This window comes from Variovorax sp. PAMC26660, from assembly GCF_014302995.1.
GTDB lineage: Bacteria > Pseudomonadota > Gammaproteobacteria > Burkholderiales > Burkholderiaceae_C > Variovorax.
In genome coordinates this window covers 1404998-1458892 of sequence record NZ_CP060295.1, presented here as the reverse complement: position 1 = coordinate 1458892, position 53895 = coordinate 1404998, and the positions used below count along the sequence as shown (strand labels likewise).

Annotated in this window: 59 protein-coding genes and 1 riboswitch (2 of these 60 only partly in view); of the genes, 37 read left to right on the top strand and 22 right to left on the bottom strand. The window is 65.9% G+C overall.

Annotation, left to right across the window (positions count from 1 at the left end):
• The 6 genes from H7F35_RS07030 to H7F35_RS07005 form a co-directional block, all read right to left on the bottom strand.
• Positions 1-813, bottom strand: the 5' portion of a protein-coding gene (locus H7F35_RS07030; RefSeq protein WP_261803668.1) for a type II and III secretion system protein family protein. The gene continues 468 nt to the left of window position 1, outside the view; the window shows 813 of its 1281 coding nt (coding positions 1-813); the start codon lies at positions 811-813; its stop codon lies off the left edge, out of view.
• Between the two features lie 156 nt (positions 814-969).
• Positions 970-1977, bottom strand: coding sequence for a Flp pilus assembly protein CpaB (gene cpaB / locus H7F35_RS07025; RefSeq protein WP_187112211.1), 1008 nt, complete (start codon positions 1975-1977; stop codon positions 970-972).
• 74 nt (positions 1978-2051) lie between these two features.
• Positions 2052-2549 (bottom strand): prepilin peptidase, encoded by a 498-nt coding sequence (locus H7F35_RS07020; protein WP_187112210.1) that lies wholly within the window; start codon positions 2547-2549, stop codon positions 2052-2054.
• A 12-nt stretch (positions 2550-2561) separates the two neighbouring features.
• Entirely contained in the window at positions 2562-2753 is a 192-nt protein-coding gene (locus H7F35_RS07015; protein ID WP_187112209.1) for a Flp family type IVb pilin, read from the bottom strand.
• A 413-nt stretch (positions 2754-3166) separates the two neighbouring features.
• Positions 3167-4705 (bottom strand): murein L,D-transpeptidase family protein, encoded by a 1539-nt coding sequence (locus tag H7F35_RS07010; RefSeq protein ID WP_187112208.1) that lies wholly within the window; start codon positions 4703-4705, stop codon positions 3167-3169.
• Positions 4672-5769, bottom strand: coding sequence for a nuclear transport factor 2 family protein (locus tag H7F35_RS07005; protein ID WP_187112207.1), 1098 nt, complete (start codon positions 5767-5769; stop codon positions 4672-4674). The genes H7F35_RS07010 and H7F35_RS07005 overlap by 34 nt, the downstream gene beginning before the upstream one ends.
• A gap of 190 nt (positions 5770-5959) precedes the next feature.
• Between H7F35_RS07005 and H7F35_RS07000 the strand changes: the two genes are divergently transcribed.
• From H7F35_RS07000 to H7F35_RS06960, 9 genes are all read left to right on the top strand, one after another.
• Complete coding sequence (locus H7F35_RS07000; RefSeq protein WP_187112206.1) at positions 5960-6922, top strand: LysR family transcriptional regulator; 963 nt, start codon at positions 5960-5962, stop codon at positions 6920-6922.
• 125 nt (positions 6923-7047) lie between these two features.
• On the top strand, positions 7048-7569 hold the full coding sequence (locus H7F35_RS06995; RefSeq protein ID WP_187112205.1) for a hydroxyquinol 1,2-dioxygenase: 522 nt from the start codon (positions 7048-7050) through the stop codon (positions 7567-7569).
• Positions 7570-7594: 25 nt separating this feature from the next.
• A complete protein-coding gene (locus tag H7F35_RS06990; protein ID WP_187112204.1) occupies positions 7595-8602 on the top strand; it encodes a hydroxyquinol 1,2-dioxygenase in 1008 nt (335 codons plus the stop codon).
• Between the two features lie 132 nt (positions 8603-8734).
• On the top strand, positions 8735-10198 hold the full coding sequence (locus H7F35_RS06985) for an aldehyde dehydrogenase family protein (RefSeq protein ID WP_187114178.1): 1464 nt from the start codon (positions 8735-8737) through the stop codon (positions 10196-10198).
• Between the two features lie 47 nt (positions 10199-10245).
• Entirely contained in the window at positions 10246-11499 is a 1254-nt protein-coding gene (locus H7F35_RS06980) for an ABC transporter substrate-binding protein (protein ID WP_187112203.1), read from the top strand.
• Position 11500: 1 nt separating this feature from the next.
• Positions 11501-12220 carry an ABC transporter ATP-binding protein gene (locus H7F35_RS06975; RefSeq protein ID WP_187112202.1) on the top strand — a complete coding sequence of 240 codons (720 nt, stop codon included), beginning with the start codon at positions 11501-11503 and terminating at the stop codon, positions 12218-12220.
• 145 nt (positions 12221-12365) lie between these two features.
• The gene (locus H7F35_RS06970) at positions 12366-13082 is read left to right on the top strand and encodes an ABC transporter ATP-binding protein (RefSeq protein ID WP_187112201.1); all 717 of its coding nucleotides are present in this window, start codon (positions 12366-12368) and stop codon (positions 13080-13082) included.
• The gene (locus H7F35_RS06965; RefSeq protein ID WP_187112200.1) at positions 13075-13950 is read left to right on the top strand and encodes a branched-chain amino acid ABC transporter permease; all 876 of its coding nucleotides are present in this window, start codon (positions 13075-13077) and stop codon (positions 13948-13950) included. The genes H7F35_RS06970 and H7F35_RS06965 overlap by 8 nt, the downstream gene beginning before the upstream one ends.
• Before the next feature lie 8 nt (positions 13951-13958).
• Positions 13959-14987 carry a branched-chain amino acid ABC transporter permease gene (locus tag H7F35_RS06960; RefSeq protein WP_187112199.1) on the top strand — a complete coding sequence of 343 codons (1029 nt, stop codon included), beginning with the start codon at positions 13959-13961 and terminating at the stop codon, positions 14985-14987.
• Here H7F35_RS06960 and H7F35_RS06955 read toward each other — a convergent pair.
• A complete protein-coding gene (locus H7F35_RS06955; protein ID WP_187112198.1) occupies positions 14965-15468 on the bottom strand; it encodes a hypothetical protein in 504 nt (167 codons plus the stop codon). The genes H7F35_RS06960 and H7F35_RS06955 overlap by 23 nt on opposite strands.
• 175 nt (positions 15469-15643) lie before the next feature.
• Between H7F35_RS06955 and H7F35_RS06950 the strand changes: the two genes are divergently transcribed.
• A complete protein-coding gene (locus H7F35_RS06950) occupies positions 15644-16645 on the top strand; it encodes a Bug family tripartite tricarboxylate transporter substrate binding protein (RefSeq protein WP_187112197.1) in 1002 nt (333 codons plus the stop codon).
• A 52-nt stretch (positions 16646-16697) separates the two neighbouring features.
• On the opposite strand, the gene H7F35_RS06945 is transcribed toward H7F35_RS06950, so the two are convergent.
• Positions 16698-17483, bottom strand: a complete 786-nt coding sequence (locus H7F35_RS06945; RefSeq protein WP_187112196.1) for an IclR family transcriptional regulator C-terminal domain-containing protein — start codon at positions 17481-17483, stop codon at positions 16698-16700.
• 100 nt (positions 17484-17583) lie between these two features.
• Here H7F35_RS06945 and H7F35_RS06940 point away from each other — a divergent pair, with 100 nt between their 5' ends.
• The 4 genes from H7F35_RS06940 to H7F35_RS06925 all read left to right on the top strand — a co-directional run bounded on the left by H7F35_RS06940 (position 17584) and on the right by H7F35_RS06925 (position 21280).
• Entirely contained in the window at positions 17584-18285 is a 702-nt protein-coding gene (locus H7F35_RS06940) for a 3-oxoacid CoA-transferase subunit A (protein WP_099792811.1), read from the top strand.
• Positions 18282-18929 carry a 3-oxoacid CoA-transferase subunit B gene (locus H7F35_RS06935; RefSeq protein ID WP_315970473.1) on the top strand — a complete coding sequence of 216 codons (648 nt, stop codon included), beginning with the start codon at positions 18282-18284 and terminating at the stop codon, positions 18927-18929. Before H7F35_RS06940 ends, H7F35_RS06935 begins: the two co-directional genes overlap by 4 nt.
• A gap of 26 nt (positions 18930-18955) precedes the next feature.
• Positions 18956-20161 carry a 3-oxoadipyl-CoA thiolase gene (gene pcaF, locus H7F35_RS06930; protein ID WP_187112194.1) on the top strand — a complete coding sequence of 402 codons (1206 nt, stop codon included), beginning with the start codon at positions 18956-18958 and terminating at the stop codon, positions 20159-20161.
• 120 nt (positions 20162-20281) lie between these two features.
• A complete protein-coding gene (locus H7F35_RS06925) occupies positions 20282-21280 on the top strand; it encodes a Bug family tripartite tricarboxylate transporter substrate binding protein (RefSeq protein ID WP_187112193.1) in 999 nt (332 codons plus the stop codon).
• A 48-nt stretch (positions 21281-21328) separates the two neighbouring features.
• On the opposite strand, the gene H7F35_RS06920 is transcribed toward H7F35_RS06925, so the two are convergent.
• Positions 21329-21751, bottom strand: a complete 423-nt coding sequence (locus tag H7F35_RS06920) for a ribbon-helix-helix domain-containing protein (protein ID WP_187112192.1) — start codon at positions 21749-21751, stop codon at positions 21329-21331.
• 88 nt (positions 21752-21839) lie between these two features.
• Positions 21840-22418, bottom strand: a complete 579-nt coding sequence (locus H7F35_RS06915; protein ID WP_187112191.1) for a DJ-1/PfpI family protein — start codon at positions 22416-22418, stop codon at positions 21840-21842.
• Positions 22419-22575: 157 nt separating this feature from the next.
• Here H7F35_RS06915 and H7F35_RS06910 point away from each other — a divergent pair, with 157 nt between their 5' ends.
• The 4 genes from H7F35_RS06910 (at position 22576) to H7F35_RS06895 (ending at position 25177) form a co-directional block, all read left to right on the top strand.
• The gene (locus H7F35_RS06910; RefSeq protein WP_187112190.1) at positions 22576-23217 is read left to right on the top strand and encodes a hypothetical protein; all 642 of its coding nucleotides are present in this window, start codon (positions 22576-22578) and stop codon (positions 23215-23217) included.
• A gap of 13 nt (positions 23218-23230) precedes the next feature.
• On the top strand, positions 23231-23686 hold the full coding sequence (locus H7F35_RS06905) for a GNAT family N-acetyltransferase (protein ID WP_187112189.1): 456 nt from the start codon (positions 23231-23233) through the stop codon (positions 23684-23686).
• A gap of 217 nt (positions 23687-23903) precedes the next feature.
• On the top strand, positions 23904-24329 hold the full coding sequence (locus tag H7F35_RS06900; RefSeq protein WP_187112188.1) for a hypothetical protein: 426 nt from the start codon (positions 23904-23906) through the stop codon (positions 24327-24329).
• Positions 24330-24448: 119 nt separating this feature from the next.
• Positions 24449-25177 (top strand): class I SAM-dependent methyltransferase, encoded by a 729-nt coding sequence (locus H7F35_RS06895; protein WP_187112187.1) that lies wholly within the window; start codon positions 24449-24451, stop codon positions 25175-25177.
• 41 nt (positions 25178-25218) lie between these two features.
• On the opposite strand, the gene H7F35_RS06890 is transcribed toward H7F35_RS06895, so the two are convergent.
• The 7 genes from H7F35_RS06890 to rtcR all read right to left on the bottom strand — a co-directional run bounded on the left by H7F35_RS06890 (position 25219) and on the right by rtcR (position 30641).
• The gene (locus H7F35_RS06890; RefSeq protein WP_187112186.1) at positions 25219-25491 is read right to left on the bottom strand and encodes a hypothetical protein; all 273 of its coding nucleotides are present in this window, start codon (positions 25489-25491) and stop codon (positions 25219-25221) included.
• 270 nt (positions 25492-25761) lie between these two features.
• Positions 25762-26715 carry an ornithine cyclodeaminase family protein gene (locus H7F35_RS06885; RefSeq protein ID WP_187112185.1) on the bottom strand — a complete coding sequence of 318 codons (954 nt, stop codon included), beginning with the start codon at positions 26713-26715 and terminating at the stop codon, positions 25762-25764.
• A 5-nt stretch (positions 26716-26720) separates the two neighbouring features.
• On the bottom strand, positions 26721-27584 hold the full coding sequence (locus H7F35_RS06880; protein ID WP_187112184.1) for an alpha/beta hydrolase: 864 nt from the start codon (positions 27582-27584) through the stop codon (positions 26721-26723).
• Positions 27581-28150: an exonuclease gene (locus tag H7F35_RS06875; protein WP_187112183.1), complete on the bottom strand. Its 570-nt coding sequence runs from the start codon at positions 28148-28150 to the stop codon at positions 27581-27583. The genes H7F35_RS06880 and H7F35_RS06875 overlap by 4 nt, the downstream gene beginning before the upstream one ends.
• A gap of 6 nt (positions 28151-28156) precedes the next feature.
• A complete protein-coding gene (locus tag H7F35_RS06870) occupies positions 28157-28486 on the bottom strand; it encodes a low molecular weight protein tyrosine phosphatase family protein (protein ID WP_187112182.1) in 330 nt (109 codons plus the stop codon).
• A gap of 3 nt (positions 28487-28489) precedes the next feature.
• Positions 28490-29017 (bottom strand): 2'-5' RNA ligase family protein, encoded by a 528-nt coding sequence (locus H7F35_RS06865; protein ID WP_187112181.1) that lies wholly within the window; start codon positions 29015-29017, stop codon positions 28490-28492.
• 16 nt (positions 29018-29033) lie between these two features.
• Positions 29034-30641, bottom strand: a complete 1608-nt coding sequence (gene rtcR / locus H7F35_RS06860; RefSeq protein WP_187112180.1) for an RNA repair transcriptional activator RtcR — start codon at positions 30639-30641, stop codon at positions 29034-29036.
• Positions 30642-31341: 700 nt separating this feature from the next.
• On the opposite strand from rtcR, the gene H7F35_RS06855 reads away from it, so the two are divergent.
• From H7F35_RS06855 to rtcA, 7 genes are all read left to right on the top strand, one after another.
• Positions 31342-32493 (top strand): slipin family protein, encoded by a 1152-nt coding sequence (locus H7F35_RS06855; protein ID WP_187114177.1) that lies wholly within the window; start codon positions 31342-31344, stop codon positions 32491-32493.
• A gap of 67 nt (positions 32494-32560) precedes the next feature.
• Positions 32561-33061, top strand: coding sequence for a hypothetical protein (locus tag H7F35_RS06850; protein ID WP_187112179.1), 501 nt, complete (start codon positions 32561-32563; stop codon positions 33059-33061).
• 35 nt (positions 33062-33096) lie between these two features.
• Complete coding sequence (locus tag H7F35_RS06845; protein ID WP_187112178.1) at positions 33097-34317, top strand: RtcB family protein; 1221 nt, start codon at positions 33097-33099, stop codon at positions 34315-34317.
• 100 nt (positions 34318-34417) lie between these two features.
• Positions 34418-35056: a zinc-ribbon domain containing protein gene (locus tag H7F35_RS06840; RefSeq protein WP_187112177.1), complete on the top strand. Its 639-nt coding sequence runs from the start codon at positions 34418-34420 to the stop codon at positions 35054-35056.
• Positions 35057-35067: 11 nt separating this feature from the next.
• Complete coding sequence (locus H7F35_RS06835; RefSeq protein WP_261803548.1) at positions 35068-36021, top strand: ribonuclease Z; 954 nt, start codon at positions 35068-35070, stop codon at positions 36019-36021.
• 23 nt (positions 36022-36044) lie between these two features.
• Complete coding sequence (locus tag H7F35_RS06830) at positions 36045-36899, top strand: DNA polymerase beta superfamily protein (RefSeq protein ID WP_187112175.1); 855 nt, start codon at positions 36045-36047, stop codon at positions 36897-36899.
• Positions 36896-37933 carry an RNA 3'-terminal phosphate cyclase gene (gene rtcA / locus H7F35_RS06825; protein WP_187112174.1) on the top strand — a complete coding sequence of 346 codons (1038 nt, stop codon included), beginning with the start codon at positions 36896-36898 and terminating at the stop codon, positions 37931-37933. The genes H7F35_RS06830 and rtcA overlap by 4 nt, the downstream gene beginning before the upstream one ends.
• A gap of 24 nt (positions 37934-37957) precedes the next feature.
• Here the strand turns inward: rtcA and H7F35_RS06820 are convergent, their stop codons facing one another.
• Positions 37958-38407: a MarR family winged helix-turn-helix transcriptional regulator gene (locus H7F35_RS06820; RefSeq protein ID WP_187112173.1), complete on the bottom strand. Its 450-nt coding sequence runs from the start codon at positions 38405-38407 to the stop codon at positions 37958-37960.
• 74 nt (positions 38408-38481) lie between these two features.
• On the opposite strand from H7F35_RS06820, the gene H7F35_RS06815 reads away from it, so the two are divergent.
• From H7F35_RS06815 to H7F35_RS06790, 6 genes are all read left to right on the top strand, one after another.
• A complete protein-coding gene (locus H7F35_RS06815; RefSeq protein WP_187112172.1) occupies positions 38482-39471 on the top strand; it encodes a Bug family tripartite tricarboxylate transporter substrate binding protein in 990 nt (329 codons plus the stop codon).
• Between the two features lie 8 nt (positions 39472-39479).
• Positions 39480-40451, top strand: a complete 972-nt coding sequence (locus tag H7F35_RS06810; protein ID WP_187112171.1) for an amidohydrolase family protein — start codon at positions 39480-39482, stop codon at positions 40449-40451.
• A gap of 1 nt (position 40452) precedes the next feature.
• On the top strand, positions 40453-41664 hold the full coding sequence (locus H7F35_RS06805) for a 3-hydroxybenzoate 6-monooxygenase (RefSeq protein WP_187112170.1): 1212 nt from the start codon (positions 40453-40455) through the stop codon (positions 41662-41664).
• Complete coding sequence (locus H7F35_RS06800; RefSeq protein WP_187112169.1) at positions 41613-43049, top strand: MFS transporter; 1437 nt, start codon at positions 41613-41615, stop codon at positions 43047-43049. Before H7F35_RS06805 ends, H7F35_RS06800 begins: the two co-directional genes overlap by 52 nt.
• Positions 43046-43453, top strand: a complete 408-nt coding sequence (locus tag H7F35_RS06795) for a DoxX family protein (RefSeq protein WP_187112168.1) — start codon at positions 43046-43048, stop codon at positions 43451-43453. The genes H7F35_RS06800 and H7F35_RS06795 overlap by 4 nt, the downstream gene beginning before the upstream one ends.
• A gap of 88 nt (positions 43454-43541) precedes the next feature.
• A complete protein-coding gene (locus H7F35_RS06790; protein WP_187112167.1) occupies positions 43542-44603 on the top strand; it encodes a maleylacetate reductase in 1062 nt (353 codons plus the stop codon).
• Positions 44604-44736: 133 nt separating this feature from the next.
• Here H7F35_RS06790 and H7F35_RS06785 read toward each other — a convergent pair whose 3' ends face one another.
• Positions 44737-45123 carry a helicase SNF2 gene (locus H7F35_RS06785; protein ID WP_187112166.1) on the bottom strand — a complete coding sequence of 129 codons (387 nt, stop codon included), beginning with the start codon at positions 45121-45123 and terminating at the stop codon, positions 44737-44739.
• A gap of 113 nt (positions 45124-45236) precedes the next feature.
• Positions 45237-46907: an adenylate/guanylate cyclase domain-containing protein gene (locus tag H7F35_RS06780; RefSeq protein WP_187112165.1), complete on the bottom strand. Its 1671-nt coding sequence runs from the start codon at positions 46905-46907 to the stop codon at positions 45237-45239.
• A 29-nt stretch (positions 46908-46936) separates the two neighbouring features.
• Here H7F35_RS06780 and H7F35_RS06775 point away from each other — a divergent pair, with 29 nt between their 5' ends.
• Entirely contained in the window at positions 46937-47680 is a 744-nt protein-coding gene (locus H7F35_RS06775) for a Crp/Fnr family transcriptional regulator (protein WP_187112164.1), read from the top strand.
• Between the two features lie 9 nt (positions 47681-47689).
• Here the strand turns inward: H7F35_RS06775 and H7F35_RS06770 are convergent, their stop codons facing one another.
• Both H7F35_RS06770 and H7F35_RS06765 read right to left on the bottom strand, forming a co-directional pair.
• Complete coding sequence (locus H7F35_RS06770; protein ID WP_187112163.1) at positions 47690-48166, bottom strand: DoxX family protein; 477 nt, start codon at positions 48164-48166, stop codon at positions 47690-47692.
• Positions 48167-48649: 483 nt separating this feature from the next.
• Positions 48650-49579, bottom strand: a complete 930-nt coding sequence (locus H7F35_RS06765) for a LysR family transcriptional regulator (protein WP_187112162.1) — start codon at positions 49577-49579, stop codon at positions 48650-48652.
• 225 nt (positions 49580-49804) lie between these two features.
• A riboswitch (cobalamin riboswitch) is annotated at positions 49805-50067 on the top strand.
• A 155-nt stretch (positions 50068-50222) separates the two neighbouring features.
• Here H7F35_RS06765 and cobM point away from each other — a divergent pair.
• The 5 genes in view from cobM to cbiE are tightly spaced (at most 14 nt apart) and all read left to right on the top strand, a layout consistent with a single transcriptional unit that may run on beyond the window.
• A complete protein-coding gene (gene cobM / locus H7F35_RS06760) occupies positions 50223-51080 on the top strand; it encodes a precorrin-4 C(11)-methyltransferase (protein WP_187112161.1) in 858 nt (285 codons plus the stop codon).
• Entirely contained in the window at positions 51077-52024 is a 948-nt protein-coding gene (locus H7F35_RS06755; protein WP_187112160.1) for a sirohydrochlorin chelatase, read from the top strand. The genes cobM and H7F35_RS06755 overlap by 4 nt, the downstream gene beginning before the upstream one ends.
• On the top strand, positions 52021-52710 hold the full coding sequence (locus tag H7F35_RS06750; RefSeq protein WP_222622011.1) for a precorrin-8X methylmutase: 690 nt from the start codon (positions 52021-52023) through the stop codon (positions 52708-52710). The genes H7F35_RS06755 and H7F35_RS06750 overlap by 4 nt, the downstream gene beginning before the upstream one ends.
• Positions 52707-53810, top strand: a complete 1104-nt coding sequence (locus tag H7F35_RS06745; RefSeq protein ID WP_187112159.1) for a cobalt-precorrin-5B (C(1))-methyltransferase — start codon at positions 52707-52709, stop codon at positions 53808-53810. Before H7F35_RS06750 ends, H7F35_RS06745 begins: the two co-directional genes overlap by 4 nt.
• Before the next feature lie 14 nt (positions 53811-53824).
• A protein-coding gene (gene cbiE, locus H7F35_RS06740; protein ID WP_187112158.1) for a precorrin-6y C5,15-methyltransferase (decarboxylating) subunit CbiE crosses the window boundary here: on the top strand, positions 53825-53895 show its 5' end (the start). The gene runs 1237 nt beyond the window's last position; the window shows 71 of its 1308 coding nt (coding positions 1-71); its start codon is at positions 53825-53827; the stop codon falls past the right edge of the window.

Below are 53895 nucleotides of genomic sequence, written 5' to 3'. Positions count from 1 at the left end.
GGGCTTGTAGTCGATTGCCGTCGATCCCAGACCTTGAGGGACAGGCACGGGCAGCTCGCCGCCCGAGAGAAAGCTCGCGCTCTGCCCCGACATGGCGACCAGCGTGGGCTCCGCGAGCACGCGGGCCATGCCGTTGCCTTCGAGAAAGCCGACGTTCAGTCCGATGCCCGCCTTGCCGAAGTTCAACAGGAGGCCGAAGGCCTGCGCCAGCGGCTGGTTGGCGTCGACCGTGAGGGAACCGTTCGAGTTGAAGGTGGCGGTCCTGATCGATGTGGGTGAATAGACACCGAAGCTGAAGCCGCTGGAATTGGCGCGCGTGCTGAAGATGTTCAGGCCCGCCTGCTTGAGCACGCTGCGGTTGAATTCCACGACCTTGACCGCGACCTGCACGGTGTGGCTGCGCACGTTCACGACGGCGGAATCATTCACCGGCACCTTGTCCGCCTGCGTCGAGAGCGCGGCATCGCGTGCCTCCTGGTAGGCGGGCAGGCTGTCCATGCTGCCGGACACGGCGGCCGTCCGGCGCTGCACGGCGACTGTGTAGGTGGTGGCTGCCGCCTGGCCCTTCTCCCAGATCATCACTGTCGTGCGACCGGGCAACTTGCCCGTCACGATGAGGCGTGCGGCGGGCGAACCCGATGTCTTGCGCGTGACCGTCACGCCGGCCACGGTTTCATCGGCGATGGCAATGCGGTCCACGCCCTTCTCGATCAGCAACTCGCGTTGCGTTCCCGCGGCCACCACGAAGGGGGCCTGGGGTTGTTGTATCGCGCCTGCCGCGGAGGAGGCGATCGGCCACGCACCCGGTGCCATGAGGCTCAGCGCCAGGACGCAGGGGCGCAGCAGGGGCACGCGTGCATGCGCTGTGCGGACGGGGCTGCACGCTGTTGGAATCTTGGATGCACAGGGCTGATCCGGCATGGATTTTCTTTCTTGGACGGGGGCAGTCATGGCTGGGATGGCGGGCGCTCAGTAGCGAAGGGTTTCGCTCTTGTCGCCACGGATCATTTCGACTTCGAACCCTGCCCGCGCGCCGCTGCCGGATGAGCGCGGCGCCGGGGTCGTGTTGATGCGGTTTTCGGCGGCTGCGCGGCGACCGGCCACGGTGCCGCCTGTGACCAGGTCGACCGTGGTGAGGCCCGCTTGTGCGCTGTCGAGGCCTTCCAGCGGTGGGCGCGCTAGCTCTCCGCGCTTCGATGGCGGAGGCTGCAGTGCTGCAGGCAACGCGGCCAGCAGCGCGGGATCAGGCAGCGTCGTGTCCAGCGGGTTGCGCAGTGCCAGCAGCAACCGGCCCGCGGATTCACCGAGGGTCAGGCGGTTGATGTCCGCGACGGGCACGGCAAGAACGGCCGTACGCGGGAGATCGTTGCGCTGCTGCTGTTGGGCCGTGGGATTGCCGTTGCCATCCACTGCCTTGGAGGGCAGGCTGTCGACCGATGCACTGCCGAACGCGAGCACGCGCTTGCGGGGCAGCAGCAGGCGCGCCTGGCTCCTGTCGACATCCTTGCCGTCGGACTTGAGGATCACGAACACGTCGACGAAATCCCCCGGCTGGACCTTGTTGCCGACGCCCATGATCTCGTCGGCCTTGATCGCGATGGCGCGCTCGCCTTCCTCGACGCGCATGGCAAGGCCCGAGGCGAGTTGCCCTTCGAGCACGGGTGTGCCTTCGCCCAGGTCGAAGACCGGAACGCGGCCGACCAGCGGGGCCGAGTCCTTGAAGGCGCCCGATGGATTGATCGGCAGTTGCTCCACGCGCAACGCGTCCGCCGTGATCGCATGTCCAGCCGCCACCGGCTTGGCTGTCACGACGACGGCAAAGGTTGGAACCTGCGCTTTGGACGAGCTTGTCGTCGGCGCCGTCGCGGCGACAGGCGGCGGCGGGGCTGGTTGCCTGCTGAGAATCCATGCATAGCCGCCCAACGCGATGGCCAGGAGCACCAGGATGGCTGCGATGATTTTTGTGAGGTGGATCATGGGCGGCGGATGAAGAGAGTGGGCAGGCGATCGATGGAGGGAGAGGCGGCCTGCGGTGACGAGCAGCGCGAGGCCTAACTCTGTCGACTCCAGGCCATCCAGACCGCGGCGGCCAGCGCGAGGTAGGCCGCGTAAGGAATGGGACGGGGCCGCTTGTGCAGGCCGGTGGTGTTGTCGCCACGGGGTTTTCCCGACAGCAGCAGCGCGAGCCGTGGAAACCAGGGCCAACGGTGCAGGACCAGCCAGAGCACACCGTGAATCAGCGCGAACAGACTTGCCACAGCCCAGATCGGCAGCAGTGAATGCCATCCAACCCAGAGACCGAGTGCGCCCGCGAATTTCACGTCTCCGGCGCCCATGAGGCCAGCGGCGTAAAAAAGCAGGAGAAATCCGAAGCCCAATGCGGAGCCCATCAGCGCCTCTGCCCACTTGACGCCGAAAGGCTGCGCGGTCATGGCGAGAGCACCGATGGCAAGCGCCGCGCCCACGAGCACAAGCCAGTTGGGGACGCGGCGCTGTCGGGTGTCATAGACCGTGACCAGTAGCAGCCATAGCAGCCACAAATAGGGCATCAAATTTGGATTTCAGGCAGTGGCGGGAGTGACCTTTTTCCCGATGGCATCAAAAATCCCCTTCAGAATTAAACCAAGGCCGTCGGAGGCGCCTGTCCCAAATACGGCAACAAGAATTGTCGCCATCAGCCCCGCAATAATTCCATATTCAATTGCGGTAGCACCTTCTTCATCGCGCAGAAAACGAGTAATTGAACCGAGCATGATTTACCCCTTAAAGGAAGTGTTAACAAAGGCTTGCAAGGTGGATGTTATACAGCGTAACTCCGTGTATCAACAAGAGAAACCCGCAAGCCTTCCGCTCTGGGTGTGCTAGCCAAAAGGCCTAAGCACGATGGCGGCCAGCCATCCAGCGACCGGGCCCGGGGAAGGGTGGCCGGGCTCGTTAACATTTTGGAAACGTATTTTTCCCTCTGTGAACGCGATGTCACCTCCCATGAAGAGGGGATGGAACGTTACGGCGCTGGGAACGCTCGGGAAGGGGGTGTTACGGGAACAAACGCGTTACGTGTTACGTAGCACGGGGCCCCAAAGGGGCAGATGTAACACTGAAAATAGGCGAAACGCGTGAGCAAAAAGTCACGAGTTCCGGGGGTGACCCCGTCGCCGACAGGGCCTCAGCCCAGGATTTCTTCGTGGAAGAGCTTCCACTCGCTGCCTTGGCGCAGCCAGTACTGGCGCCGGGTGCGCCCGCTCTTCTCGCCTTCGAACACTTCGCCGAAGGTGGCGACCATGGTGTCGTCGCCGTCGCGCCAGTGCAGGTACGACATGTCTTTGAACTGAACACGCTTGCCCTGGGCGTATTCGACCTCGTCGTGGAGGGCGGAAATTCCCTCGGTGGTCTTTTTGTTGCTGCGCTGGAAATCGGGCAAATAGAATTTCTTCAATTGCGCTTCATTGCCGCTGGCCCTTGCATCTTTCCAGGCCGTAATTGCGCTGGTAAATGATTGGGCTTCTTTTTCAGCCTGCGGTGGCGATATCCATTGCAGGCTGCGCGCGGTCACCACCGGGGTGGCACCGATTTGCACTTTTCGCAAAAGCTGCTTCAGGTCCGGATTGGCCATGACCACGCAACCGTCGCTCGCCAGCGGTGCCCGCGCGAACTGCTGGGGCGGGGTGCCGTGCAGCCAGATGCCGCCACCGGTCTTGCCGCGCCGCAGGTCGTACGGGTTGGGGTAGTTGATGGGCAGGGCGCCAGCGCCGTAGAAGTCTTTGAGCGATTTCGGGTCGAGGCTGCTTGTGATGTAGTACACGCCCAGCGGGGTGCGGGCATCGCCCTCGGTGACCTTGTCGGTGCCGGACTTGCCGACCGAGATGTAGTAGTCGGCCGCGAGCTTCAGGCCCTTGTCGGAGTTCTCGAACAGGTACAGGCGCGAGCGCGATGCATCGATGGCAATGGCGTAGCGGCTGCGGGTCGAGAGCGTCAGGAACTGCGAAGGCACGGTGCCTGCGGGCGGGCGTTCGCGCAGGGCCTGCAAGCGGCGGCGCGATTCTTCGTGCAGATCGGCCATGGCCGGATTGCCGCGCATCTTCGCGATGCTGGCGGTGTCGGGCAGTGCATTCGACGGCGGCACTTGCGCTGCGAGCAGGTCGCCGTAGACGAGCTGCGCGAGCTGGAAGTTCGGATAGTCGCGCACGAGGTCGCGCGCCTTGGCCAGCGCGGGGCGGGCCTGTCCGCGGCCGAACATCTCGTAGACCGCGATCAGGCGGGCTTCGGCGTTGCTAGCTTCCTGGATGGAACCGGCGGGCGCGGCTCGGCGTGTGGGCTTGGCCGAAGCAGCCTTGGCTTCTGCGGCTGCGGCCTTCCGGCTTTCAGCGGCAGAGGCCTTTTTGCCTTTGGCTTGTTGGGTCTTGCCGCCCTTGGCCTCCCGGGCTTCCTTTGCGGACAGGCGGGTGCCAGCGCCATGCGCAGCCGAGCGGCTGCTGCCGCTCGCGGCCTTGGCCTTGCTGGAGGCGGAACTGCTGCTGCTCTTTGCGTTGGCCGGCTTGTTGTTCGACGCCAGCGCGGCACCGGGTGCTGCGAGCATCAGCGCCGATGCGGTCATCAGCGCTGCGAGCATGTGTCCGCTGCGCAGACGGAACGGAGGATTCTGAAGCCGGCCGTGCCGGACGATGTCTGCCACTAGCCGCCGACGCTTTCCTTGCGAATGTGCCACTGATTGCCGGAGCGCTGCATGTCCAGCGTTTTCCGGCTCGAGACGTTGAGGTTGTCGGCGCGATAGATCTGCCGGAACTTGGCGGTCGCGGACGAGCCGTCGACCTTGATGACGAGGTTCTCGAGGTTCACGCTGATGCTCGACTTGCCGACGATGCGGGCGCGGCGGTCTTCTTCCCAGCCCTTGCGGCTTTGGCCGCCGCCGGGCGTGAAGTCGGCGCCGTAGGCGGCAAGGTAGCGGTCCATGTCTTGGCTGGCCCAGGCCGAAGCCCAGGCGCGCACGGCCGATTCGACCTCGGCGTTGGATGCGGGTGCTGCGGCCGGTGCGGGAGCCGGGGCAGGCGCTGCCTCGGGGGCCTTGGCAGTAGGCGCGGCCACGGGTGCAGGTGCTGCCGCAACCTTCGCAGGCGCTGCAGGTGCGGGGGCTGGAGCGGCGACAGGCGCGGGCGCCGGCGCCTTGGCAGCGGGTGCCGGTGCTGGCGATGCCGCCGCAATCAGCGTCGGCTTGGCGCCCGGTGGCGTCGGCGTGAAAAGGGTACGGATCACGGCCAGCTTGGGCTGCACGGCGGTGTTGTTCTGGTCGAGCTGCAAGGCCTTGCTGTAGGCCTGGCTGGCCAGGCGCGCATACACGTCGCCGAGGTTTTCCTGGGCGGTGGCGTAGCTGGGGTTCGTGCGAATCGCGCTTTCAAGCGCACCGCGTGCCTTGTCGAACTGGTTCTGGCTGGCGTAGATGACGGCCAGGTTGTTGTACGGCTCGGGCAGCTCGGGGGCGTCCTGCGTGAGCTGCGTGAAGGCGGCGATGGCCTCGGCACGCTTGCCGGTGTCGAGCTGGATCACGCCCTTGAGAAAGCGCATCTGCGGGTCGCGCGGCTTGTCCTTGAGGAAGGCGTCAGCCTTGGTCATGGCCTCGTCGAGCTTGCCGGCCTGCATGAGCTTGTCGACCTCTTCATGCTCGATGGCGGCCAGTGCGGGAAGCGCCACGCCACAGGCCGCAGCGGCCAGGAGAAGGGCACGCACGGTGGGGGAGAAGCTGAAACGGCTGCGCGGCTGGCGGCTCTTGGGCATTGCGGACAAGACCTCGTGTGGGGGGGTGGGTGATGCGGCAGGGATTGTAAGTGGGGCGGGTAACCCCCCGATACAGGGATGACAGTCTTTCGTCTTGCCTGCAACGCACGGGCCCCGAGCTTTCCCGCATCGGGGGCGGCACAGCCGTCTGCGGGGCGCGCAAAACAGGCCCGCGCAGTACAGTGCCGCCGTGGACCGCCTCCAGAGCATTGAAACTTTCGTTCGTGTCGCGCAGACCCAGAGCTTTGCGGAGGCTGCGCGCCAGTTGCGCGTGGCCAATTCGGTGGTCACCACCCGCGTCAAGCAGCTCGAAGAATTCCTGGGCGCGCCGCTGTTCCACCGCAGCACGCGCGTGGTGCGGCTCAGCGACATGGGGCAGGCCTTCCTGCGCGACTGCACCGAGCTGGTGGGCCGCGCCAACGACATCGTCGACCAGATGCGCGACGCGCGCGGCACGCCCTCGGGCACGCTGCGCGTGCATGCGCTGACCGGCATGGTGCTGGGGCGCTTCGCCTCGCTGCTGCGCGAGTTCCAGACCACCTACCCCGACATCCACCTCGAACTGATCGTGAGCGACGCGGTGGCCGACCCCGTCAAGGCGGGTGTCGATTGCGCGCTGCAGATCTTTCCCGCCGCGTCGCAGGAGTTGGTGTCGCGCCCGCTGTTCCCGGTGCGGCGGCTGCTGTGCGCCACGCCGGCCTACCTGGAAGCGCACGGCACGCCGGCCACGCCGCGCGAGCTGCATCGCCACAAGCTGGGCCTGTACTCGGGCTACCCCACGCGCGACCGCTGGACCTTTCATCACAAGGGCGAGCAGACCACCATCTACCTGGCGGCCGCGCTGCTGACCAACAGCGTGCACCTGCTGCGCGAATATGCGTTGGAGCACGCCGGCATCGTCTGCCTGCCGACGCTGGTGGCGGGCGACGCGATTGCGAATGGCGACCTGCGCGTGGTGCTGGCCGAGCATCAACTCTCGTCGTTCTCGCTGAGTGCGGTGTATGCGGGCACCTCGCGCAACGCGCTCAAGCTGCGGCTCTTCATCGAGCACATCGCCACGCGCTTTACTCGCGTGCCGCCCTGGGACGCCCCGCTGATCGAGCGCGGAATGATCCCGGCGGAGCTGATCGAGTACAGCCGCTCGAGCGGCTAGAGCCAGAAGAGAAAGCGGGTAAACCCGGCCGATTGTTCGGAGTCTCCGAATAATCCTCTTCCAATCTGGTCCCTACCGGTGGCGGCCGTTGACTCCTAGAGTTCGCTCATCCAAGGAGACAAGCCATGACAGCCACCACTTCGACCGCCTACAAGACCCGCTTCGGTTCCCTCAAGCATTTCGAGAAAGGCCACGTCGAGCCGATCGACGACGACGTTCGCCACTACGCGTTTTCCAACTGCTTCGAGATCGCAAGCATCAGCCAGCCCTACGAGAAGGTCGTGTTCGGCCAGAACCAGATCTACGTGCTGGAGACGCTTCGCGCCGAAGGCACCTCGCCGTGGTTCACCTGCGCGCATGACGAATTCGCGCTGGTGATGGACGGCGATGTCGAAGTGCACCTCGTGCAGCTCGACGCTGGGCAGGCCGTTGCCGACAAGGAAAAGAACGGCGCCGTGCTCGTGAAGGGCGAACCCCAAGGCAAGAAGATGGGCTGGATGAAGCTCTCGCGCGGCCACCAGGGCCTGCTGCCGAAGAACACGGCTTATCAATTCCGAAGCGCCGGCGATCCTGGCGTGATCGTGCTGCAGAGCTGCAAGGGCGATCTGTCTGTCGAGAAATGGGCCGACATCTGCCAGTCCCATTGATTGCATCGAACAGGAGCCACACGCCATGAACGCCCCCGCAGAACTCGCCAAGGTGATCGCGTCGCAGCCCGACGCCACGCTCGGCTACAAGGACTTCTCGCTCGGCAGCTTCAGCTTTCGCCGCGACGAATACTTCGTGCACATCGGCTGGAAGACCCGCGACGGCCGACCCATGAGCCACACCATGGACGCCGCCAGCTACCTGCGCGCACTGATGCGCGACGTGGCCTGGGGCTTCTTCTACGGCTGGGTCAACTTCGACGACGTGTTCGGCACCGTCAATCACTACGAGTCGGTCGACCTGTACGCCGGCAGCTTCAACGGCACGATGAAGGCCGCGGACATCGACCTGCTCGAGAACTTCCCGACCGCACAGATCCGCGCCACCTTCGAGGCCATGCTCGACGACTGGACCAACGAGGCCTTCGACCCCTTCGCCGCGCCGCAGGAAACCGGCTCGGCCTACGGCCGCAAGAAGGGCAACAACACCGCCAAGATCACAAGGGCACGCGAGCTGGCCAAGCGCTGCGTGGGCCTGAAGGGCGACCTCGACCTGCGCAGCGACGAGCGCGGCGCGCCCGTCAACCGCGCCTTTGTCGACGTGTCGCAGGCGCAGCCCGAGCTGCACCCCGAGCCCGGCTTCGAGAACGAGGTGCACGCCTTCAATCTCTTCGGCTTCCTGAGCCGTTCGCAGGTGACGTGGAACCCCAGCTTCACCTCGGTGGTGAAGCACAGCTACATGTGCCCGACGACCGAAGAACACATCCTGCCGATCATTCACGGCAACGATCGCGTGGAGTGGTTCTTCCAGATGACCGACGAGATCCACTGGGACTGCGGCGACAAGAACACCGGCAAGCCCATGGCCCGCGTGATCATGAAGGCGGGTGACATGGCCGCCATGCCGGCCTACTGCCGCCACCAGGGCTTCAGCCCGAAGCGCTCGATGCTGCTGGTGTGGGAGAACGGTTCGCCGAGCCTGGTGTTCGAGATTCAGAAGGGCGAGTCGCCCGAGATTCCCGTGCAGTTCTGATGCATGACTCCCTCCCCCTCTGGGGGAGGGCAGGGGCGGGGGTTCTTCAAGCCCGCGCCCTCTTTGAAGAAGCCCCCACCCCAACCCTCCCCCCGCGGGGGAGGGAGAGGAACGACCATGCCTGCTCCATCCATCCGCCACCAACTCTTCATCGACGGCCGCTTCGTCGACGCCGAATCCGGCGAAACCCTCGCCACGCTCAACCCGCACGACAACACGCCCATCGTCGATGTGGCGCTGGCCGGCAAGGCCGACGTCGACAAGGCTGTGGCCGCGGCAAAGCGTGCGTTCCCGAAATGGAGCCGCATGGCCGCCGCCGACCGTGGCCGCATCTTGCTCAAGCTCGCCGACCTGATCGAAGCCAACACCGAAGAACTCGCCCGCCTCGAATCGCTCGATACCGGCCATCCCATCCGCGACTCGCGCCGGCTCGACGTGCCGCGCACGGCTGCGTGCTTTCGCTACTTCGGCGGCATGGCCGACAAGTTCCAGGGCGAGACCATCCCGGTCGAAGAAGGCTTTCTCAACTACACACTGCGCGAGCCCGTGGGCATCGTCGGGCAGATCGTGCCGTGGAACTTCCCGCTCATGTTCACGAGCTGGAAGATGGCGCCCGCGCTCGCGGCCGGCAACTGCATCGTGATGAAGCCGGCGGAGATCACGCCGCTGTCGTCGCTGCGCATCGCCGAGCTGATGGCTGAAGCGGGCCTGCCGCCCGGCGTGGTCAACATGCTGCCGGGGCTCGGCTCCGTGGCGGGCCAGTACATCGCCGAGCATCCGGAGATCGCGAAGATCGCCTTCACCGGCAGCACGGCCACCGGCCGGCGCATCGTGCAGGCCAGCGCAGGCAACTTGAAAAAGGTGCAGCTCGAACTCGGCGGCAAGGGACCGAACATCGTGTTCGAGGACGCGAACCTGCAGGCTGCCGTCAACGGCAGCGCGTGGGCCATCTTCCACAACCAGGGGCAGGCCTGCATCGCCGGCTCGCGGCTGATGCTGCACGAGAAGATCGCCGATGCGTTCCTCGAACAGTTCATCCCGCTCGCGAAGTCGATCCGCCTGGGCAATCCGCTGGACGAGAACACCGAGATGGGCCCGCTCACGAGCGCCCAGCACCGCGAGCGCGTGCTGAGTTACGTCGAGGTCGCGCAAGGCGAAGGCGGTGAGCTGCTGGCCGGCGGCAAGTCACCGGGCGGCGATCTCGCGAAGGGCTGCTACGTCGAGCCGACCGTGATGCGCGCGAAGTCCTACAAAGATCGCGTCGCGCAGGAAGAGGTCTTCGGCCCCTTCGTCACCGTGCTCACCTTCAAGAACGACGAAGAAGCCATGCAGATCGCCAACGGCACCGACTACGGCCTGGGCAGCGGCCTGTGGACCAACAACCTGCAACGCGCCCACAAGGTGGCGCGCGACCTGCACGCCGGCATGGTCTGGATCAACAGCTACAAGCGCGTGAACCCCGGCTCGCCCTTCGGTGGCGTGGGCCAGAGCGGCTACGGCCGCGAGATGGGCTTCGACGCGATGCGCGAATACACGCAGGTCAAGAGCGTGTGGGTGAACGTCGACGCGCAGATACCGCCGCACTTCGCACGTTGATCGACTCCAGCCAGGCGGCACCACAAACACAAGAGACGGAGACAACCATGACATTCAATCGCAGACAGTTCACGCAAGCCACGGCCGCACTGATGGCCTCGGGCGCGACACCACTGGTGTTCGCGGCCGACACGCTCAAGATCGGCTACGTGTCGCCGCAGACCGGCCCGCTCGCGCCCTTCGGCGAGGCCGACAAATGGGTGATCGAGCAGATGAAGGCCGCCTTCAAGGAAGGCATCAGCGTCGGTGGAAAAAAGTACGCCGTGCAGATCGTGCTGAAGGACAGCCAGTCGAACCCCAACCGCGCGGGCGAGGTGGCGAACGACCTGACCCTGAAGGACAAGGTCGCGCTGGTGCTCACCGCCGGCACGCCCGAGACCGCCAACCCCGTGAGCGACGCGTGCGAACTCAACGAGGTGCCCTGCATCTCCAGCGTGGTGCCGTGGCAGCCCTGGTTCTTCGGCCGCAAGGGCGATCCGGCCAAGGGCTTCAACTGGACGTACCACCTGTTCTGGGGCCTCGAAGACGTCATTGCCAACTTCACCAACGGCTGGAAGACGCTCGCCACCAACAAGAAGGTGGGCGGCCTGTTCCCGAACGACGGCGACGGCAATGCGTGGGGCGACAAGGAGCTGGGCTTTCCCAAGCCGCTCGCGCAGATGGGCTTCACGCTCACCGACCCCGGACGCTTCCAGAATGGCACGCAGGACTTCAGCGCGCAGATCGCGGCCTTCAAGAGCGCGGGCTGCGAGATCGTCACCGGGGTGGTGATTCCGCCCGACGCCAAGACCTTCCTCACACAGGCGCGGCAGCAGGGCTTCAAGCCGAAGATCATCACGCTGGGCAAGGCGCTGTTGTTCCCCGGTGCGATCGAGGCGTTGGGCGACCTGGGCGATGGCTTGTCGACCGAGGTGTGGTGGAGCCCGTCGCATCCGTTCACGTCGAGCCTCACGCAGCAAAGCGCCAAGGCACTGGCCGAGGCCTACGAGGCCGGCGTGAAGAAGCAGTGGACACAGCCCATCGGCTTTGCACATGCGCTGTTCGAAGTGGCGGCCAATGCGCTGTCGCGCTCCAAATCGCTGAAGGCGGGCGATGTGCGCGATGCGGTGGCATCGACCTCGATCAACTCCGTGGTCGGCCCGGTGAAGTGGGGCGGGCAGGGCCCGTTCAAGAACGTCAGCAAGACGCCGCTGGTGCTGGGCCAGTGGGGCAAGGGCAAGAAGTACAAGGTTGAGCTGACCATCGTCAACAACGAGGCGGCGAAGAACATTCCGACCGGCGGCACGCTGCGGCTGCTTTGACATGGCGCTGCTGGCACTGCATGCCGTGAGCAAGTCCTACGGCGCGCTCAAGGTCACCGACGACATCACGCTGTCGGTGGCCGAGGGCGAGACGCTGGGCATCCTCGGGCCCAACGGCGCGGGGAAGACCACGCTGTTCAACCTGATCTCGGGCGACGTGCGCGTCGATGCGGGCCGCGTGGAGTACGCAGGTCGCGACGTGACGCGGCTCAAGCCGCACCAGCGCTGCCATGCGGGCATCGGGCGCAGCTACCAGGTGCCGCAGCCCTTCGGCAACATGAGCGTGTTCGAGAACCTCGTGACGGCCGCCTGCTTCGGCGGGCAGCAGACCGAGCGCGAAGCGTGGCAGACCGCGCACGAGGTGTTGGCGCAGACGGGGCTGATGCCGCATGCCAACAAGCCGGCCGGCGGGCTCACGCTGCTCGACCGCAAGCGGCTGGAACTGGCGCGCGCGCTCGCGACGAAGCCGCAACTGCTGCTGCTCGACGAGATTGCGGGCGGGTTGACGGAGCCCGAGGCCGCGGTGCTGGTCGATGAACTCAAGCGCATCAAGGCGCGTGGCATGACGATGATCTGGATCGAGCATGTGGTGCATGCGCTGCTGTCGCTGGCGGATCGGTTGTTCGTCATCAACTTCGGGCAGAAGCTGGCGGAGGGGGAGCCGCGAATCGTGATGAATGATGCGGAGGTGCGGCGGGTGTACATGGGGATGGAGGCATGAGCGCTATCTGTCTTCGCATTGCTCCTTCCCCCTTTGGGGGAAGGCTGGGATGGGGGCACGACGGCGCTGGTTTCGCCTTGGTGCTTCATCGAACACCGCTTGCCCCCACCCCAGCCCTCCCCCGGAAGGGGAGGGAGGAAAACCGATGAACGCGCTGCTCGAAACCCAAGGCCTGAAAGCCTTCTACGGCGACGCTCAAGCCCTCTTCGGCGTGGACTTCTCGCTCGCCCCCGGCGAACTCGTCGCCATCATCGGTGCCAACGGCGCCGGCAAGTCCACCTTTCTCAAGAGCCTCACCGGCCTGGTCCGCGGCCCACGCGAAGCGATCCACTTCAAGGGCGAGGCCATCGGCGGCCTGCCACCCGGCGAGATCGTGCGGCGCGGCCTTGCGATGGTCCCGGAAGGCCGCCGGCTGTTCCCCAGCCTCAGCGTGGAAGAGAACCTGCTGATGGGCGCCACCGCCGGCCGCAAGGGCCCGTGGAACCTGCAGCGCCTGTACACGCTGTTCCCCATCCTCGCCGAGAAGCGCCAGCAGCCCGGCACCTCGCTCTCGGGCGGCCAGCAGCAGATGGTGGCATTGGGCCGCGCGCTCATGAGCAACCCCGAGCTGCTGCTGTGCGACGAACTCTCGCTGGGCCTTGCGCCCATCGTCATCCGCGAGATCTATGCCGCCATGCCCACCATCACCGGCGAGGGCATGACCGTCGTCATCGTCGAGCAGGACGTGACGATGGCGCGCCAGGTGTCGCAGCGCATCTACTGCTTTCAGGAAGGCCGCGTGTCGCTCGAAGGCAAGTCGTGCGAGCTCACACGCGAGCAGATCTCGCAGGCCTACTTCGGCATCGAGGCGGCCCATGCTTGAAACCATCGTCCAGGGCGTGCTGCTCGGCGGCCTCTACACGCTGTTCGCGCTCGGCCAGTCGCTGATGTTCGGCGTGATGCGGCTCACCAACACGGCGCAGGGCGACTTCATCATCCTCGGCGCGTTCGCGGTCATTGCGGGCGTGTCGGTGTCCGGTGGCGATGCCGCGCCCTGGCTGGTGGCGGTGATCGCGCTCGCAGTGCTGCCCGTGGCCTTCGCCTTCGGCTATGCGCTGCAGCGCTACGTGCTCAACGGCACGCTGGGCAAAGACCCGTTGCCTTCGCTGGTCGTCACCTTCGGCCTGTCGATCGTCATCCAGAACCTGCTGCTCGAACTGTTCTCGGCCGATCCGCGTTCCATCGAAACCGGTGGACTCAACACGCAAGGTGTGGCGCTGGGCGATTCGCTCTCGCTCGGCGTGCTGCCGCTGATCGTGCTGGTCATCGCGGTCGTGGCGACCGGCGCGCTGCAATGGCTGTTCGCGCGCACGGCGCTGGGCCGGTCGTTCCGCGCCGTGTCGGACGACCGCGAGATTGCCGAGCTGATGGGCCTGAACGCGAAGAAGATCTATGCCTTCGCAACGGCCATCGCTTTCGTGCTCATCGCCATCGCGGGCGCGCTGCAGGGCATGCGAACGACGGTGTCGCCTTCCGACGGCCCGCTGCTGCTGCTCTTCGCCTTCGAGGCCGTGATCATCGGCGGCATGGGTTCCTTCTGGGGCACGCTGGCCGGCGCGATGATCCTGGGCATCACGCAGCAGATCGGATTCCGGCTCGACCCGGGTTGGGGCATCTGGGCCGGGCACATCGTGTTCCTGGTCGTGCTGGTGCTGCGGCCGCAGGGGCTTTTTCCCAAGACACGCGGATGAACAGAACCATGCCTTCCGAACAAGCCTTCGCCGTCGAGCGCGCAACCGCCGCGAGCCGCACCGCGCTCGTCGTTGCCATTGCGCTCGTGCTGCTCGCGGCCAGCCTGCCGTTCTGGGGCGAGTCGAGCTGGATGCGCGAGTTCGTCGAGATCGCCTGCTACTTCATCTTCGCGATGATGTGGAATCTGCTCGCCGGCTACGGCGGCATGGTGAGCATCGGGCAGCAGGCCTTCTTCGGTTTTGGCGGCTACGTGATGCTGATGCTGGGCAACTTCGCGGGCATCAATCCCTTCGTGGCGATACCGCTGGGTGCGCTGGCCGCGGGGCTCGTTGCGGTGCCTGTGTCCTTCGTCGCGTTCCGTCTGTCGGGCGGCTACTTCGCCATCGGCACCTGGGTCATCGCCGAGGTGTTCCGCCTGAGCTTCGCCAATGTGTCGGCGGTCGGTGGCGGGTCGGGCACCACGCTCACCGCGTTGCGCGGCATCGAGAAGGCCACGCGCGAAAGCACCACCTACTGGATGGCGCTGGCCTGCGTGGTCGCGGCGATCGCGCTGGTGTACCTGTTCCTGCGCAGCAAGCGCGGCCTGGCGCTGCTGGCCATTCGCGACAACGAAGTGGCGGCCGAGTCGCAGGGCGTTCCGGTCGCGCGCATGAAGCTCGCGGTGTACGTGGTCGCGGCCTTCGGCGCGGGGCTGGCGGGGGCGCTCTACTTCGTGGGCAACCTGCGCATCAGCCCCGATGCGGCCTTCAGCGTCAATTGGACGGCGTTCGCGATCTTCATGGTGGTGATCGGCGGCATCGGGCGCATCGAAGGGCCGCTGGTGGGTGCACTCATTTTCTGGGCGCTCAACAAGTTCCTGAGCGACTACGGCACGTGGTATTTGCTGGGGCTGGGGCTGCTTGCAATCTTGGTCACGCTGTTCTTCAAGCAGGGCCTGTGGGGTTACGCACAGCAGCGTTGGGGCTGGTCGCTGTTTCCCACACAGCGCAAGCTGCTGCATGCACCGGCCGGGGCTACGGCTTCTTCACGGGGTTGATGGTGTACTCGATCTTCGTGCGGTCCTTGTAGGGATCGTTGTCGAAGAACTTTGTCTCTTGCGAGAGCCGGATCTCGTAGCCATCGCGCACGCCCTCCAGCGAGGTCGCGCCGTCGGTGGTGATGGGCGAGAGCGTGGGCTTGTGAAAGGCGGCCACGGCTTTGAAGTCGTCGGTGCTGAACGCCTTGATGGCTGCGCTGGTCACGCGGCCTGCGCTGTCGGTGCTCACGTTCACGTCGGTCATGGCGGTGTTCGGCGGCACCGAGAGCAGGGCGGCCAGTGGCGGCGGCAGCGTCTTTGCACCGCTCTTTTCCTGGATGCGGTAGTGCAGGCCGCCCTTGTCGTTGGGCTCGCCCTTGGCGGCGGCCGAATCTTCCATGCTGCTCACGACCCATGCGCTGATCAGCAGCAGCGGCGCGGCAATGGCGCCCACGTACAACAGAAAACGCAGGCGGTCCTTGGTGTGAAAAAACTCGATCATCGGCGTGCTTTCCCTCCGGTGGCATGTGGCGGCATCGGGTCGATGCGCCCTCGCGGCCCATGCTAAAGCCCCCGCTTGGCGCCTCTTCAGGCTTGCTTAATACGGCCTCATCCTGTAACGTTGTGTAAGTTAAACGTAAGCGATTTCCCTAGTTTTTAATCTCCCTGGAGTCATCTTGACGATCACCAAACGCCGCTTGCTCGAAGGCGGCGCGGCAGCCGTCGCCGCCTCGCTGTTCGCAAAGGCCTCGCGGGCCCAGCGCACCGGTGGCGACGCCGCATGGCCGACCAAGCCCGTCCGCATCCTCGTGGGCTTTCCCGCTGGCGCATCGCCCGACCTTGCTGCTCGCGCCATCGCAGAGCCGCTGTCGAAGATCCTGCGCCAGCCGGTGACGGTCGAGAACAAGCCCGGCGCCAGCGGCAACCTCGTGGCCGACCAGGTTGCCAAGGCCACCGACGACCACACCATCGGCGCGTTGATCAACGGCAATCTCACCATTGCCAAGCTGCTCAACCCCGCCATTCCCTTCGACCCCGAGAAAGACTTCGCGCCGATCGGCCTCATCGGCACTGCGCCGCTGGTGCTCGTGGTGGCTGGCAACGCCGAAGGCAAGACCGCGGCCGACCTGCTGCTGTGGGGGCGCAACCTCGGCAGCGGCGCCAAGTACGGCACACCGGGCGTGGGCACGGTGGGCCACCTGGGCATGGAGCTGATCAAGAGCCGCGCGGCCATCACCGCGCAGCACAAGCCCTACACCGGCAACCCGCAGGTGATCGCGGGCCTGCTGGCCAACGAGATCCAACTGGCGCTGCTGCCCCCTGGGCTCGCCACGCCGCACATCAAGTCGGGAAAGCTCAAGGCCATTGGCGTGACCTCGCCCGAACGCAGCCCGCTGGCCGCAGAGTTGCCGACCATTCGCGATGCCGACGTGCGCGGCGCCGACCTCGAGATCTGGACCGCATTGGCCGCGCCCGCGAGCATGAAGCCGGCCGCGGTGGCCAGGCTCAATGCCGCGCTGGTCGAAGTGATCAGTTCACCGGAAGTGGCCGAGGCGCTGCTGAAGACCGGCTGGCAGGCGCAGCCGGGCTCGCCCGATGCGCTGGCCCGGCGCATGCGCGCCGACACGACACGCCTGGGCGGCGTGATCATCATGAAGGGCATTCACTCGGAGGCTTGAGCGCTCCGGGTCAGGGCGCGACGGCTTCAACCGTTGCGCTGCCCACGCCTTCTCAGAGCAGTTGCGATACCCGCTTCGCCGCCTTCACCAGCGCCGGCAGCATCGTCTCCTGCATCACCTTCGCACTCGTGCGATTGGCCTGCCCGCTGATGTTCAGCGCGGCCACCATGCGGCCCTGCGGATTCACGATGGGCGCAGCCACCGAGATCAGGCCTTCTTCGAGTTCCTGGTTCACCAGGCACCACTGCTGCTTGCGCGCTTGTGCCACCTTGGCCATGAGCGCGTCCACGTCGGTCACCGTGTGCTTGGTCAGCGCCTCGCGCTCCGAGGCTTCGAGCCGCGCGCGCACTTCGTCGTCTTCCAGGTCGGCCAGCAGCAGCCGCCCGAGCGACGTGCAGTAAGCCGGCAGGCGCGAGCCCACGCCCAGGCTGATGCGCATGATCTTCTGCGTCGGCACGCGCAGCACATAGACGATGTCCGTGGCGTCGAGCACGGCCGCCGAGCACGACTCCTGCACCTCCTGCACCAGCGCTTCCATCACGGGCTCGGCGCGGTTCCATATCGGCATCGATGACAGATAGGCAAAGCCCAGGTCGAGGATGCGCGGCGTGAGCGTGAAGAGCTTGCCGTCGGTCACCACATAGCCCAGCGTCTGCAGCGTGAGAAGGATGCGCCGTGCGCCCGCCCGCGTGAGCCCGCTGCCGGCCGCCACTTCGCTCAGCGTCTGGCGCGGCGCGTTCACGCTGAACGAGCGGATCACCTGCAGCCCCCGTGCAAAAGACTGCACGTAGCTGTCGCCGGGGGCGGGTGTTTCGGGCTTCGGGGTCTGGGTTGCCATGGTGAGCGATCCTCTCTAGAATTCATTATACGAACAAATGTTCTTTAGACGAACATTTTTGAAGTCGGTTGAATTCTTACTCATCCCGGAGACAAGCTTCATGATCAACAAGATCGCGCGCTCGGTCGCCGATGCCCTCGCAGGCATCCAAGACGGCGCCACGGTTCTCATCGGCGGTTTCGGCACCGCCGGCATTCCCGGCGAACTCATCGACGGCCTCGTCGAGCAGGGCGCCAAAGACCTCACCGTCGTCAACAACAACGCCGGCAACGGCGAGACCGGTCTTGCGGCGCTGCTCAAGGCCGGCCGCGTGCGCAAGATCATCTGCAGCTTTCCGCGTCAGGCCGACAGCCAGGTGTTCGACGGGCTCTACCGCAGCGGCAAGCTCGAACTCGAACTCGTGCCCCAGGGCAACCTGGCCGAGCGCATCCGCGCGGCGGGCGCAGGCATCGGCGCCTTCTTCTGCCCCACCGGCTACGGCACGCAGCTCGCGGGAAACCGCGAGACCCGCGAGATCGACGGCAAGCAGTACGTGCTGGAGTACCCCATCCACGGCGACGTCGCGCTCATCAAGGCCGAGCGCGGCGACCGCTGGGGCAACCTGGTCTACCGCAAGGCCGCGCGCAACTTCGGCCCGGTGATGGCGATGGCCTCGAAGAAAACCGTGGCCACCGTGCACGACATCGCCGAGCTCGGCACCCTCGACCCCGAGACCATCGTGACCCCGGGCATCTTCGTGCACCAGGTGGTGCGCATCGAACGTGTTGCCACCCAGGCCGGCGGCTTCAAGAAGGCAGCATGACCATGACCTACACACGTCGCACAAAAGACCAGTTGGCCGCCCGCGTCGCACAGGACATCTTCGACGGCGCCGTCGTCAACCTCGGCATCGGCCAGCCCACGCTCGTGGCCAACCACTTGCCGCAGGGCCGCGAAGTCATCCTGCAAAGCGAGAACGGCATTCTCGGCATGGGCCCTGCGCCCGAGGCCGGCGAAGAAGACTACGACCTCATCAACGCCGGCAAGCAGCCCGTCACGCTGCTGCCGGGCGGCGCGTTCTTTCACCACGCCGACAGCTTCGCGATGATGCGCGGCGGCCACCTCGACATCTGCGTGCTCGGCGCCTTCCAGGTGTCGGCCACCGGCGACCTTGCCAACTGGCACACCGGCGAGAAAGACGCCATTCCCGCCGTCGGCGGCGCGATGGACCTTGCCATCGGCGCCAAGCAGACCTGGGTGATGATGGATCTGCTCACCAAGCAGGGCGCGAGCAAGCTGGTGAAAGAGTGCACCTATCCGCTCACCGGCATCGGCTGCGTCAAGCGCGTGTATTCCGACCTCGCCACGCTCGAATGCACGCCGCAGGGCTTGAAGCTCGTCGACCTTGTCGAGGGCCTGAGCCGCGAAGAACTTGAAAAGCTCGTCGGCCTTCCGATCGCCGCCTGACCCATCCAATCAATCAGAGACAGACCATGACCAATCACGCCTTCATCTGCGACGCCGTTCGCACCCCCTTCGGCCGCTACGGCGGCTCGCTCAGCAGCGTGCGCACCGATGACCTGGGTGCAGTGCCGCTGCGCGCGCTGATGGAACGCAACAAGAACGTCGACTGGCAGGCCGTGGGCGACGTGCTCTACGGCTGCGCCAACCAGGCCGGCGAAGACAACCGCAACGTCGCGCGCATGTCGGCGCTGCTCGCGGGCCTGCCGATTGAACTCGGCGGCGCCACCATCAATCGCCTGTGCGGCTCGGGCCTCGATGCCGTCGGCTCCGCAGCCCGCGCCATTCGCGCCGGTGAAGCCTGCCTGATGATTGCCGGCGGCGTCGAAAGCATGAGCCGCGCTCCCTTCGTTATGCCCAAGGCCGAGAGCGCCTTCAGCCGCAACAACGCCGTGTACGACACCACCATCGGCTGGCGCTTCGTCAACAAGCTCATGAAGGCACAGTACGGCGTCGACTCCATGCCCGAGACGGCAGAGAACGTGGCCACCGACTACAAGATCGGCCGCGAAGCGCAAGACCTGATGGCGCTGAACTCGCAACTGCGCGCCGTGGCTTCGCAGAAGTCCGGCTTCTTCGACGCGGAGATCGTGCCCGTGAGCGTGCCGCAGAAAAAGGGCGACGCGATCATCGTCAACAAGGACGAGCATCCGCGCGAAACCAGCATTGAATCGCTCGCCAAGCTCAAGGGCGTTGTGCGCCCCGACGGCACCGTGACGGCCGGCAATGCCAGCGGCGTGAACGACGGTGCCTGCGCGCTGCTGCTGGCCGACGAAGCCAGCGCCGCCAAGCACGGCCTCACGCCGCGCGCCCGCGTGGTTGGCATGGCCACCGCCGGCGTTGCGCCGCGCATCATGGGCATCGGCCCCGCGCCCGCCACGCAGAAGGTGCTGGCGCTCACCGGCCTCACCATCGACCAGATCGACGTCATCGAACTCAACGAAGCCTTCGCGGCGCAAGGCCTCGCCGTGCTGCGCCTGCTCGGCCTGAAGGACGATGACGCACGCGTCAACATCAACGGCGGCGCCATCGCGCTGGGTCACCCGCTCGGCGCCAGCGGCGCCCGCCTTGCCACCACCGCCGTCAACCAGCTCCACAAGGGCGGCGGCCGCTATGCGCTGTGCACCATGTGCATCGGCGTGGGGCAGGGCATTGCCGTGATTCTCGAACGCGTCTGACACCGCCGCACGAATACACAACGACAAGAAGAAGCCAGCAAACAAGCCATCGGAAGCCGCGCGCACAGCGGCCCGATGGCTTTTTTTTAACCAAGAGGATTGAAAGAAGAGGATCAGAGAATGAAGAACACGAAAACAACGCGCCGCAGCGTGGGCCTGGCCGCGCTGGCGCTTGCCGCTGCTGCGCTGGTGCCGGCGACCGCATCGGCACAACAAGCCTTTCCCACCAAGCCGGTGCGCATCATCACGCCGTTCCCGGTGGGCGGTGGCCCTGATGGCGTGGCCCGCCTTGTGGCCGACAAGCTCTCGCGCGCCTGGGGTCAGCCCGTGGTGGTCGAGAACCGCCCCGGTGGCAACGGCTTCATCGCCATCGACGCCTTCAAGCGCGGCGCCAAGGATGGGCACGACATCATCGTGCTCGACAACGTGCACCTGGCCGCGTACCCCGCGCTGTTCAAGAAGCTGCCCTACGACTCCAGCAAGGACTTCGATGCGCTGCTGCCGCTCTTCAAGACCTACTTCTTCTTCACCGTTGCCACCAACAGCAAGTACAAGACCATCGGCGACCTGATCGCCGACGCCAAGGCCAACCCCGGCAAGCTCGACTACGGCTCATGGTCCGTCGGCAACCCGGTGCACCTGGGCTCGGAGCTTTTCGAGTCGGCCACCGGCACGCAGATGGAACACATCGTCTACAAGGAAACCACGCAGCTCTACACCTCGGTGGCAACCGGCGAACTGGCCTTTGCGCTGGGCACCAGCGCCACCGCTGGCCCGCTGCAGCGCGCGAACAAGCTGCGCTTTCTGGCAGCCGCGGCACCGCATCGCGTGGCCGCATTCCCCGACGTGCCGACCGTCAGCGAATCGGGTGGTCCCAAGGGCTTCGAGGTGATCGGCTGGAACGCCATCGCCGTGCCGAAGGGCCTGCCCGCATCGGTCACCGAGAAGATCAAGCGCGACATCGAAAAGGGCCTGGCCGAACCCGATGTGCTGGAGAAGTTCAAGAGCTTCGGCTACGAGCCGTTCCCGACCACGCGGCCGCAGTTCGACCAGTTCGCGGCGAGCGAGACGCAGCGGTTCACGGATGTGATTCGCAAGGCGAACGTTTCGTTGGACTGATTGCGATCGGCTGCGGCAGGGCGCGAGGCGCCCGAGCCGAATCGAGCCTTACGCCTGCCGCTGCGTCGCGATGCGAAATGGACGGATGCTGGTCTTGGCGGACGGCAACTGTTGCTGCGATCTTCCCCAGCCTTGGGGAAGTTCATGCAGCACCGCCTTCGCATCCAGCGAGCGGATCGCCACCGACGTGTCGGCCGGTATCCGCCCCTGCGCCACCATCGCCTCATAGCGCAAGGCGCACACCCGCAGGAACGACGCGAAGTTGCCGACCTCACCGCGCGCCGCGACCAGTTCGTCGTAGAGCCGCTCGATGAGTTGCACCACGACCATGCCGTCGCGCTGCGCGATTTCCTCCAGCACCTGCCAGAACAGGTTCTCCAGGCGGATGCTGGTGACGACGCCGTGCAGCCGCACCGAGCGCGTGCGCGCGTCGTAGCTCTGCGGATCGGCACTGATGAAGACTTCGCACATGAGCGGCCTCCTTTCGGGGTGAGGTGGGCGACGCACGCACTGTAGCGCCGCCCGTCGAGCCGTGGGTGTCTGTCTGTCAGCGGCCCGGTCAGTGTTCGATGCGCGTGCCCAGCACGACCAGGAACTGCGCGAGCCATGCCGGATGCGCAGGCCATGCTGGCGCAGTGACGAGGTTGCGATCGGTCACGGCCTGATCGACCGGAATGCCCATGTACTCGGCGCCCGCCAGTTCCACTTCGACCTGGCAGGCCGGGTAGGCAGAAACCTTGCGGCCCTTCAGCAGCCCGGTAGCCGCAAGAAGTTGCGCGCCATGGCAGACAGACGCCACCGGCTTGTCGGCCGCGAGAAAGTGACGTGCGATTTCGACCACGCGGCTGTGCATGCGCAGATATTCGGGTGCACGTCCGCCGGGGATGACCAGCGCGTCGTAAGCCTCGGGCCGCACATCGTCGAAGTTGGCGTTCAGCGTGAAGCGGTGGCCCGGCTTCTCGCTGTAGGTCTGTGCGCCTTCGAAGTCGTGGATGGCGGTGTGCACCCAGTCCCCGGCTTTCTTGTCGGGAGCCACCGCATGCACCGTGTGGCCCACGGCGAGCAGGGTTTGAAAGGGCACCATGGTTTCGTAGTCTTCGCCATAGTCGCCACAGAGCATCAGAATCTTGCGAGCCATTTCGTTTGTCTCCTTCAGGATGAAGTTGGAAGCCGGTTCGTGCGCGTGTGCATGCGCCGACCGTCTTCGTATTATTCGAAGCGCAGGTACGCAGCGGGTAGCAGCCGGCTGTGACTTGCAACGAGCCCCTTTCTTTCCCAACCGGATCGCCAATGCCATGACCCTGGACGAGTACTTCGACGAAATCGACGATCCTCTTTTTGCGGAGCTTGGGTTGTTGCCAAGGGAGGAGGCGACCAAGTGGTCCGAGGACTTGAGCGGACATCCGATCGTCGACACGCTGCAAGGCTTTGTGCTGGACGACCCCGATACCAGCGACCATCACCTGCTGCTGGGGAAGGCGCCGCTGGATGGATGCGTGTTTTATCTGGCGCATGACGGCGAGAGCCGCGTGGTCTTCAATTCGCTGGACAGTTTTCTGAAGGCTGCGCGAAATGCTGCCGAGCAAGGGGAGGAACTGCGCGACCTTCATCCTGACGGTTCACCGGTTGCCCGCGATCAACGCGCTCTGAGTGCGCTGATGAATGATTTGCTGGACGGCGGAACGCTCACTGATGTAGTGACAGCGTTGATTCCTTCACTCGATCTGCTCGACCTTGCGCTGCTGGAGCGGCTGGCGAGGGATGAAGACTTCTTTCTTGGAGAAGCGGTGGCTGTCGAGGTCGGGCGGCGGCCGACACAGGCGCTGGCGCCGATTGCACGGATGTGCGCGGCGCATCCTCACGTGCAGGTGGCGCAAGCGGGGCAACGGGCTCTTGATAGGCTGCAGCCTCCGAACAACCAAGCCAACAGGCATTGACCTTTCTCCAACCATGAACCAAATCGTTGTTCGCCAAGCCGTGCTCAGTGACCTGGAAGCCCTGGCGCCTTTGTTCGACGGCTATCGTCAGTTCTACGGGAAGGCATCGGACCTCGCGGCGGCACGCGATTTTCTCCGCGAGCGTTTCAACCACGGAGAGTCCGCACTGTTCCTGGCGCTGGATGGTGTTGCTCCCATCGGCTTCACTCAGCTCTACCCGAGCTTTTCGTCGGCGTCTCTGGCTCGCACTTTCATTCTGAATGACCTGTTCGTGGTTCAGAGCCACAGAAGAGCAGGCGCAGGCTCAAAGCTTCTTCATGCGGCAACAGAATTTGCGCGCTCGCTCGGCGCTGTTCGTGTGACGCTCAGCACGGACATCCAGAACACATCGGCGCAAGCAACCTACGAGGCCCAAGGGTGGAAGCGCGACAAGGAGTACTACGTCTATCACTTCCTGCCGCAGGGCTAGGGGCGTCGATCTTCTCGAAAGTCCTCGCAAGCATCGCGTTGGGCGTTGACTGCTTCGTCTCCCCTACCAGAAGCAACGGCGCAGGGCAGCCCCGTCCCTCGGCAACCCTGTCAGCGCGCAGGGCCGTCACAGAACTGCCTTTTGAGGTCACTAGTCTCTCTCAGGGTTTTCCCGTATCTCCGGGCAACTCCATCCAGACAACCTCAAAGACACAAACATGAAGACCTCCAAGCTCGCCCTCGCTGCCGCATTCGCCGTTCTGGCCGTGGCTTCCGCCCAAGCCCAGCAATCTGTCGGCCGCACGCGCGAAGCCGTCCAGGCCGAAGCCGTTGCCGCAGCCCACGCACCCAATCAGAACGTCACCCGCGGCTCGCGTGGTGCCGATCCGTTCACTTCCACGGCCGACCCCGAAGCCGTCTACAAGCAGGCCGTGGACACAGCGCATGCCGCCAACCAGAACGTGACGCGCGGCTCGCGTGGTGCCGACCCGTTCACGTCCAGCCGCGACCCGGCACAGGTCTACCAGGAAGCCGTGGCCACCGCCGCTGCGCCCGACCAGAACGTGACCGGCGGCTCGCGCGTCAACAGCCGCGTGATCTCGACGATGCAGAACCCGGCGCTGACGGCCGCTCAGGCCAAGTAAGCCAACCCGGAACAGAACCCGGGAGCGGGAGGGGCGGCGTTTGGCCAGCCTCGCCCGCGTGCATGCCGTCGCCCGAGCCAGGGAAATAATGGAGTCGCCGCACAGCAAGGACTCCCCCCATGGCCCAGAACATCTACGACACGCCCGCCTTCTTCGAGGGTTACCAGCAATTGCCGCGCTCGGTGCATGGCCTCGACGGTGCACCGGAGTGGCCCGCGCTGCGTGCGCTGGTGCCACGCCTGCAGGGCTTGCGGGTGGTGGACCTGGGCTGCGGCCTCGGCTGGTTCTGCCGGTGGGCGCGCACGCAGGGTGCGGCATCGGTGCTCGGGCTCGATGTGTCGCAGCGCATGCTCGAAAAGGCCGAGGCCTTCGGCGCGGACAGCGCCATCGCCTATGAGCGCGCGAACCTCGACGAACTGGCGTTGCCGCCGCAGTCTTTCGACTTTGCCTACAGCTCGCTCGCCTTTCACTACATTGAAGACCTGGGCACGATGCTGGGCACGGTGCACGCCGCGTTGGTGCCCGCAAGCCGGCTGGTGTTCTCGATCGAGCATCCGATCTTCATGGCGCCCCGCACGCCGGGCTGGCATACCGATGCCCAGGGGCGCAAGTCATGGCCGGTCGACAGCTATCAGATGGAAGGGCCGCGCACCACGAACTGGCTGGCCGAAGGCGTCGTCAAGCAGCACCGCACGATGGGCACCTTGCTGAACACGTTGGCGCGCGTGGGCTTTCATATCGATCACGTACAGGAGTGGGGGCCGACCGACGCGCAGGTGGCGGCGGTGCCGTCGCTGGCTGAAGAGCGCGAGCGGCCGATGATGCTGCTGGTGAGCGCCAGCCGGTAGCGCTCACTCGCCGCCGCAGGGCGGCCACAGCAAAGAAGGTTTCAGGCGGCGTAGGCCTGGGACGAAAGCCGCTGCAGCATCGCGGTTTGCCGTACTTCCTCGGCGTCTCGCAGGCTCTTGGCGGCACGGGTCGCGACGTAGGCCACGTACAGGGTTTCGATGGCCTTGGCCCAGTCATGCGCCTTCTGCGAAATGCCCTCGGGTTTCACGGACGAGCCGGTGACGGCATTGGTCGAGAGATCGTCGTCCGGACGGGCCGGTACGTCGAATCCCACTTTGCTGAGGATGCTGGCTTTTTGAAGGATGGTGAGCATGCGGCTGGCCCTCGGTATTCATCGCGTTTGCAGGTTACTGGCAGTCTGGGGAGCAGCGCTATCCGCCGTATGACGTATGCGCCTCTCGCCGGAAGTCGGTTCCTGGTTCGTGGCTTTCAAGTTCCGTGCCATGAACAAACCAGGGCCGCTTTTCGGTGGCGGGCGCCATGCGTCGAGTTTCCCCTGTGCATGACCTGTAAATCGGGTTGCCTAGGTGAAACAACGATTGGGACTAACCCTCAAGAGGCGCGCGAGCGGCGCCGGCCATGCTCAGGTTGGAGCCGCGTTTTTCCACACCAGCGTGGCGGCCGTCAGGTCTTCGAGCGCGCTTCCAACCGCCTTGAACACGGTGCGTTCTTCATCGCTCGCGCGACCCGCGCGCTCGCCGCGGCACAGCTCGGCCAGCGTGCCCTGAACGTCTTGCGCGTGCAGCGTGCCGGCTGCTATCGCATCGAGCAGGTCGCCCGATTTTTGCAACGCCTCGTTCGTGTCGACATAAGTGCGTGCCCCCGCAAAGCACTGAACATCGGCCTCGCGCATCGCGGGCGTGAAGCTGCCGATCAGGTCAAGGTGCGAGCCCGGTGCGAGCCATTCGCCGCGCACCAATGGCGCGGTGGCCAGCGTGGCGCAACTCACGATGTCGGCGTGGTCGCGCACGGCGGTTTCGAGGTCGGCGGCGGCCTGTGCATTCCAGCCTTCGGCGCGCCATTGCGCGGCCAGTGCCTCGGCGCCTTCGATGCGGTGGTTCCACACCCACAGCTCGTCGATGGGGCGCACGCTCGCATGCGCGGCCGGCAGCATGCGCGCGATGCGGCCGGTGCCCAGCACCAGCAGGCGGCGCGCATCCTTGCGTGCAAGAAACGACGCGCCGAGCGCCGAAGCGGCGGCGGTGCGGCGCGCGGTGATCTCGTTGCCGTCCATCATCGCCAGCGGCACGCCGGTGCGCGCGTCGTACAGCACGTAGGTCGCATGCAGGCCGGGCAGGCCGCGCGCACTGTTGCCGGGAAAGATGTTGATGGTCTTGATGCCGAGAAAGCCCGCGTCGCTCCACGCCGGCATGATGAGCACCGTGCCCTTGCCGCTTGGGTCGGTGCCCCCCGTCTCGATGCTGTGCACATGGCGCGGCGGCACCTGTGCCTCGGCCGCGAAGGCTTCGCGCAGCGCGGGCACGAGCCGGTCGAAATTCAGTGGCGCGCGCGTGGTGGCTTCGTCGAAGTGCTTCATTGCCGTCATTGTTGCGGGGCAGGGCGCATCGAGGCTTCAAAGAAGTCCGTCAGTGCCTGCCGGTAGGTGTGGCCGAACCTCTGCGCCGTCATCGGCTCGAGGTGGCCTGCGCCCGGTACTTCGATCAGACGCTTGGGCTCGCGCGCATCGGCCAGCAGGCGCTGCGAATGCGTGGGCGGAATCACCTTGTCTGCCGTGCCGTGGATCAGCAGCAGCGGAATGGGCGAGATGGCGGCGACGAACTTCGACGCCGCATAGGTGTCGCCGACCAGCAAGCCGGCGCCCGACAGCTTGTCGTTGGCAATCGCCGAGTACGAATAGAAGGTCGACTCGATGGCCACGGCCTTCACGCCCGCACGGTTGCCCGAGCCCACGACCGCAATGGCGTTGGTGCCGCCCAGGCTCTGCCCGAAGACGAACAGCCGCTCGGGGTCGACATCGCCGCGCGAGCGCACGTGGTTCAACGCGGCGTTGGAATCCTCGAACACGCCCTTGGGCTCCGGCTTGCCTTCGGATTCGCCATAGCCGCGGTAGTCGAACACGAAGACGTTGTAGTCCTGCTTCGGCAGCCAGGCCACGAAGCGCCAGTGCGTGCTCATGTTCTGCGCGTTGCCGTGGAAGTGAACCACCGTGCCCTTGGCCTCCTTCGGGTTCTTGCGGTCCGTGGCGGGAAGAAACCAGCCGCTCAGGCGTGTGCCGTCGGCGCTGGTGAATTGCACCGGTTCGTAGCGAAGGCCCAGCACGTCGGGCGTTTCGTAGCGCACGCTGTCGGGGTAATAGAACATCGACTGCACACAGCCGGCCAGCAAGAGCGGCACGGTACACAGCGCGCGCCTGCACCAACGGTGGACTGTGTGGCCTGTGGTCATGGCTGCTGGTCTTTCGCAGCGCGGTTCTCCGCGAGCATGTTGCAAAAGAGCGCGCCTTGTTCGATGGCGTCGTCCAGCGCCACGTGCGTGTGAGGCAGCTTGTCGAACCAGCGCCGCGGCATCGCGCGCTTGGTGCTGTCGCGGTAGCCGATTTTCAGCATCGCCATTGCGAACGACTTCATGTCGAGCGCCGAATGGCTGAACGGGCTTTCACCCGCGAAGCGGATGAGATACCAGTAGACGAACATGAAGTCGAAGCCCGCGGGGTAGGCCACGAACACCGGCCGGCCGGGCAGTCCCTTGAGCCAGCTCACGTAGCTCTTCATGGCATGCGCCGGGTCCTGCAGGTCCGAGCGACACGCGGCCCAGGCCTCGGGTTGCGTCTTCCACCAGGCGGCGGTCTTGGGGTCGGCTTCGGCACCGGGCAGGGTGTGCAGGTTGGCGCTGAAGGTGGAGATGAGTTGCTTGTCCGCCGTGTAGGCGGCCGAGCCGAAGCTGAGCATCGAATGCGGGCCGGGGATGGGGCCGTCGGATTCGACGTCGGTGCTGATGTAGGTTTCTGTCATGTGTTGTCAGTCAATTTCAAGGATGGACCCGACCGAGCGTTCAAGTTCTTCGATCAGCTCCGGGTCCATGTATTTGTATTCGTCCGGAATGTCGAGCACGTGGATCGGCTTGCCTTCCAGCATGCGCGTGAATTCGGCCACCAGCCGCGACTTGTGCTTTTCTTCCATCACGAGGATCACGTCGGCCCATTCGATGTCGTCGAAGGACACCCTGTGCCGTGCATTCGGACTGGTGCCGGCCGAGCGCGCCGAGACCAGCGGATGCCGGCGCCAGAGTTGTTCGGCGGTGGGGCTGCGCCACTGGTTGCGGCTGCAGATGAAGAGAACGTTGCGCATGGGTCAGGTGTCGGCTTGGGGCAGTTGGAAGACATGCAGGTCTTGCCAGCGGCCGGATGAGTTTTCGATCAGCGTGACCTCTGTGCACGTCGCATGCACAGGGCCCGACGCAAGAAGTCGTGCCTGCAATTCGATGGCCGCCGCATCCGCATCGAGCGCATGGCCATGCGCCACGGACAAATGCGGGATCACGCCTGCGAACGCACCTTCGTACGGCGGGAAGCCGGGGAAGGCATCTGCCAGCGCCAATGTCATCGCGACGAAGGGCCCGGCCGGCTCTGGCGCAAGGTAAGCCGTTTCCGGAAAGCGACCGACCTTGTTCAATGAAAACGAGAACGAAGCTGTGTGGTCCAGTGCGCGCTGTGCGCGCGCCAGCACATCTGGCGTGATCAGCGCCGGGTCCATGAACGGAACAAGCACGGTGATGTGCGCCGGCACGCCGAGTGCCACGGTGGCGTCATACCGGCGGCGCAGCTCGCCCACAAGCGATTCGGCTGCCGGGACCTTGACTGCGAATGCGGAGATGGCCATCGGCGCGGAGGATAGCTCAGGCGCTGGCGATGCGACTCCATTCGATGCCGTGCTTTGCCAGGTACTTGCGCAGGCGGTCTGCATCGTTCACCACGCTGCGTTGCTCGCGCGAGGCCTGGAAGAGTTTGCGCCCCGCATCGGAGAGGCTGCGCGATTGCCGGCACACGCGCGCCACCGCTTCGAGTTGCAGCCTGTCGAACAGGTCGAGCGCGGCCGCGCGTTCATCGCCGAGCAGCGTGTCCAGATCGATGTCGCCATCGCTCGCCGCTGCGACTGGACCCGCGTGCTTCCACAGCCACCGCAGCCGCGCAATTTCCGCCTCGACCAGCGCCACCGGAATGCGTCCACCGTCCGCCAGCGTGGCCAGCCGCGTCACGCTCGCCGAGAGGTCGCGGAAGTTGCCGCTCCACACCGCTTCGCCGCTTTGCGCAAAGCGCAGGTAGGCCGCGCGCGCCTCGGCATTGAAGCGCACCACGCGGTGGTTCTCGGCCGCGTGAATGGCCAGCAGGTGGTCGATGTTGGGCTCGATGTCTTCGGGTCGCTGCGCAAGGCCGGGCAGGTCGTAGGTCCACAGGTTGATGCGCGCGAACAGGTCTTCGCGAAAGCGACCCTGCGCCACGTCGCTGCGCAGATCGCGATTGGTGCCAGCGATGAGCTGGAAATCGCTCGCCACTTCCTTGTCCGCGCCCACGGGAAAGAAGCGCTTTTCTTCGATGGCTTTCAGCAGCATCGCTTGTTCGTCGAGGCCCAGCTCGCCGATTTCATCGAGGAACAGCGCGCCCTGGTGCGCTGTGCGCAGCAGCCCGGGGCGGTCGCTCGCCGCGCCGGTGAAGGAACCCTTCTTGTGGCCGAACAGCGTAGACGCGGCCCCGTCGCCGCGCAGCGTGGCGCAGTTCACTTCGACGAACGGTCCGGTCATCTGGTGGCGCGCCTGCTTCAGCTCGAACATGCGCCGCGCCAGGAACGACTTGCCCGCACCGGTTGGCCCGATCAGCAGGATGGGCGCGCGCGATCGCACGGCCACGCGTTCGATCTCGTCGATCAGGGCGTTGAAGCGCGCGTTGCGCGTGGCAATGCCGCTCTTGAGGAAGGCGACCGCGTCGCGCTGCTCCGCATCGAAACGCCGCGCGATCACGTCGTAGCGCGACAGGTCCAGGTCGATCAGCGTGCACTTGCCGGCTTCGCCTTCGCGCTGCCGCTTGGGCGGCGAGGTCTGCGCCAGCACACCGGGCACCACGCGCGATTCGGACAACAGGAACATGCAGATCTGCGCGACGTGCGTGCCGGTGGTGATGTGCGTCCAGTACTGCTCGCGCTCGGTGTCGAAGGTGTAGGCGCGGGCCCAGTCGTACAGGCGCGTGTAGACCTCACCGAAGTCCCACGGGTCGGCAAGGTCGACGGGCACCAGGTTGACGGTGGTCTCGGGCGAGACAGAAACGATGTCGGCCTTGACCAGCTCGGCCAGCGCCTTGTGCCGCAGCGTGTAGAGCAGCTCCATGCGCGAGACGACCATGTCTTCGTGCTGGGCCAGCGAGACGGTGGGCCGCCACTTGTTCCAGCGGCCCGCGCCCTGGCCGGCATCGAGCTGGGTGCCGAGGAAGCCGATGACGACGATAGGTTTCATGGATAAAAGACTAGCTATATTTCTAAATATATTGGAAATACTAGCAGATCGAAGAGTCGGAGCCTCACGGGGGAGAAAGGAAATTTCTCAACCACATCAATGACTTGCGCTGCGGAAAACGCATTTCGGAAGCAAATTGCACGAGCTGGCACGCCTGCTGCAATAGATATTCCGTCCGGATGCAGTTCATCCGCTCGCAGGTCCCGCATGAAAGCGGGCCGGTGCCGCAGACCAGATCCTGTCTTGGGTTTGCGGTATGCCGCGGTTGAACTGGCTGGCGACTGAACTTGATTCAGTTTTGCTCATGGTTGAGCACCGTGCTAACCACATGGCGTTGCGGGTTCGATTCCCGCGAAAAACCCCGGCGGTGCTTGCACCGCCATCTGATGGAGCGAAAGCTCCCCGCCCCGGCACACCGGAGCGTGTGGCGCAGGGCAAAGAGGCCCTGCGGCGCGCGACACCGTGCCAAGCGCAGGCGGCTTGCGCACCGTGTGTGCGGCAAGGAACTGCGTGCAGTCATCGACGGCGAGGGAAGTGACGGCGTTGCCCAGGTGGCAACGCCAGGCATCCACCGAACCGCGCGACCGCTGCACGACAGCCCTGGCCCACCGCAGTGCCCGCCGCCTGCCCTTCGAGGGCCTGGATTGAATGAACGAACGAGTCGAACAACCGAACCGCACAACGAGTGGAAGTCAAGAAAATGCTGGGTTTCAATCAAATCACGATCAAGAAGAACGAACGCGCGCTGCTGCTGCGCAATGACGACTTCGAGCAACTGCTCGGCCCCGGAAAGCACCGGGTGTTCTCGGGCTTCGACACCATCAAGCTGGAGCGCTTCTCGCTTGCCGAACCGGTGTTCGAGCACGAGTTGGCCGACTACTTCCTGGCGCATGAACCTGAACTGGTCGAGCGCGAGTTCGTGCAGGTGTCGTTGGGCGAAACCCAGGCCGGCCTGCGCCACGAAGACGGCGTGCTGGTGCAGATCCTGCCGCCTGCCACGCGCAAACTGTACTGGCGTGGACTGCGCGAGCAGCGCGTCGAAGTGATCGATGTGGCGGCCGATGCGCGTCTGCCGGCCGAGTTGCTGGCGAAGTTGCAGAGCGTGGCCCTGCGTCCGCGTGCGGTGCAGGGGCTCGACGGCGTGCTGCTGGTGCAGGTGCCCGAGTTCCATGCCGGCGTGCTGACGCTCCAGGGCCAGATGCAGGAACTGCTGCCTCCGGGCAACCACGGTTTCTGGCGCTTCAACCGTCAGGTGGCGGTGACTTGCGTGGACCTGCGTTCGCAGATCGCCGAAGTGAGCGGACAGGAAATCCTGACCCGCGACAAGGTGGGGCTGCGGCTGAACCTGTCCGCCGTGTGGCGCTTCGTCGACGTGCGGCAGGCGATGGCACAAATGCCGAAGCCGGCCGAGCATGTGTACCGCGAACTGCAGTTCGGTCTGCGTGCCGCGGTGGGCGAGCAGACGCTCGATGCGCTGCTGGAGAACAAGGCGGCCATCGACCAGACCGTGCTGGCGCAGGTGCGTGAGCGGCTGCAGGGTTCGGGCATAGCGCTGGAAAGCGTGGGCGTGAAGGACATCATCTTGCCCGGCGAGATGAAGACCATCCTTGCCCAGGTGGTGGAGGCCGAGAAGTCGGCCCAGGCCAACGTGATCCGCCGCCGCGAGGAAACCGCGGCCACGCGCTCGCTGCTGAACACCGCCAAGGTGATGGAGGGAAGCCCCATCGCATTGCGCATGAAGGAACTCGAGACGCTGGAGCGCGTGGCGGAACGGATCGACAAGATCTCGGTGATCGGCGGTCTGGACCAGGTGCTCAACGGGCTGGTGACGCTGCGGCCGAACGCGCCTTGAGTGATGAAAGAAGAGACAACGACCCGATGCGCGTGCATCGTCGTTGTCACTCCAAAGAAAGAAGAAAATGTTGGAAGAAGAACGCACCCATGAACGGATCGGCTATGTGCTGAGCGGCACCGGCTGGGCCACGTTGAGCTTTCGTGCCGATGCCGGTCCCATGGACTTCGCGGTGTCATACCTGCACGATTCGCTGGGCGACCTCGCCCGCATGGGGCTCGACCTGGTAAAGGGTGCACAGCACGCCGCGGCAGTCTTCATGGACGAACCCGGAGAAGTTCACCTTGTGGTGACGGGCGATAAGGAAGACCTGGCTTTCGAGCTGCGCCGCTATCGCGATTGGGCAAGCTGGGGCATCACCGCCATGGACGACTACGAGGTGCTGGACCACGGAACCATTCAGCGCGTGGACCTGGTGCGCAACATCCACGCGATCCTGGAGCGCATCTATGTGGACTTGGGGCTCGCGAAGTACCGCGAACTCTGGGTGGAGCACGATTTCCCGCTGCGCACATACGAAGGACTCATCGCGGCATTCAAGAAGTGGCCCTGGGCCTCTTGCAAGTAGGCAAAGATTGAACAGAGAGAGAGAAGGAAAAAGAAATGACGAACTACAAAGTACATGAAGTAGCCAACGGCGTCCTCGTGAAGATGTGGACCAATGGCGTGCCCGTCGAAGACGAAGCGCAAAAGCAGCTCGAGAATGCAGCCCGCCTGCCCATCGTGTTCAAGCACATCGCGGCCATGCCCGACGTGCACTACGGCATCGGCGCGACCGTGGGCTCGGTGATCCCGACCTTCAAGGCCATCATTCCCGCCGCGGTGGGCGTGGACATCGGTTGCGGAATGATGGCGTGCAAGACCACGCTCAACGCACGCGACCTGCCCGATAACCTGGGCCCGCTGCGTTCCGCGATCGAGAAGGCCGTGCCGCACGGATCGAACCCCAAGCGCATGGGCCGCGACAAGGGCTCGTGGGAAACGCCGCCCGACGAAACCGATGCGGCCTGGGCCCAACTGGTGGATGAGTTCGATGCAATCTGCGAGGACTACCCGCGCATCAAGAACACGAACAACCACAAGCACCTGGGAACGCTGGGAACCGGGAATCACTTCATCGAGGTGTGCCTCGACGAAGCGGGCGCCGTGTGGTTCATGCTGCACTCGGGTTCGCGTGGCGTGGGCAATGCCATCGGTACGCACTTCATCGAACTCGCGAAGAAAGATGCCGAGCTGCACCAGCGCAACCTGCCCGATCAGGACCTGGCGTACTTCGAGGAAGGCGCCAAGTACTTCGGTGACTACGTGCGTGCGGTGGGTTGGGCCCAGAAGTTCGCGCGTGCCAACCGCGAAGTGATGATGCAGCGCGTGGTCGCGGCCGCGCGCAAGGTCATCACCAAGCCCTTCGAGGCGCATGTGGAAGCGGTGAACTGCCACCACAACTACGTGAGCCGCGAAATGCACTTCGGCGAAGACGTGCTCGTGACCCGCAAGGGCGCGGTGAGCGCCAAGGCCGGCGAGCTGGGGATCATCCCCGGCAGCATGGGTGCCAAGAGCTACATCGTGCGCGGAAAGGGCAACCCCGAGAGCTTCATGAGCTGCAGCCACGGCGCCGGTCGAAAGATGAGCCGTACCAAGGCGAAGAAGCTCTTCACCGTCGCCGACCAGATCGCCGCGACCGAAGGCGTGGAATGCCGAAAAGACGCCGATGTGATCGACGAGATTCCGATGGCCTACAAGGACATCGACGCGGTGATGGCGGCGCAGGAGGACCTGGTGGAGGTGGTTTACACGCTCAAGCAGGTGGTGTGTGTGAAGGGTTGACGATGACGGCTCCCGGCGGTCATCCGAAGGCAGCGACGCTATAGAAGGGCCAGGCCGATGGGGCCGCCTCCGTAGCGTTGCATGACGGAGGTTCGGAGAAATGAAAAGCAACAAGCAACGCCGTGTCGAGATCAAGGCACGCCGCCGCCAACGTGCGGCGGTGCCGGCCACGCACTCGTTCAAGCCGGATGTCCGGTTGCCACGGGTCGGGGCGTATGCATCGGACGATGAGCCCGCCGATCGGTCGGTGCTCCTGCGGTACAACAACACCTATGGGCCTCTGCCCACCTTCTATGCCGCGCAGCCCTTTGTGTGCTGCGATTGCGGCGCCCAGGAGGTGTGGACCGCGAAGCAGCAGAAGTGGTGGTACGAAACGGTACACGGCCATATTGAGAGCAGAGCCGTGCGCTGCCTGGCATGCCGTCGTGCCCGCCGTGAACGGGTTCGTTCGGCCGGGCCCGGTGCGAATCTGCTGGGGGAGCAAACGAATCGTCTTCGGGCGCTGGGTGAAACGAAGCCCACCGAGAAGGCTCTGGCCGAAGTCGACGCAGCGCTGCAAAGCAAATGGTGGAGCTTGCGCGTTGTCGCGATCCAGACGATGGTCCGCTGGGGCGATGCCGATCGGATCGAGAAACTCAAGGCGATGATCGCGGCGCGACCGGAGGGCGGGCGTCGATACTGGAGCTGGGAGCGCGTCGCCGCCGATGCCGCGATGTGTGCGTTGATACGCAGGGAGTGATCGAAGTGATGATGAAACTGACTTTTCTGGGAACCTCTTCAGGCACTCCCACGCGCAACCGCAACGTCTCCGGCCTCGCCGTGCAGACGGTGCTCGGCGCCGACTGGTTCCTGATCGACTGCGGCGAAGGCACGCAGCACCGTCTGCTGCAAACGCCGCTGTCGATGCACGACATGGCCGCCGTTTGCATCACGCATGTGCACGGTGACCATTGCTATGGCTTGCCGGGTTTGCTCGCGAGCGCGGGCATGGGCAAGCGCATGAAGCCGTTGAAGCTGATCGCGCCGTTGCCGGTGTGGGAATGGTTCCAGGCCACGCGCCAGTTGACCGACCTGCACCTGCCCTACGAGGTCGAGCATGTGGATGTCGAAGCGCAACCACTGGTGTACGAAGCACCCGGCCTGCGCATCGAGCGCCACGTGTTGCGCCATCGCGTACCCAGCCACGCCTACCGTGTGCAGGTGCAAACCCGGCGCGTCCGGCTGAAGGCCGATGCGCTGCGTGCGCTCGGTTTTCCGCCCGGCCCGGCATGGCGTGCGCTGCAGACCGGCGAGGACGTGCCTTTCAACGGCGCGGTGCTGCGCAGTGCCGATTTCACGGAGACGCAGATCGACACGGCCAGCGCGGTGATTGGTGGCGACAACGCCGAGCCCGCGCTGCTGCGTGCTGCCTGCGAAGGCGCTCAACTGCTGGTGCACGAAGCCACGTACACGCAGGAAGTGCTCGACAAGGTCGGCCCTGGCCCGATGCACAGCTCGGCGCGCTTGCTGGCCGAGTTTGCGCAATCCGTGGAAGTACCCAACCTTGTGCTGACGCATTTCAGCGCACGACATCAGAACGAAGAGGGCATGCGGGAACTGATGACAGAGACCCAGGCCCCCTACCGAGGCAATGCATTCCTGGCCAACGACCTGGACGTGTTCGAACTCGACAGCGCCGGCAAGGTGACCGTCACCCGCGCCTGACCGATCAAGAAGAAGAAATTTTCATGAGCACCCAAGAATTCCTGCGCTCCGCCCATCCGATCGATCCCGCCATGCGCGCGGAGATCATGGAGAACCTGCGCGCCATCGAAGCGAGGCACGACGTGACCGTGCTGTTCGCCTGCGAATCCGGCAGCCGTGGCTGGGGTTTTGCCTCGCCCGACAGCGACTACGATGTGCGCTTCATCTACGTGAGTCGCCTGCCGTGGTATCTCACGGTGATGCCGCACCGCGACGTGATCGAGGTGCCGATCAGCGGCGACCTGGACATCAACGGCTGGGACCTGCGCAAGGCGCTGGGCCTGATGCGCGAGTCGAACCCGACGCTGCTCGAATGGCTGCGCTCGCCCATCGTGTACCGCGACGACGCGCTGGCCATGCCGCGTTTTCGTGCGCTGTCGGAGGCGGTGTTCTCCAACGCGCGCGCGTGGCATCACTACACCTCGATGGCAAAGAAGAACTTCCGCGAGCACCTGCAGGCCGACGAGGTGCGCTACAAGAAGTACCTCTACGTGCTGCGTCCGCTGCTGGCCGCGCGCTGGATCCGCACGCAACCTGGCGTGCCGCCGATGCGCTTCGCCGAACTGGCGCAGCGCACGCTCGATGCCGTGCACGATGCCGCGCTCATCGACGAAATCAACGCGCTGCTCGAAGTGAAGATGCGCGCCGGCGAAGCCGCGACCAGCCCGCGCTGGCCGGGCATCCATGCATTCATCGAGACCGAACTGGCGGCCAACGCGGCCGAGCCGATCACGCCGCCGCCGCAGGCCAAGGACACGGGGCTCGATGCCTTTCTTTGCGAGACGGTGTTGCGCTTCGAGGCGGCAGCATCTCGCGCCCACGAAGGAGGCCATGAATGATCGAACTCGACGGCTCCCAAGGCGAAGGCGGTGGCCAGATCCTGCGCACCAGTCTCGCGCTGTCGGTGGTCACGGGCCGGCCCCTGGCCATCGAGAAGATTCGCGCGGGCCGCGCCAAGCCGGGTCTGATGCGCCAGCACCTTGCGTGTGTGAACGCGGCTGCAGAAATCAGCGGTGCGCAGGTCGAAGGCGCCGAGCTGGGCTCGCAGTCGCTGCGCTTCACACCAGGCCCGGTGCGCGCAGGCGACTACCGCTTTGCAATTGCCAGCGCGGGCAGCTGCATGCTGGTGCTGCAAACGGTGCTGCCGCCGTTGCTGCTGGCTGGCGCGCAGAGCCGTGTGCACCTGAGCGGCGGCACACACAACCCGATGGCACCGCCTTTCCATTTCCTGGAGCGGGCCTTCGCACCCTTGGTGCGTCGACTGGGCGCAGATCTGCAACTGATGCTGCGCCGCTGCGGCTTCTATCCGGCTGGAGGTGGCGAGGTCGAAGCGACCATCGTGCCCGCGCCGGGTGCGCTGCAGTCCTTCGAGCTGATGACGCGCGGCGCGCTGCAATCGGGTTACGCGGAATGCCTGGCACCGGGCCTGCCGCGTCATGTGCCGACGCGCGAACTCGAAACGCTCGGGGCTGCGATGGGGTGGTCGGGCGAGCAGCTTCGCTACGGCGCGGTGCGCCAGAACGAAGGCCCCGGCAATGCGTTGCTCGCCACACTGGCGTACGAGCATGTCACCGAGGTCTTCACGGCTTTCGGCGAGAAGTCGCTCAGCGCCGAGCAGGTGGCACACGGCCTCGTGAAAGAGTTGCGCGAGTTCCAGAAGAGCGAGGCGGCTATCGGCCCGCATCTGGCCGACCAACTGGCCCTGCTGCTGGCGCTTGCGGCGTGGCAAGGCAAGAAGGCCGGCACCTTCACCTGCAGCGAGGTGACGGAGCACACGCGTACCAACTGCGCGGTGATCGAGCGATTCCTGCCGGTGCGTTTCACGATCACCGAAAGCCGACAGGCTTCGACGGTGCAGGTCGCTGCGGCCTGAATCGACTGAAAGCCGCTCGCTCGTTCATGCGAGCGGTGTCGCGTTGGCGTACAGGCGCAGCAGCATCGCGCGCAGCGTCTTGACTTCGGCCGCGCTGAAGTCCGAAGTGGCCACCGCTTCGTAGTGCTGCGCGAGCGGAATCAGCTCGCAGGTCAGCGTCATGCCGCGCTCGGTCAATGCGATGCGCACCGCGCGTTTGTCGGTGTCGCATTTCTCGCGCGCCACCAGTTCATGCATTGCCAGCCGGTCGACGATGCGCGACAGCGCCGACAGGTCGGTGGAGGCATGCGTTGCCAGTTCCGACAGGGTCTGGCGCGGCGTGTGCTGCAGCGACGCGCACACACGCCATTCACTCAAAGCGAGTCCGTAGGGCTTGAGCGCCTTCGCAAAGGCGTTGCCCATGCGCGCGCCGGCGCGTGCCAGAAGGAAGGGAATGGCCTTCTCAAGGTCGTGATCTTGGTGCAGGGTTTTCATCTAGACATGCTTGAACAATCAAGTATATAGTCCGCCGCAATTGCTTGAATAATCAAGCAAAAATGGAGACGATCATGAGCCAGAACCCCTCCCGTCGGGGCGCCATTTGGGTGGTGCTTTCTCTTCTGTCGATGGCGTCCTTGGCCCATGCGCAGAGCGCTGCGGCCAAGTGGCCGGCGCAGGCCGTGCGCTTCATCGTACCGTTCCCGGCGGGCTCGGCGCCCGACGTGCTGGTGCGCCAGGTGGGCGCGAAGCTGGGCGACAAGTGGGGGCAGGCCGTGATCATCGACAACAAGCCCGGCGGCAGCGGCGTGATCGGCATGAACAGCATCCTCTCGGCGTCTGCCGACGGCTACACCTTCGGCTTCGTTCAGGGCTCGGCGATCTCGGTGGCGCCGAGCATCATCAAGGGCGTCAACTACGAATTCAACCGCGACTTCGTACCAGTCACGCTCGCGGCGGTCGCGCCCTTCATGCTGGCGGTGCCGGCCAACTCGCCCTACAAGACGCTGGCCGAATTCATCGCCGCCGCGCGTGCCAAGCCGCAGGGCATCGAAGTGGCCGACAACGGCCGGGGCACCGCGCCGCACCTGGCCTCTGCATTGCTCGGCCTGCAGTCGGGCGCGCAGTTCCTCGAAGTGCACTACACCGGCGGCGCGCAAGCGATGCAGGCCACGCTGGGCGGTCAGACCCAGATGATGGTCGATACCTTCAACGTGGTCGCCGGCAACGTGCAGGGTGGGCGCATGCGCGTGCTCGCCAGCATGGGCGACCGCGTCGAGGCCGGGCTGGAACCGTTCCCGCTCGCGAGCAAGACAGTGCCCGGCGCTGTGGCGCACGGCTGGTTTGCCGTCATCGCCAAGAAGGGCGTCGACCCGCTGGTGCTCGCCAAGCTCAACAAGGACATGGGCGAGGCGCTGATGCTGCCCGACGTGATCGCCAAGTCGCGCGAGCTGGGCACCTACCCGCGCCCCGGCACCCCCGAACAACTGGCGCGCTACATCGCCGACGACCGCAAGACCTGGCAGGACGTGCTGGACAAACTCAACATCAAACCGGAGTGACCTTTCCCATGAAGAACAAGATTGCGCTCGAAGAGCATTTCGCGATCGACCTTACGATTGCCGACTCGCAGGTCTATGCGCGCCCCGAGGTGTGGCAGGGCCTGAAGAACAACCTGCTCGACTTCGAGCAGCAGCGCATCGAACAGATGGACGAGTGGGGCACAGAGCTGTCGATCCTCTCGCTCAACTCGCCGGCCGTTCAGGCGATTCCCGATGCGAAGCGCGCCATCGAAGTGGCACGGCGCGCCAACGACGTGCTGGCCGAACAGGTCAAGCGCCACCCGACGCGCTTCGGCGGATTCGCAGCCTTGCCGATGCAAGACCCCGAAGCCGCCGCGCGCGAACTGGAACGCTGCGTGAACGAGCTGGGCTTCCACGGCTTCCTGGTCAATGGCTTTTCGCAGGTCGGCGACGAGAACACCGTCGTCTATTACGACGACGCGCGCTTCAACGATTTCTGGACCGCTGCCGCCGCGCTGAAAAAACCCTTCTACATGCACCCGCGCGACCCACTGCTGAGCCGCGAGCCGATCTACGACGGCGCGCACTGGCTCACCGGCCCGACCTGGGCTTTCGCGATGGAAACCGGCATCCACGCACTGCGCCTGATGTCCAGCGGCATGTTCGACCGCCACCCTGAACTGCAGATGATCCTCGGCCACTTCGGCGAAGGCATTCCATTCAACATCTGGCGCGTCGACCACATCCTGCGCAAGGGCCGCCGCGGCATGCCCTGCGACAAGGAGATCGGCGACTACCTGCGCAGCAACGTGCACATCACGACCAGCGGCAACTTCCGCACGCCGACGCTGCTGTCGACGATGCTCGAAGTGGGATCGGACCGCATCATGTATTCGGTCGACTACCCGTTCGAGAAGCACGAGGACGCGGCGCGCTGGTTCGACAAGTGCGAGATCAGCGAGAACGACCGCCAGAAGATCGGTCGCGACAACGCCCGCAAGCTGTTCGGACTGAAGTGACATGAGCGCCACGAAAGACACACGCCCCGTGCTCGTGGCCGGCGGCGGCATCGGCGGGCTGGCGGCCGCGCTGGCGCTGGTGCGCGAAGGTTATCGGGTGAAGGTGATCGAGCAGGCCGGGCAGATCGGCGAGATCGGCGCTGGCATCCAGCTCAGCCCCAACGCCTTCGCGGCCTGCGATGCGCTCGGCGTGGGCACGCACCTGCGCGCCAAGGCGGTCTACACCGAAGAGATGGTGATGTTCGACGCCATCGATGCGAAGCGCGTGGCGAGCATCTCGCTGTCGGACAGATTCCGCGAGCGTTTCGGCAACCCTTATGCGGTGATCCATCGTGCCGACATCCACGGCGCGCTGCTCGAAGGCGTGAAGGCGACCACCGACGGCATCGAGTTCCTGACATCGACCAAGGTGGTGCACATCGAGCAGGACGACCACGGTGTCACGCTCATCGACGCGCAGGGCGGTCGCCACGAAGGCCAGGCCGTGATCGGCTGCGACGGCGTGCGCTCGGCGGTGCGCCAGCAGTACGTGGGCGACAGCATCCGCGTGTCGGGCCATGTCGTGTTTCGCGCGGTGGTCGACACGGCCGACTTCCCGGAGGCGTTGCGCTTCACCGCGCCCTGCATCTGGGTCGGCCCCAACTGCCACTTGGTGCACTACCCGCTGAAGGGTGGCGACAAGTTCAACATCGCAGTCACCTTCCACAGCGACCAGCCCGAGGAATGGGGTTCGATGGACGGCGATCCGGCCGAGGTGCAACGCTACTTTCGCTCGACCTGCGAGCAGGTGCAACAACTGCTGCGCATTCCGAAGGCGTGGAAGCGCTATTCGACGGCCGACCGCAACCCGATCGAGCAATGGACCTTCGGCCGCGCGACGCTGCTGGGCGATGCGGCGCATCCGATGGTGCAGTACCTCGCGCAGGGCGCCTGCACGGCCTGCGAAGACGCGGTGACGCTGGGCCTTGCACTGCGCCGCGAAGAGGGCGACTGGCCGCGCGCGCTGGCACTGTACGAACGCTCCCGTGTCGCACGCACCGCGCGCGTGGTGCTGTCCGCGCGCGAGATGGGGCGCATCTATCACGCCAAGGGTGTCGAACGGCTGGTGCGCAACAGCATGTGGAACGGCCGCCCGCAGGAGCGCTTCTACGACGCGCTCGAATGGCTTTACGGCTGGACGGCCGCCACCTGTCTCGACGAGGCATCGGCGTGAAGGTATTCCCGCATCCTCTCGAAGTCAGCGGTGGCGGCACTGCCGCAGCGGCACTCGACATTCCCGCGTTGATCGACAGCCACCCCGTCAGTTCGTTCCAGAAATGGATTCTGTTGCTGGTCGGTTGCGCAGTCGTCATGGACGGCTTCGACGTGCAGGCGATGGGCTTCGTCGCCCCCGCCATCGTGCGGGCCTGGGGCATCGACAAGGCCGCGCTCGGCCCGGTGTTCGGCGCCGGCCTCTTCGGCATGCTGGTCGGCTCGCTGGTGCTGAGCACTTGGGCCGACCGCATCGGCCGGCGGCCCGTGCTGCTGGGCGCCACGGTGTTCTTCGCACTGTGCATGCTCGCGACCACCTTCACGCACACGTTGACCGAACTGCTGGTGATGCGCTTCGTCACCGGCATCGGGCTGGGCGGCATCATGGCCAACGCCAGCGCGCTGGCCAGCGAGTACAGCCCGCAACGCCGCCGCGTCACGCTGATGATGTGGGTGTCGTGCGGCTTCACAGGCGGCGCGGTGCTGGGCGGGCTGGTCTCGGCCGTGCTCATTCCGTGGGGCGGCTGGCAGGCGGTGTTCATCTTCGGCGGCATCGTGCCGCTGGTGATCGCCGCGCTGATGTGGCGCTACATGCCCGAGTCGATGCAATTCCTGGTGCTGCGTGGCCGCAAGCTGGACCGCGTGCACGGCTGGCTCGGCCGCATCGCGCCCGAGATGCGCATCGGGCCCGACACCCGCTACGTGGTGCACGAAGCCAAGCAGGACGGCGCACCGGTGGTCGAACTGTTCCGCGCGGGGCGCGGGCCGGCCACGCTGCTGTTGTGGGGCATCAACTTCATGAACCTGCTCAACCTGTTTTTCCTGGCGAACTGGCTGCCCACCATCGCGACCAGTGCGGGCTACAGCGGTGGCACGGCGGTGCTGGTCGGCACGCTGCTGCAGGTGGGCGGTGTGGTCGGCACGGTGGCGATGGGTCCGCTGATCGACCGCATCGGCTTCTACCGCGTGCTGGTGCCGATCTTCGCGGTGGCGGTGGTGAGCATCGCGGTCATCGGCCAACCGGCGCTGCCGTTGGCGTTGCTGCTCGCAGTGGTCACCGTCAGCGGTTTCTGCGTGGTGGGTGCGCAGCCGGCGCTCATTGCGCTGGCATCGAGCGTGTACCCGACCACGGTGCGTGCCACCGGCATGGGCTGGAGCCTGGGCATCGGCCGCGCGGGTTCCATCGTGGGGCCGGTGCTGGCGGGCTGGCTCATCGGGCTGCACTGGTCGAACAGTGCGCTCTTCTTCGCGGCGGCCGTGCCGGCGCTGCTGTCCTGCGTGATGGTGCTCTGCATGGGGCGATTGAAATTCACGGGCGCCACGATGCGCCCAGGAGAGATGGCATGACGACGACTTCCCCCCGGGGCTGGACCCTGGCCGCACGCGTGTTGATGGCCGTGATCTTCCTGGTCGCGGGCGTGCGCAAGCTCATGACCTACGGCGCGACGCTCGGCTACTTCGCCAAGCTCGGCATACCGCTGGGCGACGTGGTGCTGCCGCTGACCATCGCGCTGGAGATCGGTGGCGGCCTGCTGCTGATCGCCGGCTGGCGTGTGCAGTGGGTGGCGGGTGCGTTGGCGCTCTTCACGATGGCCACGGCCTTCACCGCGCACGCGTTCTGGTCGGCCGATGCGGCGCAGTTCGCGGGTCAGCTCAACAATTTCCTCAAGAATGTGGCGATGGCGGGCGGTTTCCTGCTGCTCATCGTCCACGCCGATATCGGCGGGCGAAAGGCCGGTGCTGCGGGCTGAGTGGAAAACTCCTTTTCGTCCGTGTGGTTGAACGGCCCGCGGCCGAAGTAGACACTCGCAGACCCGTCCCCCAAGGAAAGATCGCGCGATGTCCGTCCCATCCTTCGTCTACAACAGTGTTCCCCAACGCGTGGTCTTCGGTGCGGGTTCCTTGCAGCACCTGGCGCGCGAGATCGATGCACTGGGCGCAAAGCGCGCGCTGGTGCTCTCCACGCCCGAGCAGCGCCCGCAGGCCGAGCGCATCGCCGACATGCTGGGCGCTCACGCGGCCGGCGTGTTCGACCGGGCCGTGATGCATGTGCCCATCGAGACCGCGCGTGAAGCGAGGGAAGTGGCGCAGCGCATGGGCGCCGACTGCGCCGTGGCCATCGGTGGCGGTTCGACCACCGGGCTGGGCAAGGCGATCGCGCTCGACTCGGGCCTGCCGATCCTTGCGATACCAACCACCTACGCCGGCTCCGAGATGACGCCGATCTACGGCATCACCGAAGCCGGCATGAAGAAGACAGGGAAAGACATCAGGGTGCTTCCGCGCACCGTGATCTACGACCCCGAGCTGTCGGCCAGCCTGCCCGTGGGCATGAGCGTGACCAGCGGCATCAACGCCATCGCGCATGCGGCCGAAGGGCTCTACGCCACCGACGCGAATCCGATCATGGACCTGATGGCGCAAGAGGGCATTGCCGCGCTGGGCCGCGCCTTGCCGGCGATCCGCGCATCCGCGAAGGACCCGGGCGCGCGCAGCGACGCGCTCTACGGCGCCTGGCTCTGCGGCACCGTGCTCGGCAATGTCGGCATGGCGCTGCACCACAAGCTGTGCCACACACTGGGCGGCAGCTTCAACCTGGCGCATGCCGAGACCCACACCATCGTGCTGCCGCACGCGCTGGCCTACAACGCGGCGGCGGCGCCCGAGGCGATGGCGCGCATCGCGAAAGCGCTGGGCGGCAGCAACGCCGCGCAGGCCGTGTACGACCTGGCACGCGACAACGGCGCGCCGGTCGCGCTGCGCGACATCGGCATGAAGGAAGCGGACCTCGACCTGGCCTGCGCGCACGCGCTCAAGAACCAGTACCCCAATCCGCGGCCGCTGGAGCGCGATGCGATCCGTGCCTTGCTGCAGAACGCGTGGGAAGGTGTGCGGCCCTGAGCCGCTGTTTCCTGGCGCCTAGCCGGCGGGCGAACGCCATTGCCCGGCGCGCAGCAAAAAAAGCCGGCCCCGCTTTCGCATGGGCCGGCTTGGGTGTGCGAGCCCGCCGAAGCGGGCGGGCGCTGCGAACCGATTACAGCGGCAGTGCGTCGCCACGGGCGGCAGCGCGGGCGGCGGCGCGCACCGTGGCGCGGTCGACGGTGCTGGCCACCACGGGTGCGACGCCCGACGAAGCGCCTTCGGCGTACGGGTTGTCGCTGTGCGCGGCGGCAACGGCTTCGGCGCGGACTGCGGCGCGGCTCGTGGACGAAACGATGGTCGGGGCCGGGCCGGCGTTGACGCCTTCCGCATAGGGGTTGCCGCTGTGCGCGGCCGCCACGGCTTCGGTGCGCACGTCGGTGCGGCTGGCCTGCGAGGCGATCGATTGCACGCCTTCGTAGGTTTCGGCGTGTACGGCACCCGCCGCGCCCAGCATGGCGAATGCGGCGGCGGACAGGGCGATGAGTTGCTTGGTGTTCATGATGAAAGTCCCTTTGACTGACGGTGTGGTCGGCGGACATTCGTCGTTGCCACGCATGCAGTGTGAAACTGCGGCGCGGTTGGCGCTGTGCGTTTGCGCACCGCTTTCGTCGATTACGCGGAAAGGTTTGCGGGCTGCGGGTACAGCACTTGAAGGGGCTCCGAACGTCCCCGCACGGTGAGCGTTTCGGCCCGGCCCATGGTGTCTGCCACACCCGCCTGTTCGGCCGCGAACAGCGAGACGACAAGGCGCGACGCAGCCGTCTTCGAATGGTCCTGCAGCCGGCTCGCGGTGTTGACTACTTCGCCGATGGCGGTGAAGGTCGTGGTCTCCTGATAGCCCACTTCACCCACGGCTGCGCGCCCCGCATGCAGGCCCATGCCGAAGTCCAGTCGCTGGCCGAACTGGGCCTCGAAGCCTTCGCTCCATGCGTCCATGCGCTGGGCGATCAGCGTGGTCGCGTGCAGCGCCTGTTTGCATGCGGCGGGCAGGTCGGTTTCCAGCCCGAAGATCGCCATCACGCTGTCGCCGATGAACTGGTTCGGCACGCCGCCGGCTTCGCGCACGGCCGCACCGACGGTGGCGAAGTAGCGGTCGAGCACATAGGCCAGGTCGAAGGGCCATTGCCGCTCCGACAGCCCCGACCAGCGGCGCAGGTCGACGAACAAGATCGCCACGTCGCGCTCGCGCCCGAAGCTGCCGACCGGCGCGGGCCGGCCTTCGTTGGGCAGCGGCGCGAACAGCGGCGTGACCTCGATGTCGCCGCGCGGGCGCAACTGGCAGGCCAGTCGCACGTCGCCCGGTGCGCGCACACGTTCGAGCGTGCGTTGCTCGTCGCGGCCAGGCACGCCGATGTGCGCGGCGGGGCCGATCACGCGCACGCGGCAGGTGGAGCAGCGCGCTCGCCCGCCGCAGATCGACACATGGTCGATGCCATGCGAGCGGCTCGCTTCCAGCACGCTCCAGCCGAGCGGCACGTGCACCGTGCGGTCCGGGTAGCGCAAGGCCACGGACGGCTGGCGCGACAGGCGCGCAAACCAGGTCCGTCCCCAGCGGGCCGCCAGCAGGGCGAGCAGCGCCAGCGCGTAGAACCACTTGATGCCGTCTTCCGCCGCGCCGAGCGCCTTGCCCTGCGCGGGTGTAGGTACGGTCACCTGCGGCACGCCGGTCCACTGGAACTCGCGGCCCATGGAAACAAAGCCCATCGCGGCTGTCACCGGCAGCAGCACCGCCACGGCCAGCAGCACATAAGAGAAGCGCCGGTAGGCCGGCTGCGCGCGCAGCGCGAAATGCAGGCCCAGGCAGCCGTGCGTCCAGGCCGCGAGCATCATCACGAGCTGCGCGGCGGCGCCCGGCCAGTCCCATAGCCCCCAGACGACGCGCACATACGAGCCGTCGATGCCATAGGCCAGGTAGGCGCCGCGCATGGCGGTCAGGTGCTTGACCAGCAGCAGTGGCAGCGCGAAGCCCAGCAGCACGCGCAGTGCCTCCAGCGGTGGCATGCGCAGGGTGCGGCGCTCCCACAGCGCGACGACGGCCAATGCCAGGTGCGTGGCGGCGGCGCCGTACAGCAGCAGGGTGCCCGGCAGGCTGTGCCAGAAAACCTGCACGGCCCGCAGCACGGTTTCGGCCGCGGCAAAGGAATAGATGCCCAGCGAATGGTTCAGCAGGTGCGCCGTGATGTAGGCCATCAGCACCAGCCCGCTCGCCCAGCGCAGGTTGCGCCGTGTCGGCGGTCTCAGCGAAAAAGGGGAAGAAGGGGGTGGAGGGGAACGTCTGTCCATGAACGGGTTCGAAGCGGCACCCGAGCATAATGCGCGCGCTCCTACCGACCGGCATGGCCACACCTCCCAACTCTCCCCGTTCCAGCCTCGCGCTGCGCCAGATCGCGCTGCTCGAAGGCCTCTCCGACCAGCGTCTGGACCTGCTGGCCCGGCAATGCCTGTGGCACAGCGTTGCGGCCGGCAAGCCCTTGCTGCTGCGCGCCGAGCAGCAGGGCGAGGTGTTCCTGCTGGTCTCCGGCCGCGTGCGGGTGACGACCTATTCGGCCAATGGCCGGCAGGTCACCTTCCGCGATTCCGAAGCAGGCGAGCATTTCGGCGACATTGCCGCCATCGACGGTGGCCCGCGTTCCGCCGACGTGGTCACGCTGGAACCCAGCGTGGTCGCCAGCCTTGATCGCCCTGCCTTCATGGCCCTGCTGCGCGACGAGCCGCTGGTGGCCGAGCGCGTGATGCAGCGCCTGGCTTCTCTCGTGCGGCAGCTCTCGGAGCGCGTGATTGACCTGAGCACCCTCGGTGTGCAGAACCGGCTCCATGCCGAGCTGTTGCGACTGGCGCGTGCCGTGGGGATCGAGCACAACGAGGCCCGCCTGGAGCCCGCGCCCAAGCATGCAGCGCTGGCCAGCCAGATCAGCACCAACCGCGAACAGGTCACGCGCGAACTCAATGTGCTGGTGCGCAGCGGCGTGCTGCGCAAGGACGGCAAGGCTCTGCTGGTGGCCGACGCCGCTCGCTTGGAGCTGATGGTTTCACAGGTCAGGGGCGACGCCGGCTGAGCCGCAGGATCAGTTCCAGCGGCCGTTCGTTCCACCGACGCTGAAGCGGCCGGCGCCCAGCAGCACCACGGTCAGCGCGCCGAACAGGTACAGGCCCTGCAGTTCGAGCGCCCAGCCGCCTTGCTTGGTCAGCGAGAACAGGTCGGCCATGTGCACGAGACCGAAGGCCACGAGCATGTTGATGACTACCACGCCGGCGGCGGCGCGTGTGAAGAGGCCGGCCATCATCAGCAGTGGGGCGACGATTTCGCCGACGAACACCAGGTAGGCCAGGCCGCTCGGCAGCCCCGCCTTGGCCAACATGCCGCCGATGAAGCCGACGCCGGCCGACAGCTTGAAGATGCCGTGCAGCAGCACGAGCACGCCGACCACCACGCGCAGCAGCAGCTTGCCGGAGTCGTCCAGCGTGGCGGGAGAGGGCGAGGTGAACGAAGTCGGTGCGACCGGCGTACGTGCGGTGTTGGAGGCGACAGCCTGGGTGTTCATGGCAGATCCTTGGAAGCTTGAAATGGGAGGGGCCGTCGCGGAGTGCGGCGGTTGCGGTTCCAGTGTGCGGAGCTGTCGTTGGCCGGGATGTGCGTTTACGCACCTTTTCTTGAAATACCCCCGGTTGGTTGTCTGCGATCTTTTTTGGGGCACGTTTTGGCGCTTGCTGTTCAGGGCGTCGCTCGCGCCGACACGGGGCTCTTTTTCGCGAATGTCCCCCGCTTCGCTCCTCCTTTACTTAGCTAAAAAGAGCCCCGTATCGGCGCGAGCGTTGGACAGAGCGGTGGTTGATCCGCAGTACACCAGCAGCGCGTCCATGTGCGAATGACGCCAGGTGCTCCCCGCAGCGAAATAAAGGAGGAGCGAAGCGGGGGACATTCGCGGAGGGGAGTACCCGGTGTCATTCGCACCCGCCCCGAATGAACCCGCACCCGCACCCGCACCCGCACCCGCACCCGCACCCGAAACAACGGTGTACGCCCCCTAGTGCGTGCCGAAGTGCCCAGTCCACTTGCGCTCGTAGTCCATCCTGGCGAAATGCGCCGCCATGAAGTCGATGAAGCTGCGCACCTTCGCCGACAGGTGCTTACGGCTTGGGTACGCGAGGTTGATCGTCAGGTGCGGCAGGTCCCAGTCGTCCAGCGTGGGCACCAGCCGCCCGGCCACGATGTCCTCGTAGACGATGTAGGTCGGCTGCACCAGGATGCCCATGCCGTCGAGCGCGGCGGCGCGCAGCACCTGGCCGTCGTTCGATTCGAGCAGGCCATTGACCGACACCGTGTGCGTCTCGCCCTTGCGGCTGAAGCGCAGCTCGTTCGGGTTGTTGGCGTGGGTGTAGATCAGCAGCTTGTGCTGCTTCAGCTCGTCCAGCGTCTTCGGAAAACCGTGCTGCGCGAAGTAGCGCGGCGAGGCCGCGAGAATGCGCCGCGTCTCGCCCAGCCGGCGGATCGTGACGTTCGAGTCGGGCTCGAACTCGCGCGTGCGGATCGCCACGTCGATGTTGTTGTCGATCAGGTCGAAGTAGCGGTTGGCCGCCTCCACATGCACCGTCACGCCCGGGTAGCGCTGCGTGTACTCGCGCAGCAGCGGCGCGATGTGGTGGATCGAGAACGACAGCGACGCCGTGATGCGCAATGTGCCCGTGGGGTTGAGCGCGGTCGCGTTCACCGTCGATTCGGCATCGGACAGGTCGGCCAGGATGGTTCGGGCGCGTCCGCAGAACTCGCGGCCGGTGTCCGTCAGGTACAGGCGGCGCGTGTTGCGCTCCACCAGCCGCGCACCGAGGCGGGCTTCGAGCGCGCTCAGGTGGCGGCTCGCGGCAGCGTTCGACAGGCCCAGCGCTTCGGCCGCGCGGCTCAGGCTGCCGGCATCGGCGATCTGCACCAGCAGTGCGATTTCGGTCCAGCGGTCCATGGGCGTGTCTCCGGGGCTTGTCGTCTTTTGTCGGGCCAGTAACTCCGGGGAATGGACCGCTGGACTCCAATGCGGCCAAACCGTTGACTTTGCGCAGCCAACCTAAGAGTCGCGACCAAATAGTCGTGGACCGATTTTCCCTGCTATTGCGCTGGCACGGTCATTTTCAGGACATGCGGCTGGACGGTCTCATCCCTTGCTGTGCCAGGTAAAGTCGGCTGATACACTTTGCGCGCGTTGTCAGGTGTCCTGGCGCCCCGTGGAAACGGCGGGGCGGCCAGGGTGAAACGGGAAGTCGGTGCGCAGCGGTGATGAACACCGCGCCATGCCGACGCTGCCCCCGCAACGGTAAGCGAGTCAGAAGCAAAACCCCGGGATTCGGTCCCACACCACTGTGTCACGAACGGCATGGGAAGGTGGTCTTTGCAGGAGAGCCGATGGCCCTCCGCTCGCGAGCCCGGAGACCGGCCTGACGACCAGCGCATGACCTTGCGGTGGGCGAGGATCGGCGGGCGACGCATTGCGTCCGGCTCGATGCATCAGGTCATCCGCCAGATCAGTATTTGCTGACGCCTCCCGATTTTTCCCCCTCCCGCCGGGTCTTACCGACCATCTATCGCGCGGCGGGCGCGGAGGGATCATCATGAACGAGCGAGCCATCGCTCCAGGCAGCGCTCCGCATGGAGCGTTCACACCGGGAACCGTCTGGTTCGTCGGCGCGGGTCCGGGCGACCCGGAACTCATCACCGTCAAGGGCCGTGGCCTCGTCGAACGCGCCGGGGCGATCCTGTTCGCGGGCTCACTCGTGAGCGAGGCCGCCACGCGCTGGGCGCCCCCCGATTGCGTGATCGCCGACAGCAAGGACATGACGCTCGAGCAGATGTCGGCCTGGCTGATCGCGCAGGCCGCGCGCTGCCAGACCGTGGTCCGCCTGCAGACCGGCGATCCGGGTCTCTACGGCGCGCTGATCGAACTGGTGCAGCCTCTGGATGCGGCGGGTGTGCCGATCGGTGTCGTGCCGGGTGTTTCGTCCGCCATGGCCTCGGCCGCGGCGGCGGTGGAGAGCCTCACGCTGCCCGAGGTCACGCAGACCGTGATCTTCACGCGCGTCGAAGGCCGCACGCCGATGCCCGAAGGCGAGTCGCTGGAGGCGCTGGCCGCGCACCACAGCACGCTGTGCATCTTCCTGAGCATCACGCTGATAGGCAAGGTCATGGCTGCGTTGACGGCCGCCGGCTGGTCACCCGATGCACCTGTCGTGGTCGTCCACAAGGCGAGCTGGCCGGGCGAAGAAAAGATCGTGCGCGGCACGGTCGCCACCATCCAGGCGCTGTGCCGCGAGGCCCGCATCGTGAGCCAGTCGATGATCATCGCCAGCCCCACGCTGGGCGCACGGCAGTGGACCACGCTTGCCAAATCCAAACTCTACGACGCGAGCTTCACGCACCGCTTTCGGCGCGCGAGCGTTCCCGTCGAAAGCCTCCTGCAGGACCCTCCATGAGCACCGAAACCATTCTCCTGGTGGGCCACGGCTCGCGCGAAAAATCCGGCAACGATGAGATCGAGGCTTTCGCAGCGCAATGGCGCGAGCGGCAACCGGGCTGGCGCATCGAGGTCTGCTTCATCGAGTTCTCCGAAGTCACGATGAGCGAGGGCCTGCGCCGCGCAGCCGAGTGCGCGCCACGCGTGGTCGTGGTGCCGCTGATCCTCAACGCGGCGGGCCACGTGAAGATGGACATTCCGCAGGCCATCGATGGGGCGCGGCTCAAGTACCCGATGGTGCAGTTCCTCTATGCGCCGCATCTCACGGCCTGCGACCCGATCCTGGCGATTTTGCGGCGGCGCCTGAAGGGCGCGATGCAGGCGCTGGACATGCCCGACCCGACCACCACCGGCGTGGTCATCCTGGGCCGGGGTTCGTCGGACCGGCAGGCCAACGGCGACATGGCGAAGATGGCGCGCTGGCTGCTGGAGGAAACCGACCACGAGCTGGTGGACCTGGCCTTCACGGGCATCACCTACCCGCGCCTGGAGAAGGCCGTGCAGCGCCAGAGCCTGCAGGGCATGAAGCAGGTGGTGGTGCTGCCGTACTACCTGTTCAACGGCACGCTGGTCGAGCGCATTGCGCGCCAGGTCGAAAACCTGAAGGCGCAATACCCGACGATCCGCTTCGTCTCGACCCGGTATTTCGGCTTCGAGCCCGAGATCTTCACGCTGCTGGAGCAACGCGTGAATGACCTGCGGCGCGGCGCGCCGATCGCGCTCATGCCCTGCGACGGCTGCAAGTTCCGCGACTTCGCGGTGGAACACGGCCTGGGCGGCCACCACCATGACGATGCGGTGCCGCACAGCCATGGAGACGACCATCCGCACCCGCATGATCACGATCAAGATCACGCGCATGACCACCCCCAAGCGCACAGCACGGCGGCGGCCATTCGATGAAACCGGCGTCCTCCATGGCGGCCAACGTCGTCACCGAGCAGCTCACCGCGGCCGGCCGCGCCATCGAGCATGACTCCTTCGCGGTCATCGACCGTGAGGTGACATCGCACGCCTATACGGCCGACCAGTGGCCCGTGGTGCGCCGAATGATCCATGCGAACGCCGACTTCGACTTCAACGGCCTGACCGACTTCCACCCGGACGCGATCGACGCTGCCATCGCCGCCATCCGCTCGCGCGAGAGCCGCGTGGTGGCCGACGTCGAGATGATCTGCGTGGGCCTCTCGGCTCCGCGCCTGACCCACTTCGGCATGGGCACGCACCAGTTCATCAGCGAAGAGGACGTGATCGCGCAGGCCAAGGCCGAAGGCACCACGCGCGCCGTGCAAGCCATGCGCAAGGCACACCGCCTGGGGCTGGTCGACGGCGCGATCGTCGGCATCGGCAATGCGCCGACCGCGCTGATCGAAATCGTGCGGCTGATCCATGAAGAAGGTGCGCGCCCGGCGCTGGTGGTCGGCATGCCGGTCGGCTTCGTGTCGGCGGCCGAGTCGAAGGACCTGATGGCGCTCGAAGCTGGCGTGCCCTGGATCGTGATCCGCGGCCGCAAGGGCGGCTCCACGCTGGTGGTGGCCGCGATCCACGCGCTGCTGGGTCTGGCCGAGGCGCACGAGCACGCCGCATGATGGACAAGGGCGCACCCCGTGGCACCCGCACCGGTTTCACGACCGGTGCGTGTTCGGCCGCGGCGGCGCGCGCGGCGGTGATCGGCCTGGTCACCGGCCAGGTGCCCGACGAGGTGGAATGCCTGCTGCCCAACGGCGACCTGGTGCGCTTCGCGGTGCAGGACGGCCGCGTCGACACCGCGAGTGCGAGCGCGCATGCGATGGTCATCAAGGACGCTGGCGACGACCCCGACTGCACCGACAAGGCCCATCTCACCGCCGATGTGCGCGTGCTGCCTGAACTGGCGGGGCAGGTGCTGCTGGCGGGCGGCGTCGGCGTGGGCACCGTCACCATGCCGGGGCTCGGGCTCGCCGTCGGCGGGCCGGCCATCAACCCGGTGCCGCGCCGCAACATCGAGGCGAACGTGCGCGCGGTGGGCACGACCTTGCTCGACGAAGTCGGACTGGAAGTCGCGATCTCCGTGCCGCAGGGCGAGGAGATGGCCAAGAAGACGCTCAATGCGCGCCTGGGCATCCTCGGCGGCATTTCCATCCTGGGCACGACCGGCATCGTCAAGCCCTATTCCACCGCCGCCTACCGCGCGAGCGTGGTGCAGGGTGTGCAGGTGGCGGGCACGCTGGGCCATGGCGTGGTCGTGCTCACGACCGGCGGGCGCACCGAGAAGTTCGTGATGGCCGAAATGCCCGAGCTGCCCGAGCCGGCCTTCGTGCAGATGGGCGACTTCCTGCGCTATGCGATGGGCGCAGCGGTCAAGGCCGGGATCAAAAAGGTCGTGATCGGCGGCATGGTCGGCAAGCTCACCAAGATCGCGCAGGGCGAAACCATCACCCACGCCGGCCGCGCCGAGGTCGACACCGGCCTGCTGGCCGACCTGGCTGCCGGGCTTGGTGCGCCACCCGATGTGTGCGACGCGATCCGCGGCAACGAGACCGCGCGCTATGCCGGCGAGCGCATGGATGCGCTCGGGCTCGGCACCGCCTTTCACACGGCGCTTGCGCAGCGCGTCATCCAGACGCTGCGCACGCGCTACCCCGACCAGTTCGAATTGAAAGTGCTGGTCTGCGACTTTGAAGGTCGAAAGATCGCGGAGGCCTCCTGAACACCGACAACCACATGACGAACAAATGCCGCATCCTCGGCGTGCTGGACGACGGCGATGCGAGCCTCGGCCGCAGCGCGCTGGC

Bases quoted from the DNA above. Each gene is read 5' to 3' on its own strand.
- cobM (WP_187112161.1), top strand. From the start codon at position 50,223: ATGAACGAGCGAGCCATCGCTCCAGGCAGCGCTCCGCATGGAGCGTTC.
- H7F35_RS06910 (WP_187112190.1), top strand. From the start codon at position 22,576: ATGACCCTGGACGAGTACTTCGACGAAATCGACGATCCTCTTTTTGCG.
- pcaF (WP_187112194.1), top strand. From the start codon at position 18,956: ATGACCAATCACGCCTTCATCTGCGACGCCGTTCGCACCCCCTTCGGC.
- H7F35_RS06940 (WP_099792811.1), top strand. From the start codon at position 17,584: ATGATCAACAAGATCGCGCGCTCGGTCGCCGATGCCCTCGCAGGCATC.
- H7F35_RS06975 (WP_187112202.1), top strand. From the start codon at position 11,501: ATGGCGCTGCTGGCACTGCATGCCGTGAGCAAGTCCTACGGCGCGCTC.
- H7F35_RS06925 (WP_187112193.1), top strand. From the start codon at position 20,282: ATGAAGAACACGAAAACAACGCGCCGCAGCGTGGGCCTGGCCGCGCTG.
- rtcR (WP_187112180.1), bottom strand. From the start codon at position 30,641: ATGAAACCTATCGTCGTCATCGGCTTCCTCGGCACCCAGCTCGATGCC.
- H7F35_RS06905 (WP_187112189.1), top strand. From the start codon at position 23,231: ATGAACCAAATCGTTGTTCGCCAAGCCGTGCTCAGTGACCTGGAAGCC.
- H7F35_RS06875 (WP_187112183.1), bottom strand. From the start codon at position 28,150: ATGACAGAAACCTACATCAGCACCGACGTCGAATCCGACGGCCCCATC.
- H7F35_RS06840 (WP_187112177.1), top strand. From the start codon at position 34,418: ATGAAAAGCAACAAGCAACGCCGTGTCGAGATCAAGGCACGCCGCCGC.
- H7F35_RS06765 (WP_187112162.1), bottom strand. From the start codon at position 49,579: ATGGACCGCTGGACCGAAATCGCACTGCTGGTGCAGATCGCCGATGCC.
- H7F35_RS07015 (WP_187112209.1), bottom strand. From the start codon at position 2,753: ATGCTCGGTTCAATTACTCGTTTTCTGCGCGATGAAGAAGGTGCTACC.
- H7F35_RS06915 (WP_187112191.1), bottom strand. From the start codon at position 22,418: ATGGCTCGCAAGATTCTGATGCTCTGTGGCGACTATGGCGAAGACTAC.
- H7F35_RS06770 (WP_187112163.1), bottom strand. From the start codon at position 48,166: ATGAACACCCAGGCTGTCGCCTCCAACACCGCACGTACGCCGGTCGCA.
- H7F35_RS06900 (WP_187112188.1), top strand. From the start codon at position 23,904: ATGAAGACCTCCAAGCTCGCCCTCGCTGCCGCATTCGCCGTTCTGGCC.
- H7F35_RS06870 (WP_187112182.1), bottom strand. From the start codon at position 28,486: ATGCGCAACGTTCTCTTCATCTGCAGCCGCAACCAGTGGCGCAGCCCC.
- H7F35_RS06790 (WP_187112167.1), top strand. From the start codon at position 43,542: ATGTCCGTCCCATCCTTCGTCTACAACAGTGTTCCCCAACGCGTGGTC.
- H7F35_RS06885 (WP_187112185.1), bottom strand. From the start codon at position 26,715: ATGAAGCACTTCGACGAAGCCACCACGCGCGCGCCACTGAATTTCGAC.
- H7F35_RS06945 (WP_187112196.1), bottom strand. From the start codon at position 17,483: ATGGCAACCCAGACCCCGAAGCCCGAAACACCCGCCCCCGGCGACAGC.
- H7F35_RS06745 (WP_187112159.1), top strand. From the start codon at position 52,707: ATGATGGACAAGGGCGCACCCCGTGGCACCCGCACCGGTTTCACGACC.
- H7F35_RS06750 (WP_222622011.1), top strand. From the start codon at position 52,021: ATGAAACCGGCGTCCTCCATGGCGGCCAACGTCGTCACCGAGCAGCTC.
- H7F35_RS06855 (WP_187114177.1), top strand. From the start codon at position 31,342: ATGCTGGGTTTCAATCAAATCACGATCAAGAAGAACGAACGCGCGCTG.
- cpaB (WP_187112211.1), bottom strand. From the start codon at position 1,977: ATGATCCACCTCACAAAAATCATCGCAGCCATCCTGGTGCTCCTGGCC.
- H7F35_RS06850 (WP_187112179.1), top strand. From the start codon at position 32,561: ATGTTGGAAGAAGAACGCACCCATGAACGGATCGGCTATGTGCTGAGC.
- H7F35_RS06990 (WP_187112204.1), top strand. From the start codon at position 7,595: ATGAACGCCCCCGCAGAACTCGCCAAGGTGATCGCGTCGCAGCCCGAC.
- H7F35_RS06785 (WP_187112166.1), bottom strand. From the start codon at position 45,123: ATGAACACCAAGCAACTCATCGCCCTGTCCGCCGCCGCATTCGCCATG.
- rtcA (WP_187112174.1), top strand. From the start codon at position 36,896: ATGATCGAACTCGACGGCTCCCAAGGCGAAGGCGGTGGCCAGATCCTG.
- H7F35_RS06810 (WP_187112171.1), top strand. From the start codon at position 39,480: ATGAAGAACAAGATTGCGCTCGAAGAGCATTTCGCGATCGACCTTACG.
- H7F35_RS06865 (WP_187112181.1), bottom strand. From the start codon at position 29,017: ATGGCCATCTCCGCATTCGCAGTCAAGGTCCCGGCAGCCGAATCGCTT.
- H7F35_RS06890 (WP_187112186.1), bottom strand. From the start codon at position 25,491: ATGCTCACCATCCTTCAAAAAGCCAGCATCCTCAGCAAAGTGGGATTC.
- H7F35_RS06835 (WP_261803548.1), top strand. From the start codon at position 35,068: ATGAAACTGACTTTTCTGGGAACCTCTTCAGGCACTCCCACGCGCAAC.
- H7F35_RS06995 (WP_187112205.1), top strand. From the start codon at position 7,048: ATGACAGCCACCACTTCGACCGCCTACAAGACCCGCTTCGGTTCCCTC.
- H7F35_RS06820 (WP_187112173.1), bottom strand. From the start codon at position 38,407: ATGAAAACCCTGCACCAAGATCACGACCTTGAGAAGGCCATTCCCTTC.
- H7F35_RS06965 (WP_187112200.1), top strand. From the start codon at position 13,075: ATGCTTGAAACCATCGTCCAGGGCGTGCTGCTCGGCGGCCTCTACACG.
- H7F35_RS06815 (WP_187112172.1), top strand. From the start codon at position 38,482: ATGAGCCAGAACCCCTCCCGTCGGGGCGCCATTTGGGTGGTGCTTTCT.
- H7F35_RS07005 (WP_187112207.1), bottom strand. From the start codon at position 5,769: ATGCCCAAGAGCCGCCAGCCGCGCAGCCGTTTCAGCTTCTCCCCCACC.
- H7F35_RS06780 (WP_187112165.1), bottom strand. From the start codon at position 46,907: ATGGACAGACGTTCCCCTCCACCCCCTTCTTCCCCTTTTTCGCTGAGA.
- H7F35_RS06955 (WP_187112198.1), bottom strand. From the start codon at position 15,468: ATGATCGAGTTTTTTCACACCAAGGACCGCCTGCGTTTTCTGTTGTAC.
- H7F35_RS07020 (WP_187112210.1), bottom strand. From the start codon at position 2,549: ATGCCCTATTTGTGGCTGCTATGGCTGCTACTGGTCACGGTCTATGAC.
- H7F35_RS06830 (WP_187112175.1), top strand. From the start codon at position 36,045: ATGAGCACCCAAGAATTCCTGCGCTCCGCCCATCCGATCGATCCCGCC.
- H7F35_RS06960 (WP_187112199.1), top strand. From the start codon at position 13,959: ATGCCTTCCGAACAAGCCTTCGCCGTCGAGCGCGCAACCGCCGCGAGC.
- H7F35_RS06755 (WP_187112160.1), top strand. From the start codon at position 51,077: ATGAGCACCGAAACCATTCTCCTGGTGGGCCACGGCTCGCGCGAAAAA.
- H7F35_RS06935 (WP_315970473.1), top strand. From the start codon at position 18,282: ATGACCATGACCTACACACGTCGCACAAAAGACCAGTTGGCCGCCCGC.
- H7F35_RS06980 (WP_187112203.1), top strand. From the start codon at position 10,246: ATGACATTCAATCGCAGACAGTTCACGCAAGCCACGGCCGCACTGATG.
- H7F35_RS06775 (WP_187112164.1), top strand. From the start codon at position 46,937: ATGCGCGCGCTCCTACCGACCGGCATGGCCACACCTCCCAACTCTCCC.
- H7F35_RS06845 (WP_187112178.1), top strand. From the start codon at position 33,097: ATGACGAACTACAAAGTACATGAAGTAGCCAACGGCGTCCTCGTGAAG.
- H7F35_RS06800 (WP_187112169.1), top strand. From the start codon at position 41,613: ATGGCTTTACGGCTGGACGGCCGCCACCTGTCTCGACGAGGCATCGGC.
- H7F35_RS06805 (WP_187112170.1), top strand. From the start codon at position 40,453: ATGAGCGCCACGAAAGACACACGCCCCGTGCTCGTGGCCGGCGGCGGC.
- H7F35_RS06795 (WP_187112168.1), top strand. From the start codon at position 43,046: ATGACGACGACTTCCCCCCGGGGCTGGACCCTGGCCGCACGCGTGTTG.
- H7F35_RS06970 (WP_187112201.1), top strand. From the start codon at position 12,366: ATGAACGCGCTGCTCGAAACCCAAGGCCTGAAAGCCTTCTACGGCGAC.
- H7F35_RS06920 (WP_187112192.1), bottom strand. From the start codon at position 21,751: ATGTGCGAAGTCTTCATCAGTGCCGATCCGCAGAGCTACGACGCGCGC.
- H7F35_RS06895 (WP_187112187.1), top strand. From the start codon at position 24,449: ATGGCCCAGAACATCTACGACACGCCCGCCTTCTTCGAGGGTTACCAG.
- H7F35_RS06880 (WP_187112184.1), bottom strand. From the start codon at position 27,584: ATGACCACAGGCCACACAGTCCACCGTTGGTGCAGGCGCGCGCTGTGT.